Here is a 57530-nt window from a genome sequence, read left to right on the forward strand (position 1 = left end):
GGCCGCTTGCGCGCCGACCGTCTCGAGTTGCGCGACGACCTTCGGATCCGAGCAGCTGTCGGCGCTGTCGAAACGCGTTTCCAGCGTGTTGACGGTGGCGCCGAACGGCGTCGGCCAGCCGCGCAGCGCATGGACGATCGAGCGCAGCGACGTCAGCACGGTGCCGGCCGCCTGCCAGCCGTAGGCGGTGACGATCAGGCCGACCGCGCGGCCGTCGAGATACGGGCGTTCGTCCGCGCGCAGCTCCTCGAGCGTGTCGAGTGCGTTCTTCACGAGGCCGGACACGCCGCCGTGATAGCCGGGCGTCGCGATGATGATCGCGTCGGCCTGGCGCACCGCGTCGATCAGCTCGCGCTGCGCGTCGGTCAGCGTTTTGTGTTCGGGGGCGTAGTGCGGCAGCGTGTGCAGGAACGGGCCGTCGAACAGGCGCGTACGCGCGCCGGCGGCCTGCGCGCCGCGCAGGGCGAATGACAGCGCGCGTTCGGTGGACGACGCGGCCCGGGTGGTACCGCCGATGCCGACGACGAACGGGCGGCGGTGTTGATCGAATGCAGTCAAGGGGCGCTCCTGGGAGTGGCTTGCCCGGCTAAGCACAGGCTTAAAACCAGATGGTAACGACCGCGTCGCCACTCTGAAAACGACTTTTCGTTCTATCGATATGCCGCGCGCCGGGGCAATCGTGTGCGCGGCCGCGCAGATCGATAGCAGAAATGCTTGGTTGGGACGGTGCACCACGGTCGATAAGATGGGTGCGTCTCCTCCATGATGTCTCTACTGACATGGGTTGGCCCCGCCACGCGGATGCGGCGGGGCTTTTTTTCGTCCTCGGCCGGAAAACGGGGCCCGATGCGTGCCGCGGCGTGGCCCGTTACGCGAACACCGGCCGGAAGAAGCTGCGCTCGTAGCTGACGATGCAACGCGTGTCCTCCGCGTAGCGGAACGCGGCCTGGCAGGCCGGATCGTCCTTCGAGCGTTCGCGGTAGCGCTCGTAGTCGGCGAGGCTCGGGAACGAGAACATTGCCAGCGCGATGTTGCTCGCGCCTTCGGATGGCAGGAAATAGCCATGATGCGTGCCGCCGAACCGTTCGACGAGCGGAATCCACATCTTGCCGTAGGTCTCGAATTCGACGAGTTTGTACGGGTCGACGACGTAGCGAAGGAAGCAGGTGATCATGGGCGCTCGCGATGCAGTGGCGGAGCCGCGAGTCTGGAGCGCGGGGCGGCACGTGTCAACGGCGTGCACGCGGGCGTCGGTTTCATTGCTTGATGCGTTGCTTGCGCGAGCAACGATCGGCACTTCGATGTGTTCGCCATGACGTGCGCACAGCGTCGAAATACACCGTACTCGCCACCTCCGCCAGCCGCGCTACCCGTGGATTTTTACGACATTTTTTCTTGCGACGGCGACCGGCGCGCTCCTAGACTTCGGGCATCTTCACCACGGAGCATGGCCATGTCGATACCCTGGAACGCGATCGCCGAACCCACCGCCGCCGCGCCGCTTTCCGCAGGCGCCGATCGGGTGATCGTCCGGCGCTTCGATCCGGCAATCGACAGCTACGCACAACTCACGCCGATGCTGCACCGTGCGTTCGCGCGGCTCGGTGCGATGGGGCTCAACTGCACGTGCGTCGATCAGGACGAAGATGTCACGCGCCGCCGCGCGGAAGCAGGCGAATGCTACGTCGCCGTGTGCGGCGGGCGCGTCGTCGGCACGGCCACGCTGTACGCGACCGATCCGTCGTCGGCCTGTTCGCTATACCGCCGTGAAGGCGTCGCGAGCGTGCGCCAGCTGGCGGTGGACCCGGCTTGCCAGAGCCGCGGGATCGGCGCGTTGCTGCTGTCGTTCGCCGAGCAGTGGGCCGCGTCGCGCGGCTATGCGCTGCTCGCGCTGGATACGCCGCATCCCGCCGCGCACCTGCTGGCGTTCTACGGCGCGCAGGGCTTCGAGTTGGTCGACGTGATGCGCTTCGCCGGCAAGCGCTACGACAGTGCGATCCTGTGCAAGCGGCCCGTTGCATGCCCCGTGCGCCGGGTGTCGTCGGCGTCGCGGCTGGCTGCGCGTGTGGCGGCCGTGCGGCGTGTCCTGCATGCGTGGGCGCCGCGCATTGTCGTGTTGGCCCGGCGCGAGGCGGGTTTGCGTCGCGCCGGACGTTTCGCGGCGCGCCGCGCGGCCGGTGCGGCCAGTTGCTGGTCGTCGCCGTGGCGGCCGCGTCAGCACGGCCGCGTCGTGGCCCGATAGCGGCGGGCGGACTCCGGTTCGTGCCGTTCGCCCGTCGCGTGGGCTTCACGCGAGGACGGGACGCGGGCCGCTCGATCAATCGGCGCAATCACCCGTTCCGATGGCCAGGAGAACGAACCGGCTCGACGAACGGCGCGCCAAGCGGCACGCAACTGCTTGCGTACGTCACTCGTCGCGGCCGCGGGCGTCGCCGCCGCCTTTCGCAAGGCGCCACGCGATCGTGCCGAGCATGCCGACCGCCACCACCAGCGCGCCCCACAGCACGTAGCGGCGCGCGGCGTCCGTGTCGGCGGCGGCCACCGGCGCGACCGCCGACGCCGGCAGCGCCGCGCCGACGCGCGCGGGCCGTACTTCGGGCGCCATGCCGACCAGCAGTGCGTCGCGGCTCACGGCCGACGACCCGAGCGACGCGTCGCCGACGCCGAGCGTAAACGGCGGCGCGCCGCGCGCGACGAAGGTCAGCGCGGCCGGATGCCAGCCGATCGCGACGGCCGGCTGCCCGCCGCCGAGCCCGCCGTTGCGCATGTCGACGACGATTCGCCATGTGCGGTCCGTATTCGCGACGAACTCGAGCGGCGGATTGCGCTGCTCGCCGCCCTTGCCCTGCAGCCGGAACAGCACGGCGCCCGCGACGTCGCGCCACGGCGCCTGTGCGTCGGCACGGCTTTGCAGCGCCGCGCGTGCAACAGTGTTCGGTTGCGGCAGGCCGATGCGCACGCGGTCGACCGGATACGCGCCATCGGTGTCGAACAGATACTCGCCCGGCGCACGGCCGGCGCGTACCCGCACGGCGTCGCGCCACTGACGCGGCGCGGATGCCGTATCGGCGCCGCGAGCGTCGCGCGGATGCGTCTCGACGTCGATCGACGCGATCGCAGGCGCGTCGTCGAGCCAGTCCAGCCGCAGGTAGCGCGGCGCGGCGCCGTCGAGCGCGATGCGCTCCTGCACCAGCATGTCGCTGCCGCGGCCGACCTTCAGCAACTGCGTGCTGCCGAGCGGCCGCCAACTGCGCAGGTCGTCGCTGGCTTCGACGGACACACGCCCCTGGTAGCTGTCGTCGCTCACGTGCACGAGCAGCGCATCGATGCTGCCGTCGGTATGCGACAGGTCGACGAGGTCCGCGCCGTGCGTGGTGCGCGAAGGCGTCGCGACGGCCGCGCGCAGCGCGCCGTCCGGGCCGACCGTCACGCCGAGCGGCGCGTTGCCGTTCCCGGCGCGGGCGGGCGGCAGCGGGAACCAGTGCACCGGCGTGCGGGACGGCGGCACGGCAGGCGCGGCGGCGGGCGCGTCGAGCGAGTACGGCACTGGCTCGCCCGCGCCGTTGAAGATGCGCACGTCGCCGAGATCGTCGCGCCGGCTCGCCGCATACACGGGCTGCGGCACGGTGAGCTGGTAGTACGCGGCGCTGCCGTCGAGGTCGAGCGCGAAGCGCTGCGCGACGCGGGCTGCATTCGGGGCATCGCCGGCCGCCGCGAACGACGCGAACAGGCTCAGCCCGAGCAGGGCGGCGAATCGTTTCATGGCCGGCCGTCCTGTTGCGCGGCTGCCTTCGGCGGCAGCGGCGAGAAATAGCCGATCAACAGCAGCAGCACGCCGATGCCGATGAACGACACGATGCGCTCGATGCCGGTGACATGCGACAGGTCGAACAGGAACAGCTTGACGACCGTGAGCGCGAGCAGCGCGGCGCCGACGAACCACAGCGGCCGCAACCCGCGGCGCGTGGCCCAGATCGCGATCGCGAGCGCGCAGACCGTCCAGTACACGGATACCGACGCCTGCACGAGCGTCGATTCGGCCATCGCGCGGAATTCATACGGCACGCCGGCCCAGTGATGCAGCGTGCGCAGCAGGATCGCGTTCAGCCACAGGAAGCCGGTCGCGCCGGCCGCACCCAGCAGCTCGACGCGGTACCTGCCGAACGACCAGCCGAGCTTGCGCGCGCGCACGAACCACGACGCGGCGAGCGCGTAGACGACCGCGAGCACGAGATCGAGCGGATTGAACAGCGGCACGCGCGCCCAGCTTCCGCCGTCCTGCGTGAAGTTCGCGTAGAACGTCCACGCCCACATCACGACGATCAGCGGCAGCGACGCGAACGCGCAGAGACGGGCGATGCCGTCGCGGCGTGTGAGCCACATCCCGGCGAACGCGAACAGGCTCCAGCCGACCATGAACACCTGCTGGACGCCGAACGACGAGACCACGGTGTCGATGTCGTAGCCCAGGTGGAAGCGGTGATGCAGCGTGCGCAGCATCAGCGCGTTGAACCACAGGAACACGGTCGCGATCGCCGCATAGTCGACGACGCGCGGATGCCACGCGATGCCGAGCGTTTTCAGGCGGCGCAGCCACGCGGCGAAGGCGACGAACACGAGACCCTGCGCGACGTCGAGCGGATTGAGCAGCGGCACCCAGAAGAGCGGCGCTGCGTCGCCGTCGCTGACCGTGCTGGCGAGGCTCCACAGCCACAGCAGCGCGGCGAGCGGCGCGGCCCCCCACACCTGATACGCGCGCGGGAACGCCGCGACGGGCCAGCGCAGGCGCGAGCCGGGGCCCGACACGAGCAGGAGCAGCGCGCCGAATCCGTATGCCCATGCGCTCCAGCTCCACGCGCCTTCGGGGACGAACGCGTGCAGGCGCCAGAAGCCTTCGAGCGAGAGCAGCCCGCACAGGGTCCAGAACGTCAGCGTATGCAGCGGCGCGAGGATGCCTGCTGCAACGGCCGGCGCCGCGTCGTTCGCGGCAGCGGCGCGGCCCGTGTCGCGCGACTGGCGCCACAGCAGCGCGAGCCCCGCACCGGCGGCCACCGGCCACGCGAACGCACCCATGCCCGACAGCGGCGCTTCGTGCGCATCGAACGCGCGCAGCGCGAGCAGCGCCAGCACCGGCGTGAGCGCGAGCGCGGGCCATTCGGCGAGCGGCCATGCGAGCCGGTGGCGCGTGGCGTGCGCGAGCCACGCGGTACCGGCCGCGAACAGTGCGGTCGTATCGACGACGAAGCGATCGGCATGCAGGTCGACGTGGCGGCTTGCATGGACCAGGATCTCGTGCAGCCCGCCGCTGACCCACCACAGCAGCCCCCACGCAGCGGCCGCGACGCCGATCTCGGGCATCCATGCGTGCCATGCGCGCGCTTCGCCGCGCCCGTGCAGCCACCAGCCGGTGAACAGGCCGGCGAGCGCGATCAGCAGCATCGCGATGGTCGGGCCGTTGAGCACCGGCAGCGCGGTCGCGTCGGCCGGCGCGAGCAGGCTCGTGAAGAACGCGCCTGCCGCGGCGAGCTGCATCAGCAGCCCGAAGCCGAATGCGAGCAGGCGCTTCTGGCGCACGCCGAGCCACACGACGGCCGCGCCTTCGATGGCCCACGCGGCGCTGGTCGTCGGCCCCGAGAACGCGAGCGGCACCGCGAGCGTCGCGAAGATGACCGCGAGCGCGAGCATCGATTCGAACAGCAGCCCGAGGCGGTCGCGGCGCCGCGCGAGCCATGCGGCGACCGCGACGTAGAACGCCGACAGCGCGACCGCGCTCCACGCGAGCGCGAACGGCATGCCTTTCACGAGCGACGCCTGCAGCGCGGTCGCGACGATCGGCGTGCCGAACACGAGCGTGCCGTCCACGTAGTGCCGCAGCGCGAGTTCGCGTTTCACCGCATACAGCAGCGCGATACCGACATACATCAGGAAGAACAGGACGAGGAACGGCTCGGTGCTCGCGAACAGCGCGGGGCGATAGGCCGTCACGCCCCACGCGGAACCGATCGTGAACGTGAACACGAAGCCGAGCAGGTTCAGCGGGCGCCAGGCCTTGAACCACGCGATCGCGAAAATGCCCGCGTTCAGCAGTGCGTAGTAGCTGAACAGCGCGACATGGTTGCCCTGGCCGGTCGACAGCAGGATCGGTGCGAGGAAGCCGCCCGCGCTGCCCATGAACGCGAGCGGCAGCGCGTTCTGCCGCACCGCGAGGAACGCGCTCAGCGCGCAGATCGCGACCATCAGCGGGAACGCGGCGCCGACGGGCAGCAGCGCATAAAGCTTGGTCGCGGCGAAGATCGTCAGGTACAGGATGCCGACGCCGCCGCCTTGCAGCACGAGACCGTATGCGGCGCGGCGCGCTCGCACGCGCCAGCCGATCGCGAGCAGCGCGGCCGCGGCGAGCGCCGTGCCCGCGAGGCGGAATTCGATCGGCAGCATGTCGTTGTCGGCCGCGTACTTGAGCAGGAACGCGACGCCGAAGAACAGCACGATGATCCCGACACGCACCACCGTGTTGCCGCCGAGCAGCCAGTCGCGTGCGGCGCCGAACGCGCGTTCGGCGAGGCCGGGTTCGCGCGGCGCAGGCGGTACGGGCGGGGCCGCGCGGCTCGCGGTGGCGGGCGCGCTGGCGGTGGTGTGGGCGTGAGCGGACGCCGTGGCGGTGCGTGCCGTGGTTGCCGGTGCGGGTGCCGCTGCGGGTGCCGGCGTCGAAGCCGATGCCGGTGTGTCGACCGGTGCGGCGGCAGATCGTTGGGCGGGCGTGGCCGGAACGTGGGCCGGTAGCGGCGCGGAGGCGCCGGCCGACGCCGTTTGCGCGAGGCCGCCGGAGGTCGCCGCGCCGGCCTTCGCGCCCGCCAGTTGCGCGCGCAGCGAATCGAGTTCGCGCGTGAGCGTGTCGACGGTGGCTTCGAGGCGCGCGACGCGATCGGCGAGCGGTAACGGGGTGGGAGGCGGCGCCGTGGAGATCGCGAATGAATCGGGCGCGGCGGGCGCGTGACGGAGCTTGCTTTGCCGCAGCGCGTGCCCGACGCAGAACCCGACGGCGGCCCCGAGCAGCGAGCCGCTTCCGGCCGAGAAATCCCCGATCAAGGCGGCGATGCCGCCCACGATGAAGCCGATTACGGCGAATGCCCAGTTCAACGCCTTGCTCCCTCTCACTATCGTTATCGTCCTTCGATCGCGGATCGCACCGGCTCGAGGCGGTTTCAGCACGGCCGGCAGGCGAACCGGCATGCGCGCGTCGTACGGCCGGGCCCTCGTGCGAAAGGCCCGCGACGGCGTCGCGATTGGCGTGTTTGCGGGGAATGTATCACAGCGCGCATGCTGCGATTTGCGGGGTTGACGCGGTATCGCGGCGTGCGCCGTCCGGTGTCGCCATCCGGCTTTCTGCACGGTCATGCTTTTTACTGACGAATGCAGTGCGCGTTTTCGTCTGAGCGAATCGACGCCTGAACGGACGTGAACTTGTCGCAAAACGACGCGTGCCCGATGCGCGCTGGCGCAAAACCTCATGTGATGCGCGCCGCGTTGCTGCGCACAAGTCCGGCGCGGAATGCCCGCCGTTGCGGGCCGTGCGCGTATTGCGCCGCCGCAATCGGCTGCGCGGCCCGCCGGGCGGGGCTGCGGGCCGTGTCGTATTTGCGCAAGCGTTTGTCGTAATTCGTCGGCAGGTCGGGGTTTTTTCTGGCAACTATGTAGGCACGCTATGACAAGCGCGAGTCCCCGCTACACGAGGAGAAGGTTTCGATGGATGCCCCCAAGGTTGTGGTCGAAGGTCTGTGCAAGGTGTTTGGAAGCAATCCCCAGCAGGCGCTCGACATGCTCGCCGCCGGCGCGACGAAGGACGATGTGCTCAAGCGCACCGGTCAGGTCGTCGGCGTGCACAACGTCTCCTTCGATGTGCAGGAAGGCGAAATTTTCGTGCTGATGGGCCTGTCCGGCTCCGGCAAGTCCACGCTGATCCGCCTCGTGAACCGGCTGGTCGATCCAAGCGCCGGCAAGGTGCTGATCGACGGGCTCGACGTCGCGTCGGCGCGCCGCTCGGCGCTGACCGCGCTGCGCCGCAAGGACATGAGCATGGTGTTCCAGTCGTTCGCGCTGATGCCGCATCGCACCGTCGTGTCGAATGCCGCGTTCGGCCTCGAAGTCGCGGGCATGGGCAAGAAGGAGCGCGAGCGCCGTGCGATGGAAGTGCTCGAGCAGGTCGGCCTCGCGCCGTTTTCACACAAGCTGCCGTCCGAGCTGTCGGGCGGCATGCAGCAGCGCGTCGGCCTCGCCCGCGCGCTCGCCGTGAACCCGTCGCTGATGATCATGGACGAGGCGTTCTCCGCACTCGATCCGCTCAAGCGCCGCGAAATGCAGGACGTGCTGCTGCAACTGCAGAAGGAGCAGCGCCGCACGATCATGTTCGTGTCGCACGATCTGGAGGAAGCGCTGCGCATCGGCAACCGCATCGCGATCATGGAAGGCGGCCGCCTCGTGCAGGTCGGCACGCCGCAGGACATCATCGCGAATCCGGCGGACGACTACGTGCGCGCGTTCTTCGACGGCATCGACACGAGCCGCTACCTCACCGCCGGCGACTTGATGCAGACGGGCGCCGTGCCGCTCGTGTCGAAGTGCGATGCCGCGAACGTCGCGGCGTCGCTGAACGGCAGCGCCGAATACGCGTTCGTGCTCGATGCCGCACGCAAGATTCGCGGCTTCGTCACGCGCGAGGCGCTCGGTCAGGACACGCCGTCGGTGCGGCCGATCGAAAGCATCCGGCGCGATGCGTCGCTCGAACATGTCGTCGCGCGCGTCGTCGCGAGCCCGAATGCATTGCCCGTCGTCGACGACGACGGCTGCTACTGCGGCTCGGTCGATCGTGCGCTCATCCTGAAGGCCATCACGCGTTCGCGAGGCTCCCATGTCTGAAATGATTCCGCTCGGTACCTGGGTCGACCAGTCCGTTCACTACCTGCTCGACCACGACGCGAAGACGTTCGACGCGATCGGTCAAGCGATCGAAGGGCTCGCCGCATTCGTCGAGCATGGCCTGCAGGCGATCCCGATGTGGCTGATGATGGCGATCTTCATCGGCGTCGGGCTGTGGCGGGTGGGCTGGCGCTTCGCGCTGTTCACGACCGCGTCGCTGCTGCTGATCTTCGCGACGGGCTTCTGGGACCAGACGGTCATCACGCTCGGCCTCACGCTGTCGTCGACGATCATCAGCCTCGTGCTCGGCATCCCGCTCGGGATCTGGGCCGCGAAGAGCAAGTGGGTGGCCGCGATCGTGCGTCCGATCCTCGACCTGATGCAGACGATGCCGGCCTTCGTCTACCTGATTCCGGCCGCGATGCTGTTCGGTCTCGGCCGCGTGCCGGGGATCCTGTCGACGGTGATCTTCGCGATGCCGCCGGCCGTGCGCCTCACGAGCCTCGGCATCCGCCACGTGAACCGCGAGATCGTCGAAGCCGGTCAGGCATTCGGCTGCACGCCGTGGCAACTGCTGTACAAGGTGCAGTTCCCGAACGCGCTGCCGTCGATCATGCAGGGTGTGAACCAGACGATCATGATGGCGCTGTCGATGGTGATCATCGCGTCGATGGTCGGCGCGGGCGGCCTCGGCAACGACGTGCTCGCGAGTATCCAGCGCCTCGACATCGGTCTCGGCTTCGAAAGCGGTCTGTCGGTCGTGCTGCTCGCGATCATTCTCGACCGCATCACCGAGAGCTTCGGCCGCGCGCCGGGCACTGCGAAGGCGCCGCTGTTCTCGGGCCTCAAGCAGCTCTTTCGGGTGAAGGCTTCGCCCGCGCAGGCCTGATCTCCGGCGGCCGGCAACGCGCCGGCCGCTCACCCTGAATGGATAACGGCTCCCGCGGCTTCGGCCGCGGGGCTGGCTCCCCGCAACCTCCTCGCCAGGAGACCGATGTGACGTCCGCCGTCGCTGTCGCGCCCGCCGCCTGCGTTTCACCGGTTTCGTCCCTCGCCCATTTCGGCTTTCTGACGCTGCCGAACTTCTCGATGATCGCGTTCTCGAGCGCGGTCGAAGTGCTTCGGATGGCGAACTACGTCGGGCGGGCGGATCACTACAAGTGGTCGATCTACTCGCTCGACGGCGCCCCCGCGCATGCCAGCAACGGCATCGCGGTGCGGCCCACGCAGGCGCTCGACTACGACAACCTGCCCGACGTGATGATCGTGTGCGGCGGCATCCGCATCCGCGACGTGGTCGACGACGGCGCGCGAGATACGCTCACGGCACTCGCCGAACGCGGGCTGCCGCTCGGCGGAATCTGCACGGGTGCGTACGCGCTGATGTCGAGCGGGCTGCTCGACGGCTATCGCTGCACCGTGCACTGGGAGAACCTGTCCGCGCTGCATTCCGAATTCCCGCAGGTGGGTTTCGCCGACGAGTTGTTCGTCGTCGATCGCGACCGCCTGACCTGCACCGGCGGCACCGCGCCGCTCGACCTGATGCTGAACCTCGTCGGCATGCGGTTCGGCCAGCAACTGGCCGCGCAGGTCTCCGAGCAGTTCATCCTCGAGCGCATCCGCAGCTCGACCGATACGCAGCCGATTCCCGTCGATGCGCGGGTCGGCTTCTCGCGTGCGGAGCTGATCGAGGTCGTGCGGCTGATGGAGGCGAACATCGAGGAGCCGCTGTCGCTCGAGGAGCTCGCGCGGCTCGTGCGGTTGTCGCAGCGGCATCTGCAGCGCATGTTCAAGGTGTACCTGAACGTGTCGCCGACCCACTATTACCTGACGCTGCGCCTGAAGCGCGCACGCGACCTGCTGCGCACGACCGATGCGTCGATCGCACGCGTGACGGCGGTCTGCGGCTTTCATTCGCCGTGTCATTTCAGCAAGGCATACCGCGCGCAGTTCGGCCATGCGCCGAGCTACGAGCGCCGGCTGCCGGGGCGCTGAGCCGGGGCAATCGGACGGTCCGCGACGTCGCCGGGATCGCGGCGCGCGGCTTCAACAAACGATCCCGCATTCAAGCAAACGACATCACTTTGAGGAGAAGCAAGATGAAGCGCCTATTGATCGCAGCGGTGTGCGGAATCGGGATGACCGCGCCGATGTCGGCCGTTTATGCGGCCGATCCGCCCGTGTGCAAGAACGTGCGCTTCGCGGATGTCGGTTGGTCCGACATCGCGGCGACCACGGGCCTCGCGTCGACGATGCTGCAGGGGCTCGGCTACAACCCGACGAAGACGATCGCGTCGGTGCCGATCACGTTCGCGGGGATCAAGAGCAAGCAGATCGACGTGTTCCTCGGCTACTGGTCGCCGACGATGGACCCGATCATCCAGCCGTTCACGAAGGCCGGCACGATCAAGGTGCTCGCGACGCCGAACCTGACCGGCGCGAAATACACGCTCGCGGTGCCCGACTACGTGTACCAGGGCGGCCTGAAGTCGTTCGCGGACATCCAGAAGTACGCGGACAAGCTCAACGGCAAGATCTACGGGATCGAACCGGGCAACGACGGCAATGCGCTGATCAAGAAGATGATCGACGGCAACCAGTTCGGCCTCGGCAAGTTCAAGCTGGTCGAGTCGAGCGAGGCCGGGATGCTGGTCGAGGTGAATCGCGCGATCCGCGACAAGCAGTGGATCGTGTTCCTCGGCTGGGAACCGCATCCGATGAACGTGCAGATGAAGATCGACTACCTGACCGGCGGCGACGACGTGTTCGGCCCGAACTACGGCGAAGCGAAGGTGCTGACGGCGACGCCGCCCGACTACGCGCAGCGCTGCCCGAACGTCGCGAAGTTCGTGTCGAACCTGCAGTTCACGACGGCGATCGAGAACCACGTGATGGTGCCGATCATGAACAAGCAGGACCCGAACAAGGCCGCCGCCGCGTGGCTGAAGGCGAACCCGGAGGCGCTCGACAAGTGGCTGGCCGGCGTGACGACGATCGACGGCAAGCCGGGCCTGCCGGCGGTGAAGGCGTATCTCGGCGCGCATTGACGGTGACGTGTCGGGCTGGGCGGCCGCGGCCCGAAGCCTGACCTGAATGTTGAGCCGGCGTAAGCGGGGTGACCTGCTTGCGCCGGCTTTTTGCTGCCCGCTTCATGCTCCGTCCGACGGTCGCTGGACGATGCGCTAGACTGCTCGATCCCGATCGAGGAGACGGCAATGACCCGCAACCCGCTTGATGCGTCCGGACGGCAACACGCAGCCGGCACGCCGCCGAATGGCGCGACCGTTTCGGCCGACGCAGGCTGCGGCCGGACAATCCGGTACGTCGGCCATTCATTCGCATGAAACGCATCGAGCAAGTCGTGCTCGCGGCCGATCTCGCGGGCACGGCGGTGTTCGCGATCGAGGGCGCCAATGCGGCGATCGGCGCCGGACTCGACCTGTTCGGGGTGATGGTGCTGTCGCTCGTCGTCGCGCTTGGCGGCGGCGTGATTCGCGACCTGCTGATCGGCGCTCGCCCGCCGAGCGCCGTGAGCGACTGGCGTTATCCGGCGCTCGCGTTCGCCGCAGGACTGTTCGCCTTCGTGTTTCATGCGCGGGTCGCGTCGTTTTCGCCGTCGCTGCTGACGATGCTCGATGCGGCCGGCCTCGCGCTGTTCGCGGTCGCGGGCGCCGTGAAGGCGCTCGAATTCCGCGTGCCGCCGTTCATTGCCACGCTGATGGGCGCGGTGACCGGCTGCGGGGGCGGCGTCGTGCGCGATCTGCTGCTCGCACGGATACCGGTCGTGCTGGTCACGGACATCTACGCGAGCGCGGCGCTGCTCGGCGCGGTCGTCGTCGTGCTGTGCCGGCGGCTCGGTTGCCCGCCCGTCGTCGCGGCCTTGCTGGGCGGGCTCGCGTGCTTCGCGCTGCGGATGGCGGCGGTGCGTTTCGGCTGGCAGTTGCCGAAAATCGCCGCGGGGGCGTAGGCCCCGGCTCACGACTCCTTCGTCGCCGCCGGCACGTCGAATACCCGATCGAACGCCCACTGGAACACGAACGCGTAGCAGAAGAAGAACGCGAACAGCCCGATATCGACGACGAACGCGTCGAACCACGAGATGTCGAGCCACCACGACACGACGGGCACGAGGATGAAGATCAGCCCGCCCTCGAATCCGGTCGCGTGCAGGATCCGCCGTCCGAGCGTGCGCGCCGGCTGCCGGCGCGACGCTTCCCAGCGCTCGAACAGCGCGTTGAAGATCATGTTCCACAGCATCGCGATCGCCGACATCGTCGCCGACAGCGCGCCGGAGTAGACGAGGTCCTGCTTGAAGATCGCCGCGATCGCGGGCGAGATGCAGGAAATGGCGATCGCTTCGTAGAGCACCGCCTGCGTGATCCTGCGCGGTAGGCCTTGCACGGGTTCCTCCGGTTCGAGGTCGACCGTCGCGGCACCATGCCGCGACGCCCCGCAAGGCTAGTCGCGTTGCGCAGCCGCTTCAATTCACCTAATCTCACCCCGATTGAATCGAATTCAACCCGGCCGCATCCGGCCCGCGAGGCCCCGTGTTCTCGAAAATTCCCCTGACCGCATTGCGTGTATTCGAATCGTCGGCGCGGCTCGGCACGTTCAAGGCCGCCGCGGACGAGCTGTCCGTGACGCCGGCTGCCGTGTCGCACCAGATCAAGTCGCTCGAGAGCCGCGTCGGCGTGCTGCTGTTCGAGCGCGGCGCAGGCGGCGTGCGGCTGACGGAAGAAGGCGAGCGGCTGTTTCGCGCGAGTCACGATGCGTTGCTGGCATTGAGCCGCGGGCTCGATGCGGTGCGTCCCGATGCGGCCGACGAGCGCCCGCTCGTGCTGACCACCACGCCGGCCTTTGCGGCGATGTGGCTGATTCCGCGTCTCGGCGCGTTTCGCCGCATCGATCCGCATCTGCACATCAAGGTCGAAACCGGAAACGCGCTCGTCGATCTCGAACGCGATGCCCGGATCGATCTCGCGATTCGCGCGACGTCGCGGCGGTTTCCCGCGTTGCACGAGATTGCGCTGATCGACGAATATTTCGGCGCGTATGCGGCCGTCGGGTTCGACGCGCATCGCTCGGACGGGACGCTCGACCTGATCGAAACGGTGTGGGATACGCCGTTGCCCGTGTCGGTCGACTGGGCGTCGTGGTGCCGTGCGGCGGGCCGGGAGGCGTGGCTCGAACGTGCGGTCTTCCGTCATTACGACGACGAGCATTACGCGTTGCAGGCCGTGCTGCACGGGCAGGGGATCGCGCTGCTCAGCTCGGTGCTGGCCGCCGAGCACGTCGAGCGCGGCGCGTTGATGCCGATCGAGCCCGCGGTGCGGCTCGACGGTGCGCGCTTCGTCGCGTTGTGCCGGCCGGGGCGCGAGCGCGAGCCGCAGGTCAGGCGGTTTCTCGACTGGCTCGAAGCGGAAGTCGCACGAACGCGCGACGCGGTGGCGCGGATGGCGCCGGACAAGCGCCGCGCCGCTACCCGAACCTGACGCAATACGCCGGCGGCAAATGCGCCGATACCTGTTGCCAGCGCTCGCCGCCATCGGCGGATGTCCATAACCCGCCGGTCGTCGACGCCATCGCGAGGCGCGTGCCGGAATCGTCCACCGCGAGCCCGTGCCGGTACACGAGGTCGTACGCGGGCGCGGCCGGCAATCCGTTCGACAGGCTCTCGAAACTGCGGCCGCCGTCGCGCGTACGCGTGACGACGAACCGGCCGTTCACCGGAATCCGGCACGCGTCCTTTACGGCCGGTACGAACCACGCGGTATCCGGTTCGTGCGGATGCACGGCCACCGCGAAACCGAAGCTCGACGGCTGCGCCTCGATCCGCCGCCAGTGTTCGCCGCCGTCGGTCGAGCGGAAGATCGCGCAGTGATGCTGCGTCCACAGCACGTCCGGATTGGCCGCGCACTGCACGACGCGGTGCGGGTCCTGCATGTTCGGTTCGCCGCGTCGCTCGGGCGGCATGTAGTCGGCTTCCATGCCTTCCGCGGTCACGCGCCACGTCGCGCCGCCGTCCGCGGTCTGCCACACGCCGCCGCACGAGATGCCGACGGCAACGTGCCGGCTGTCGCGCGGATCGACCATCACCGAATGGATGCCCGGCGCGTCGTACCCGCCGCCGCCCCATTCGGCGCGTTCGGGGCGATCCCACAGCGGGCGGTTGAGTGCCCACGAATCGCCGTGATCGTCGGAACGGAACAGGCCGCCGGGAATCGTGCCGGCCCACAGCACGCCGGGTTCGTCCGTGCCGCCGGTTTCGAGCGACCAGATTTGCTGAAGCGTCCACGGCGGTTGCGGCTGTGGCGGCCCGGGCGGCTCGTCGTCCATGGCGCCGTTGCCGGCATGCGCATCGGCGCGGGGAGGTGACGCGTCGGCGTGCTGCGGCGGATAAACCGGGACCGCGCATTCCTCCCATTCGGTGGCGCCTGCGCGCAGCCGATGCAGCTTCACGCCGAAATGCCCCAGATTGAGCGCCGCATACAGCGTACCGTCGCGCGGGTCGGCGAGCGCCATGCTGACGGGCTCGCCGATGAAATGCGGTTCGCCGAGCGTCCAGCCGCCGTTGCCATCGGGTTGCAGGACGAACAGGCCCTTGCGGGTGGCGACGAGCAGTCGATCGTTCATATGCGATGTCTCCGGATGGTCCGCCTTGGCGCGACGGCGCTTGGTATCGGGAATGCGCCCGTGCATCGGTCCCTTTATCCGCCCGTCAGCGCCTGCACGACATACACGCGGCTGGCGTCGCCGAGCGCATCGGACAGATGCTGCCGGTCGCGGATCGGCTGGCCGTCGATGAACACCGACAGGTGCTTTCGCAGCGCGCCCTGGTCGTCGACGATGTAGCCGCGCAGCCGCGGCTGCTCGCTGAAAATGGTGTCGAATGCTTCGCCGACCGTATGCGCGTCGATGTCGCGCTCGGGCGTTTCGACATGCCGCTGGATCGACGCGGCGAAAAAGAGGTGCGCCATGGCGGTAGCTGGCAGGAGCCGCACGAAGGGACGGCTTGTAGTGTAGGCGATCCGGCGGGCGCCGAAAGGCGGAACGGAGCCGCCGTGCGCGGCGCGCGCGGGGTGGCGGCGGCTAAACCGGAATCGACCGCCCCCTGATCCGGATCCCGAGCCGCACGACGCCGATCACCGCATTCGACAGCCACGTGAGCCAGCGCGGCATCCCGCGCCGGCGGATATCGAGCAGCAGCACGATCCGCACGGCGTCGCTGTCGTTCCACACCTCGTGCGTGAACGTGTCGTCCCACAGCAGGAAGCGGCCTTCGTCGAGCCGGTATTCGTGGCCGTCGACCTTCAGCACGGCGGCCGGCGTGCCGTCCGCGCGCTGCGGCATCGACAGCACGAGATAACCGCGCAGGATGCCGCGAAACGGCCCGCGATGCGGCGGGATGTGCTTGCCGGGCGCGAGGAACGACAGCGACGCGGACAGCACGTCCGGCGACGCCGCGACGAGCGACGCGACGGTCGGGCAGCGCGACAGGTTGCGCGCAAACGGTTGGCCGTACGCCTGCATGATGAACATCCGCCAGTCGCGCGCATCGTTGGCCGAGATGTCGTACTGCTCGCGCATGATTTCGTGAAAGCGCGGGATGCGCGGCATGTCGCGTGCGACGTCGAGCGCCTCCGCGCGGATCGCGGGCCATGCGCGCACGAAACGCTCGGCATCCGGGAATGCGGCCGCGTCGAGCACCGCGCCGCTGTCGATATGGCGGTCGTACAGCGTGCGCAGCAGGGCGGCTGCATGGTCGTAAGCGGCGGACATGGTCGATCGACGGGTGGCCCGGATGAAGAGGTGATCAGTCTGCCCGAAGCACGGCGGGCATTGCGTTACGTCAGGTTACGCCGGCTGACGAATGAATGACAGTTCGATGAAGGTCCGGCAGGCGCGAATGGAAAGGCCGGGAATAAACCGCGTTCCTCCGTCGTCATACGCGTGTAGCACGTCGTCTCATTGACTGATGAAGGAGTGGAACATGAACACGCACTGGCTGGTGGCCGCCACGGTGGCGGCGATTTCTCTCGCAGGTGTCGCGACGCAAGCGTCGGCACAGGCGCTCACGCGCGAGCAGGTCCGGCAGGAACTGATCGATGCCGAAAACAACGGACTGCGCTTCGTGACCGATACGTCGTATCCGGACGTGAGCCCGCTGTTTCAGCAGCAGGCCGAACGGATGCCGGAGCGTCAGGCCAGCACGGCCGTGGGCGGCGATCCGGCCACGTCGTCCGAAGCGGGCAAGCCGGCGGCGACGTCGCCGCGTCGAGGCGCCGCCGCATGCGTCGGCCCCGCGAGCTTCTGCGCGATCTATTTCGGAAGCTGATCCATCCGCCTGCCTCCGCAGGTCACGCATGTCCCGTGGTTGATCGATACGTCACATTGAAGGAGTTCATGATGAAAACCTATATCGCACTACTGACGATGATCGGTGCGATCGTCGGTCAATCGGCATTCGCGCAATCGGCCGCGCCGCTGACGCGTGCGCAGGTTCGCGACGAACTGATTCGCCTCGAAGCGGCCGGGTACGACCCGGCGAAGGGCGACGAAGGCGAGTATCCGGCCGATATCCAGGCCGCTGAAGCGAAGCTCGCCGAGCAGGATCGCGCGCGGATGGCGGCGTCGATTACGCGGGCGGCCGAACCCGGCATGCCGGCGCCGATCGGCAACTAGGTGCCGACATGGACCTGTGTTGCGTGATGCCGTCGGCGTCGCGACAGAACGAGGCACGTGCGAAGCGTGTCGCGCGGAGACGAATCGTGGGGAGCGGCGGTGCGGCGTCGTCGCGGCGCCGATGCGCGCTTCATGCAGGCGGGCGGGGTGCGACGCGCGTCGTCGCGCGTCGAAAAAACGCCCGGGCCGCATTAATGCGGCCCGGCGCGCCGCAAATCAGCGCCGTTCGTCCGCGATATGGCTGCGGATCACGTCCGCGAACGACGTGTCGCCCTTCAGCCCGAGCGCTTGCGCGCGCGACGTATCCCAGCGGCCCGGCCAACTGCCGACGATCTTCTCGACGCGTTCGTCGGGCACGTGGCGGATCAGCTTCACGACCTCGTCGCCCGCGACTTCGCGCAGCGCCGCGATCATCTCGTCGACCGACACCGACAGCCCCGGCAGGTTGATCACGCGCTGGTTGCCGAGTTGCGCGCCGTCGATTTCGCATCCGGCGACGAGCGCGTCGATCGCGCCGCGCGGCGACAGCAGCCACAACCGCGTCGAGCCCGGCACCGGGCACACGCTTTCCTCGCCGTTCAGCGGCTCGCGGATGATGCCGCTCGCGAACGACGACGCGGCCGCGTTCGGGCGGCCCGGCCGCACGCTGATCGTCGGCAGTCGCAGCACGCGGCCGTCGACGAAGTCGCGCCGCGCGTAGTCGCACAGCAGCAGTTCGGCGATCGCCTTCTCGGCGCCGTACGACGATTGCGGGTTCAGCGCGGTGTCGTCCTGCACGACGTCGGGCAGCGCGCCGCCGTACACCGCGACGGAGCTCGTGAACACAACGCGCGGCCGGTGGCCGCGTGCGCGGCACACTTCGAGCAGCGTGCGCGACGCGTCGAGGTTGATCCGCATGCCGAGATCGAAGTCGGCTTCGGCCTGCCCGCTGACGATCGCCGCGAGGTGGAAGATCGCGCCCGTCTGCGTGTCGATCGCGCTGTCGAGCACCGCGCGATCGGCGATGTCGCCGACGATCGACGTCACGCGCGCGTCGCCGAAATCGCTGCCCTTGACGACGTCGAGCAGCACCAGTTCGTCGATCTTCTCGATACGGCCGTCGGGGCCGGTGAGTTCGCCGCGCTCGAGCAGCTTGCGCGCGAGACGCTGGCCGAGAAAGCCGGCGCCCCCGGTAATCAGTACTTTCATGTTCGTTGCCCTATGTGGAATACGGGAATCACAGGTACGGCTTGATCCAGCCGAGACCTTCCGACGTGCCGGCCTTCGGCCGATACTCGCAGCCGATCCAGCCGTCGTAGCCGAGCGCGTCGATCAGCGCGAACAGATACGGGTAGTTGAGTTCGCCGACATCCGGCTCGTGGCGTTCCGGCACGCCCGCGATCTGGATATGGCCGATGCCCGCGAAATCGCGCTTGAGCTTCATCGCGAGATCGCCTTCGACGATCTGGCAGTGGTAGCAGTCGAACTGCACCTTCAGGTTCGGCGCGCCGACTTCCGCGCGGATCGCCTGCGCGTCGTCCTGGCGGCTCAGGAAATAGCCCGGCATGTCGCGCTGGTTGATCGGCTCGATCAGGATCGTGATGCCGTGCGCGGCGGCGGCCTGCGCCGCATGGCGCAGGTTCGCCAGATAGGTGTCGCGATGGCGCGCGCGGTCGGCGCCCTGCGGCACCATGCCGGCCATCACGTGTAGCTTCTTGTTGCCGATTACGCGCGCATAGTCGAGCGCCTGGTCGATGCCGCGGCGGAATTCGTCCTCGCGGCCCGGCAGCGATGCAATGCCGCGTTCGCCCGCGGCCCAGTCGCCCGGCGGCGCGTTGAACAGCGCCTGTTCGAGGCCGTGCGCGTCGAGGCGCGCGCGGATGTCGTCGGCCGCGAAGTCGTACGGGAACAGGTACTCGACGGCCTTGAAGCCGTCGTGGGCGGCAGCGGCGAAGCGTTCGAGAAACGCATGCTCGGTGTACATCATCGAGAGGTTGGCGGCGAAGCGTGGCATGGCGGCGGGTCCTGTGTATGAATGGGGCGGGGCGCCGTGCGCCCCGCGTCGAATGATGAATCGGCCAGCGGCGGATCAGCGGTTCACGAGCTTGGGCGGCGTGAGCCACACGGCGATCGCGCCGATCACGAGCATCGCCGCGAGCACGTACATGCCGGACGCGGTGCTGTGCGTGACGTCCTTCAGGTAGCCGATCACGTACGGGCTCGCGAAACCGGCGAGGTTGCCGACCGAGTTGATGATCGCGATCCCGGCCGCGGCCGCGGAGCCCGCGAGGAACGCGGTCGGCAGCGACCAGAACAGCGGCGCGCAGGTCAGCACGCCGCCCGCCGCGAGCGACAGGAACACGATCGACACCGCCGTATTGTGCGAGTACGACGCGGCGACCGCAAACCCGATCGCGCCCATCAGCGCCGGCACGATCAGGTGCCAGCGGCGTTCGCGGCGCTTGTCCGCGCTGTGGCCGAACAGGTTCATCACGACGATCGCGACGACGAACGGAATCGCCGACAGCAGGCCGATCTGCAGCGTGTCGGTGATGCCGGTCGATTTCACGAGCGTCGGCATCCAGAACGTGAGCCCGTACTGGCCGGTGACGAACGCGAAGTAGATCAGCGACATCCACCACATGCGCGGGTCCGAGAACACGGCCTTCAGCGAATGGCCGTGCTGCTGCTGTTCCTGCGGCTGCGCGGCGATTTCGTCTTCGAGCAATTGCTTCTCGCGCTCGTCGAGCCACTTCGCGCCGCGGATGCTGTTGTCGAGATACAGGATCGTCGCGATGCCGACGAGCACGGCCGGCACGGCTTCGATCATGAACATCCATTGCCAGCCGTGGAAACCCGAGCCGCCGTGGAAGCGCTCCATGATCCAGCCCGACAGCGGGTTGCCGAAGATGCCCGACACGGGAATCGCGGACATGAACACCGCGATGATCTTCGCGCGGCGATGCGACGGGAACCAGTAGGTGAGATACAGGATCACGCCCGGATAGAAGCCGGCTTCCGCGAGGCCGAGCAGGAAACGCAGCACGTAGAACTGCGTCGGCGTCTTCACGAACGCGAACAGCGCGGACAGCAGGCCCCACGTGATCATGATCCGCGCGATCCAGATGCGCGCGCCGATGCGGTGCATCAGCAGGTTGCTTGGCAGTTCGAATAGAAAGTAGCCAAGAAAGAAAATCCCCGCGCCGAGCCCGAACACGGTTTCGCTGAACGCGAGATCCTGCGACATCTGCAGCTTGGCGAAGCCGACGTTCACGCGGTCGAGATACGCGACCACGTAGCAGAGCATCAGGAACGGCACGATGCGCCAGAACACTTTCTTGTAGGTGCGGTCGAGTTCGCCCGATTGGGCGGCCGCGGCGGGCGAGCGGCTTGCGGCCGCGTCGAGAGCAGTCATCGTCGTCTCCTGGACTATTGTGTGCCGGCGGCGCGTACGCCGCCGGATCGTGTGTGTGCTGACGGAAGGGCCCGCGCACACGGCGGGCATGGGAAGCAGTGCGTGATCCGTGCCGCGGCGCGTTACCAGCGCGCGCCGAAGGTCTCGCGCAGTTCGTCGAGCGCGGCGTCGGACAGCGGCTCGGGTTTCGGTTGCGTCATCAGCCACAGCCGGGCCGTTTCCTCCAGCTCCTCGAGCGCATATGACGCGTGCGACACCGACGGCCCCCACATCACCGGGCCGAGACGGTCGAGCAGCACGCCGCGCACCTGGTCCGCCAGCGCGGCGACTTCGGCCGCGACGGCCGGATCGCCGGGGCGGCGGTAACGGATCAGCGGAATGTGGCCGACCTTCATCACGTAGTACGGCGTGATCGGCGGCAGCACGTCGGTGTCGCGCCACACGCCCGCGAGCGTCAACGCGACGAGATGTGTCGAATGCGTGTGGACGACGCCGTTCGCTTCGGCATTGCGCGCGTAGATGCCGCGATGCAGCGCGAGCGTCTTCGACGGCTTGCCGCCCGATACGGGCTGACCGTCGGTGCCGACCTTCGCGATGTCGTTCGGGTCGAGCCGCCCGAGGCACGCGTCGGTCGGCGTGATCAGCCAGCCGTCATCCAGACGCGCGCTGATGTTGCCGGCGCTGCCGACCGCATGGCCGCGCGCATACAGGCTCGCGCCGATCACGCAGATCTCTTCGCGCAGTTTTGCTTCGTCGCTCATCATGCGGCTCCGTCGAGCGCGCGCAGCGCCTTGTCGAAAAAGTCCGTCGTGCCGAAATTGCCGGATTTCAGCGCGAGGCCGAGCGGCTGCGCATCGATGGTGGCGGTGGCCGGCACGCCCGGATCGATCTGCGCGCCGATCTGCAGCGACTTCACGTCGAGCGCCTGCACGACCGCGCCGGACGTCTCGCCGCCGGCGACGACGAACTTGCGCACGCCGAGTTCGCGCAGCCCGCGCGCGATCGCCGCGAGCGTGCTTTCGACGAGATGGCCGGCAGCTTCGACGCCGAGCGTTTGCTGCACGGCCTTCACTTCGTCGGGCGCCGCGGTCGCGTAGATCAGCACGGGCTGCGGCAGGTGCGAGCGCGCAAAGGCGAGCGCCTGGTCGACGACGGGCTCGCCGCGCGATGCCGCGAGCGGATCGATGCGGAAGCTCGGCCGCGTCGCGCGCCATGCGGCGACCTGCGCGTTGGTGGCCTTCGATGCGCTGCCGGCGAGTACGGCCGACGGGCCTTCGATGCGCGGCAGCGACGCCGCGTTGTCGCGCTCGGGCAATTGCTCCGCGCGGCGGAAATTCGCCGGCAGGCCGAGCGCGATGCCCGAGCCGCCGGTGACGAGCGGCAGGCCGGCGCACGCTTCGCCGAGCACGTAGAGATCGTGGTCCGACAGCGCGTCGGCGATCGCGAAACGCGCGCCTTCCGCGCGCAACTGGTCGATCCGCGCGCGCACGGCGGCCGCGCCGAGCGCGATCGTGTCGTAGCGGATCAGGCCGACCGCGGACTGCGTCTGCCGTTGCAGCACACGCACGAGGTTCGCGTCCGTCATCGGCGTGAGCGGATGATTTTCCATCCCCGATTCGTTCAGCAGCACGTCGCCGACGAACAGGTGGCCGCGATAGATCGTGCGGCCGTTCTCCGGGAACGCCGGGCACGCGATCGTGAAGTCGCCGCCGGCCGCATCGAGCAGCGCGTCGGCCACCGGCCCGATGTTGCCCGCGTCGGTCGAATCGAACGTCGAGCAGTACTTGAAGAAGAACTGGCGGCACCCTTGCGCGCGCAACCATTCGTACGCGGCGAGCGATTGCGCGACGGCGTCGGCGGCGGGGATCGTGCGCGACTTCAGCGCGACGACGATCGCGTCGGCGTCGACGATCGTGTCGGCGGCGGCGCCGTCGGCGGGCACGCCGATCGTCTGCACGGTGCGCATGCCGCTCTTGACGAGCATGTTCGCGAGATCGGTCGCGCCGGTGAAATCGTCGGCGATGCAGCCGAGCAGGGGACGGGAAGCGGAAGCGGTCATGGCAGGCACGTCGTTCGAATCAGCGGGCGGGCGGTAGCGTGATGCCGGGGAAAGTCTTGATCACGGCGGAATCGTCCTCGCCGCCGTGGCCGGCGCTCGATGCGCTCATGAACATCTGGTGCGCGGTGGCCGACAGCGGCAGCGGGAATTTGCTGCGGCGCGCGGTGTCGAGCACGAGGCCGAGATCCTTCACGAAGATGTCGACGGCCGACAGCGGCGTGTAGTCGCCGTTCAGGATGTGCGGCACCCGGTTCTCGAACATCCACGAATTGCCGGCGCTGTGCGTGATCACGTCGTACAGCGCGTCGGCATCGACGCCTTCGCGCAGGCCCAGCGCCATCGCCTCGGCGGCGGCCGCGATATGCACGCCGGCCAGCAACTGGTTGATGATCTTCACTTTCGAGCCGATGCCGTGCGCATCGCCGAGGCGGTACACCTTGCCGGCGATCGCGGCGAGCACGTCCTCGCAGCCCGCATACGCGGCGGCCGGGCCCGACGTCATCATCGTCATTTCGCCTGAGGCCGCGCGCGCGGCGCCGCCGGACACCGGCGCGTCGAGCATCTGCAGGCCGGCGGCCTCGATGCGTGCGCCGAGCGCGACCGCGAATTCGGGCGCGACGGTCGCGCTCGCGATCACGACGCCGCCCGGCTTCATCGCCGCGACCGCGCCGTGTTCGCCGAACAGCACCGTTTCCGTTTGCGCGGCATTGACGACGAGCGTGACGACGACGTCGCACCGCGCACCCAGTTCGGCCGGCGTCGCGCACGCGATGCCGCCTTCGGCGGCGAACGCCTGCAGCACGGTGTCGCGCACGTCGCATGCGTGCACGCGCAGGCCGGCGCGCAACAGCGAGCGGGCGACGCCGAGGCCCATCGCGCCGAGGCCGATGACTCCAACATTTCGTGACATGGTCAACCTTGATCGATTCGGAAGAGGTTCATGACGGCGCCGCCGCCCCGAAAGGCCGCGGCCGCCGGCTTCAGCAGATGCCGGCTTCCGCGAGACGGCGGGCCGCGTTGTACATGTGCGTGCGCGCCGCGTTACGGGCGGCCATCGGGTCGCGCGCGCGGATCGCGTCGGCGATCGCCGCGTGTTCGTCGCGCACCTGGCGCGAGAAATCCTCGCGCGTCGCTTCGTTGCTGCGCGTGACCTTCACGCCGGCTTCGAGATACTGGTTCAGGAACTGCAGCGTCTTCAGGAAATACGGATTGCCGGTGACGGCCGCGATCGTGCGGTGGAACGCGACGTCTTCCGCGACGCCGTCGCGCCCTTCGGCCACCGCTTCGTCGATCTTGCGCAGCGCGTCGTCGATGTCGGCCATGTCGTCGTCGGTGTGGTGCAGCGCGGCTTCGGCGGCGACTTCGGCCTCGATCGCGCGGCGCACCGCGAGCAGGTGCGGCAGCGAGCTTGCCTCGACGGCTTCCGCGTAGTCGATCCGCAGCGGCCGGATCGCGCCGTGCTGGTTCACGAACACGCCGCTGCCCTGGCGCGGCTCGACCACGCCTTCGTTCTTCAGCCGCGAGATCGCCTCGCGGATCACGGTGCGGCTCACGCCGAATTCCTGCGCGAGCACGGCCTCGGTCGGCAGCTTGCCGGTGGCCGAGAAGCTGCCCACTTCGATCTGCTTGAGCAGTTGCTGCGCGACATGGTCGCTCATCGCGCGGGCCGGAATTTTCTCGAACATGATGCTCTGGTTTGTAAGGTGATGTGGTCATCATACAAATTTGAGCGAACATCAGCATCCGGGATAACCCGCGCTTTGCAGCGAGTAACGTCGGCTAAATTGGTTGGAACCGGTTCCAAACGCACCTAAACCGATGCGAACGTGCGCGGTTCCGCAATCGGTCAGGAAAGGGCGCGCACCCTTGGAGCGGTCAGTCGGCGATGTCCTCGACCGGGTCGGCCGACGCATCGGGCATCGCGGCCACTTCGGCCACGTCGCCGCCGCGCTCGCGATAGGTCGCCGGCGGCACGCCGAACTGCTTGCGGAATTCGCGCCCGAGGTGCGACGCATCGGCGAATCCGCAGCTCGATGCGATATCGGCGACGGTGCGGTCCGAGCTCGTCAGCAGCCACGCGGCCGTGCGCAGCCGTACCTGCTTCGCGAAGGCCTGCGGGCTCTTGCCGGTCTCGGCCTTGAACAGCCGCTCGAGCTGCCGCGTCGACAGGTCGAGCTTGCACGCGAGTTCCTCGAGCGGCAGCGCGCGCCCGACGTGCTGTTCCATCAGAAGAATCGCGCGCTTGACCTTCGGGTGTGTCGCCGGCTCGAGGCCCGGCGGATGCGGTTGCGGCGCATTGCCTTTCTGCATCTCGCCGACGAGCAGGATGCGCAGCGCCTTCTGCACGGTCGCGTGATCGAAATGGCGCAGCAGGATCGCGGCGGCGACGTCGATCGATGCGCGGCCGCCCGAGCACGTGATCCGGCGCCGGTCGATCACGAACAGGCGGTCGGCGATCAGCAGGTCGGGATCGGCGGACGGGAAGCGTTCGATGAAATCCCAGTAATGGAACCAGCTCACGCAGGTGCGGTAGCCGTCGAGCACGCCGGCGCGCATCAGCGCGAACACGCCCGTGCAGATGCCGACGACCGTCGCGCCGCCCGTCGCCGCGCGGCGGACGAAGTCGAGCGTTTCAGGGCCGGCCTGCGGCCCCGAATGCAGCAGCCCGCCGACCACCACCACGTAGTCGAACGGCTCGGCCGCGTCGAACGTCTCCCACGGCGTGATCTGGATCCCGCAGCTCGCGCGCACCGGCGCGAGCGTCTCGCCGATCACGCTCCATGCGCAGCGCACGGGCTTGCTGTAGTCGCCGTCGTCGGCCGACAGCCGCAGCATGTCGACGAAGCCGGAGAAGGCCGTCAGCGTGAAGTTCGGCAGCAGCACGATGCCGAAGCGGATGCGCCGCGGCGCGGGTTCTGCGAGGGGGGAAGCGGGTACGTCGGGGGTCATCGCGGCCAATCTCGTCACGCCTGGCAGGCGGTCTCACTCGTTTCAGTCTGTTTGCGGGTTGCGGCTGCCGGAGGCGGCGCGGATGCAGCCAGCGTCGCCGATCGGCCGCGGCCGGACTTGTGGTTTTCCGTCGCGAACCATCGCCAAAACGCACTTTCCGGGCGGCCGGCGCGGCGCTTGGCGGCGCTATCCCACGCCGATGCCGTTTTTGTTCTATCGGCCGATTTTACGCTTTGATGTACTGGGGCCCAACGACATTTCACGCATGCAACCCAAAGGAAGCCAGATGAACGTCAGCGCGTTCGACTTGTTCAAGATCGGCATCGGCCCGTCCAGTTCGCATACGGTCGGCCCGATGATCGCCGCGTGCCGCTTCGCGTCGCACGTCGAGGACGCGAACCTGCTCGGCTTCGTGCGCCGCGTGCGGGTCGAGCTGTACGGCTCGCTCGGCGCGACCGGCAAGGGCCACGGCACCGACAAGGCCGTGCTGCTCGGCCTCGAGGGCCACCTGCCCGACACGATCGATCCGGACCTGATCGAGCCGCGGCTCGCCGCGATCCGCGCGGAGAAGTCGCTGTCGCTGCTCGGCAAGCAGACGGTGCGCTTCGACGAGAAGGAACACATCGGCTTCTATCGCAAGCTGATGAGCGGCACGAGCATCGTGCATCCGAACGGGATGCGCTTCCAGGCATTCGACGAGCACGGCCAACTGCTCGTCGAGAAGGAGTATTACTCGGTCGGCGGCGGCTTCGTCGTGAACCGCGACGGCGACCGCGTGAACGGCGTGCGCGCGGCCGTCGAAGTGCCGTATCCGTTCCGCACCGGTGACGACCTGATGCGCCAGTGCCGCGAACACGGGCTGTCGATCGCCGAGCTGATGCTGCGCAACGAATGCGCGCTGCGCCCTGCCGACGAAGTGCGCGCCGGGCTGCTCGCGATCTGGCGCACGATGGCCGCTTGTGTCGAACGCGGCTGCAAGGTCGAGGGCGACCTGCCGGGCCCGATGCGCGTGAAGCGCCGCGCGGCCGAACTGTACGGCCGCCTGCGCGCGCGTTCGGAAGAGTCGCTGCGCGACCCGCTGTCGATGCTCGACTGGGTCAACCTGTATGCGATGGCCGTCAACGAAGAGAACGCGGCCGGCGGCCGGGTCGTCACCGCGCCGACCAACGGCGCGGCCGGCGTGATCCCCGCGGTGCTGCACTACTACGTGAAGTTCGTGCCGGGCTCGAACGAAGCCGGCATCGTCGAATTCCTGCTGACGGCCGCGGCGATCGGGATCATCTACAAGGAAACCGCGTCGATCTCCGGCGCGGAAGTCGGCTGCCAGGGCGAAGTGGGCGTCGCGTGCTCGATGGCCGCGGCCGCGCTCGCCGCCGTGATGGGCGGCACGCCGGACCAGGTCGAGAACGCGGCAGAGATCGGCATGGAGCACAACCTCGGGATGACCTGCGACCCCGTGGGCGGGCTCGTGCAGATCCCGTGCATCGAGCGCAACGCGATGGGCGCGATCAAGGCGCTGAACGCGTCGCGCATGGCGCTCAAGGGTAACGGCCAGCACTACGTGTCGCTCGATTCGGTCATCAAGACGATGCGCGAGACGGGTGCCGACATGAAGACGAAATACAAGGAAACGTCGCGCGGCGGTCTTGCCGTGAACGTCATCGAATGCTAACGAAGGATCACTAACATGAGCCGCTACTCGATATTCAGCCTGTTCCGCAACGGCCTCTCGTATCACGAGAACTGGGAAAAGCAGTGGAAGAGCCCGGAGCCGAAGAAGGAATACGACGTCGTGATCGTCGGCGGCGGCGGCCACGGCCTCGCGACCGCCTACTACCTCGCGAAGGAGCACGGCATCACCAACGTCGCGATTCTCGAGAAGGGCTGGATCGGCGGCGGCAACACCGCGCGCAACACGACGATCGTGCGCTCGAACTATCTGTGGGACGAGTCGGCCGCGCTGTACGAGAAGGCGATGAAGCTGTGGGAAGGGCTGTCGCAGGATCTGAACTACAACGTGATGTTCAGCCAGCGCGGCGTGATGAACCTGGCCCACACGCTGCAGGACGTGCGCGACACCGAGCGCCGCGTGAACGCGAACCGGCTGAACGGCGTAGACGCCGAATTCCTGACGCCCGCGCAGATCAAGGAAATCGAGCCGACGATCAACCTGAACAGCCGCTACCCGGTGCTCGGCGCATCGATCCAGCGCCGTGCGGGCGTCGCACGCCACGACGCGGTGGCCTGGGGCTTCGCGCGCGGCGCGGACCGCGCGGGCGTCGACATCATCCAGAACTGCCAGGTGACGGGCATTCGCCGCGAAGGCGGCGCGGTGGTCGGCGTCGATACGGTGAAGGGTTTCATCAAGGCGAAGAAGGTCGCGGTGGTCGCGGCCGGCAACACGACGACGCTCGCCGACATGGCCGGCATCCGCCTGCCGATCGAAAGCCACCCGCTGCAGGCGCTCGTGTCCGAGCCGATCAAGCCGGTGGTCAACTCGGTGATCATGTCGAACGCGGTGCACGCATACATCAGCCAGTCCGACAAGGGCGATCTCGTGATCGGCGCGGGTATCGACCAGTACACGGGCTTCGGCCAGCGCGGCAGCTTCCACATCATCGAAAGCACGCTGCAGGCGATCATCGAGATGTTCCCGGTGTTCTCGCGCGTGCGGATGAACCGCCAGTGGGGCGGCATCGTCGACGTGTCGCCGGACGCGTGCCCGATCATCACCAAGACCGACGTGAAGGGCCTCTATTTCAACTGCGGCTGGGGCACCGGCGGCTTCAAGGCGACGCCGGGCTCGGGCTGGGTGTTCGCGCACACGATCGCCCGCGACGAACCGCATCCGCTGAACGCGCCGTTCGCGCTCGACCGCTTCTATACGGGCCACCTGATCGACGAGCACGGCGCAGCCGCCGTCGCGCACTAACCACCGCACTGAAGGAGAAGGAAACATGTTGCTGATCGAATGTCCGTGGTGCGGGCCGCGCGCCGAATCCGAGTTCACGTGCGGCGGTGAAGCCGACATCGTGCGCCCGGTGGCGAACGAGACCATGACCGACCGCGAATGGGGCGAATACGTGTTCATGCGCGAGAACAAGCGCGGGCTGCACAAGGAGCAATGGCTGCACACGCAGGGCTGCCGCCGCTGGTTCAAGGTCACGCGCGACACGGTCACCTACGATATCAAGGGCTACGAAAAGTTCGGCGGAGCATCTGCCGGCAACGCACACGAAGAGGGCACGAGCAAATGAGCCAGAAAGACCGCCTCGGCACCGGTGGCCGCATCAATCGCGCGATTCCGTTGACGTTCACGTTCAACGGCCGCACGTACCAGGGCTTCCAGGGCGACACGCTCGCGTCCGCGCTGCTCGCGAACGGCGTGCACTTCGTCGCGCGCAGCTTCAAGTACCACCGTCCGCGCGGGATCGTGACGGCCGACGTCGCGGAACCGAATGCCGTCGTGCAGCTCGAAACCGGCCCGTACACGGTGCCGAACGCGCGCGCGACCGAAATCGAGCTGTATCAGGGCCTCGTCGCGACGAGCGTGAACGCGGAGCCGTCGCTCGAGAACGACAAGTACGCGATCAACCAGAAGCTGTCGCGTTTCATGCCGGCCGGGTTCTACTACAAGACGTTCATGTGGCCGCGCAACATGTGGCCGAAGTACGAAGAGAAGATCCGCGAAGCGGCCGGCCTCGGCAAGGCGCCCGAGGTGCTCGACGCCGATCGCTACGACAAGTGCTATGCGCACTGCGACGTGCTCGTGGTCGGCGGTGGCCCGTCGGGCCTCGCCGCCGCGCATGCGGCCGCCACGGCCGGCGCGCGCGTGATCCTCGTCGACGACCAGCGCGAACTCGGCGGCAGCCTGCTGTCGTGCCGCGCGGAGATCGACGCGAAGCCCGCGATGCAATGGGTCGAGAAGATCGAAGCCGAGCTGCGCAAGCTGCCCGACGTGACGATCCTGTCGCGCAGCACCGCGTTCGGTTACCAGGACCACAACCTCGTGACGGTCACGCAGCGCCTGACCGATCACCTGCCGGTATCGATGCGCAAGGGCACGCGCGAACTGCTGTGGAAGGTCCGCGCGAAGCGCGTGATCCTCGCGACCGGCGCGCACGAGCGGCCGATCGTGTTCGGCAACAACGACCTGCCGGGCGTGATGCTGGCGGGTGCGGTCTCCACCTACGTGCACCGCTTCGGCGTGCTGCCGGGCCGCAACGTGGTGGTGTTCACGAACAACGACCGTGCCTACCAGACCGCGCTCGACCTGAAGGCGTGCGGCGCGAAGGTGACGGTCGTCGATTCGCGCGCGTCGTCGAACGGCGCGCTGCCGGCCGCCGCGAAGCGGCAGGGCGTGACGGTGATGAGCGGCGCGGTCGTCACGGCCGCATCGGGCAAGTGGCGCGTATCGTCGGTCGACGTCGCGTCCTACTCGAACGGCCAGACGGGCGGCAAGATGCAGACGCTGCCGTGCGACCTCGTCGCGATGTCGGGCGGCTTCAGCCCGGTGCTGCACCTGTTCGCGCAATCGGGCGGCAAGGCGTGCTGGAACGACGAGAAGGCGTGTTTCCTGCCGGGCAAGCCGGTGCAGGCGGAAACCAGCATCGGCGCAGCGGCCGGCGAATTCGGGCTCGCCCGTGCGCTGCGGCTCGCGGTCGATGCGGGCGTCGAAGCGGCGAAGGCCGCGGGCTTCGCGGCCGCGCAGCGTCCGGCCGCACCGCAGGTCGCCGAAACCGTCGAAGGCGCGCTGCAGCCGTTGTGGCTCGTCGGCAGCCGCGAGGCGGCCGCGCGTGGGCCGAAGCAGTTCGTCGATTTCCAGAACGACGTCGCGGCGGCCGACATCCTGCTCGCCGCGCGCGAAGGCTTCGAGTCGGTCGAGCATGTGAAGCGCTACACGGCGATGGGTTTCGGCACCGACCAGGGCAAGCTCGGCAACATCAACGGGATGGCGATCCTCGCGGGCGCGCTCGGCAAGACGATTCCGGAAACGGGCACGACGACGTTCCGCCCGAACTACACGCCCGTGTCGTTCGGCACGTTCGCGGGCCGCGAGACGGGCGATTTCCTCGACCCGATCCGCAAGACGGCCGTGCATGAATGGCACGTCGAGCACGGCGCGATGTTCGAGGACGTCGGGAACTGGAAGCGGCCGTGGTATTTCCCGAGGAACGGCGAGGATCTCCATGCGGCCGTGAAGCGCGAATGCCTCGCGGTGCGCAACGGCGTCGGCATTCTCGATGCGTCGACGCTCGGCAAGATCGACATCCAGGGCCCGGACGCGGTGAAGCTGCTGAACTGGATGTACACGAACCCGTGGAACAAGCTCGAAATCGGCAAGTGCCGCTACGGGCTGATGCTCGACGAAAACGGGATGGTGTTCGACGACGGCGTGACCGTGCGCCTCGCCGACCAGCATTTCATGATGACGACCACCACCGGCGGCGCCGCGCGCGTGCTGACGTGGCTCGAGCGCTGGCTGCAGACCGAATGGCCCGACATGAAGGTGCGGCTCGCGTCCGTCACCGATCACTGGGCGACGTTCGCGGTGGTCGGCCCGAAGAGCCGCAAGGTCGTGCAGAAGGTGTGCCAGGACATCGACTTCGGCAATGAAGCGTTCCCGTTCATGAGCTACCGCAACGGCACGGTTGCCGGCGCGAAGGCGCGCGTGATGCGAATCAGCTTCTCGGGCGAGCTGGCCTACGAAGTGAACGTGCCGGCGAATGCGGGCCGCGCGGTGTGGGAAGCGCTGATGGCGGCCGGTGCCGAGTTCGACATCACGCCGTACGGCACCGAGACGATGCACGTGCTGCGCGCCGAGAAGGGTTACATCATCGTCGGGCAGGACACCGACGGCTCGATCACGCCGTACGACCTCGGGATGGGCGGGCTCGTCGCGAAGTCGAAGGACTTCCTCGGCAAGCGCTCGCTGACGCGCTCGGATACCGCGAAGGAAGGCCGCAAGCAGTTCGTCGGCCTGCTGACCGAAGACGAACAGTTCGTGCTGCCGGAAGGCGCGCAGATCATCGCGAAGGACACGCAGGTGTCGGCAACCGATCCGACGCCGATGATCGGGCACGTGACGTCGAGCTACTACAGCCCGATCCTGAAGCGCTCGATCGCGCTCGCGGTGGTGAAGGGCGGCCTGAACAAGATGGGCGAGAGCGTCGTGATCCCGCTGGCCAACGGCCGCCGCGTCACCGCGAAGATCTCGAGCCCGGTTTTCTACGATACCGAAGGGGTGCGTCAGCATGTGGAATGAAACGAGAAACCAGGCGCCGGTGGCGGGCGCGGCCGGCGTGACGCTTGAATCGCCGTTCGTCGGCGCGGCCGACGTGCTGAAGGCGCACCAGGCGCGCGCATCGAAGAAGTTCACGCTGCGCGAGCGGCCGTTCCTCGATCTCGTCAACGTGCGCGGCGAGTTGAGCGACCCGGCATTCGTCGCCGCGTTCGAGCGCGTGGTCGGCTGCCGGCCGCCCGCGACGCCGAACACGGTCGCGCGCGGCGCCGAGTACGACGTGCTCTGGCTCGGGCCCGACGAATGGCTCGTGCGGTCGAACGGGCCGGTTCAGGCCGGCGTGCTCGAGGCCACGCTGGCGGAAGCCGTGCAGGGCTTGTACGCGGCGGCCGTCGACGTCGGCAGCGGCTACACGGTGGTCGAGATCAGCGGCGAACGCGTGCGCGACGTGATCGCGCGCGGCTGCCCGCTCGACGTGCATCCGCGCGTGTTCAAGCCGGGTCAGTGCGCGCAGTCGCACTACTTCAAGTCGCCGATCACGCTGATCCCGACCGGCGACGACTCGTTCGAGATCGTCCTGCGTCGCAGCTTCGCTGACTATTTCGTGCGTATCATGCTCGACGCCGCGGCGCCGCTCGCATCATGAAGCCGTTCGACGAACCGTTCGTGGCGATCGACGCGCCGCGCCTGCGCGGGCGCGGCTGGAGCGTGTTCGTCGACGAACTGAAGGTGCCCGCGCGGATCGGCATCCATGCGCACGAGCACGAGGCGCCGCAGCCGATCGTGATCGATGCGCGGCTCGGGTATCGCTGCGAGCCGAGCGAGCAGGGCGAGTGGATTGACTACGACGGCTACTGCGCGCGCGTCGCGTCGTTCCTGTCGCACAAGCCGCATACGCGGCTGCTGGAGACGCTCGTTGCGGATATCGCGGTGCTGTCGTTTCGCGAATGGCCGGCGCTGGAATCGCTGACGCTGTCGGTGTACAAGCCGAAGATCCGGCCGGGGACGAAACGCGTCGGCGTGTCGCTGGACTGGACGCGCGGCGATTACCTGCGGTGGACGGGAGCGGCGGGGCAGCTTTGATCGAAGGGGGCTGGATCAAGGCACGAGGGAGGTGATCCGGTGACTCCATGGGGCGGCGGCGCGAATGCGCCGCCGCACTCGTTTATAGTTCCTGAAATATGAGAACAACGGCCCGCCGCCCGCCTTTGGTGTTTTTGTTCCTGAAATATAGGAACAATTGGCGATCTGGCGGACGATTCACTATAATTCCGATATTCTCGTAACTATGCTGTCGATCGACTTCGATGGCGCTTTGTTCCTGAAATTCCGGAATTATGGCCCGCACCTTACCGCAACCCGTCGCGATACCTGACCCGCTCGCACTGGATCTCACCGCCTTGGGGGCGCTCGTGCGCAACCGGCGCGCGCAGAACCAGATGCGGATCGACGATGCAGCCGACATGCTTGGCGTCTCCAAGGACGTCCTGTCACGCCTCGAAAACGGGCGCGCGGTGAGTCTCGACAAGTTGTTCAAGGTGTTGGACGGCTTTGGCCTGAATTTGCTCGTCGTGCCGAAACGCGACGTCCAGGTGGCGCGCAAGGCAGTGCGCGATCATGCGACGATACGTGCCGCTTCGCCTGGCACGTCCCGTTCGTCCGAGGGGGGGTGATGATCCATCGCCTGCGGATTTCGGCTGACGGCTCGCCGGTCGGACAACTGACCTATGATGCCCGCCGCGACGACTACGGTTTTTCCTACGATCCGGCGTGGCTCGCGCGGGCAGACGCGTTTGCGTTGTCGCCGTGCATTCCGCTCGATGGCGGCAAGCCGCCGGCGGGCGCGATCCAGCGCTTCGTGGGCAATCTGCTTCCCGAGGGCCGCGCACTCGACGTGGCCGCATCGATGTATCAGATATCGAAGGACAACGTCTTCGGTCTGATCCGGATGCTTGGCAAGGAGCCCGTTGGTGCGTTGAGCTTCATTCCGGACGACGATGAGGCCGGGCGGGCGTCCGAACCTCTCGAACCCGTGCGCCGACCGATCTCCGCGGAAGAACTGGCCGACCGTATTCACAAGCGCGATGCGATTCCGTTTCCCGTCTGGGACGATCGGGTGCGCCTGTCGATCGCCGGCCATCAGGACAAGCTGCAGGTGCTGGTCGAAGGCGAGCAGTTGGCCCTAGTGGACGGGGCGCTGAGCAGCTCGCATATTCTGAAGCCCGAGTCGCGCAGCGCGAACGCGCCGTTCATGGTCGCCAACGAGCATTTCTGCATGACGTTGGCGGCCCGCATGGGGTTGCCGGTCGCGCATGTCGAGATTCGACGCATCCCCGAGCCCATTCTGCTGATCGAGCGATTCGACCGGCTCGTGACGACCGATCCGGACGACCCGCAGCGCGCGAGCGCTGTGCAGCGGCTTCATGTCATTGATGGATGCCAGGCCCTCGACTTGCCGGCGACGCTCAAATACGAACGCAATCTCGGCAACAACGCGGACGTGCGCAATATTCGCGAAGGCGTGAGCTTCGAGAAGCTGTTTTCGCTGACATCGTCTCTGGAGACACCGGTCGCCGCGCGCACGGTCATGCTGCGCTGGGCGTTGCTGCAACTGCTGATCGGCAACAGCGACGCGCATGGCAAGAACATTTCGTTTTTTGTCAGCAGCAGCGGGCTCGAGCCGGCGCCGTTTTACGATCTGGTATGCGTGAACGTGTACGGCGACGCTTATGTGCAGGACATGGCGATGGCGTACGGAGATGTATTCCGCACCGAGGAACTGACCGCTTTCGCGCTCGCGGACTTCGCGCATCGCGTGCAGATCCGGCCGGCACTCGTTGCGCGTGAAATGACGCGGATGGCGACGCTGGCGGCGGAACTGGCCCCCGGGCTGGCGGAGTCGGGCGTCTATATGGGTGACGAGCGTGCGTGGGTGCGTCGTATCGCCGAGTACGTGCGAGTGCAGGCGGAACGCGTCATGCGTATTGCGCCCATGGTGCCCAAGGTCGACGTTACGCTACTCTGAGCGTGTGCTTCATCAACCATCGGCACGCCCCGTTTGCGCGCGCGTCGCAAAAACCGGCCTGACTAACGCTATCCGCCGTATTGCTTTCAGGTGCGTGAGAGCCGATGCTGCATCGGCACCGATCGCTGGCGCGCGCGTTGCGTGCAGGAATGACGGGTGACACGGGGCGGGCGGCAGTTCAGTTCGGCTGCGTCAATTGGGCTTCCCACTTCTTCAGGATGCGCACGCGTGCCTGACTGAAACCCACCCAACAATTCAGCCAGGCGTCACTCGGAATCGTCTGCTGCAGATTGGCGGTCTTCACGTAGTCACAAGTATCGCCGGCAAAGTCGGCCCAACTCGTTTGCGATTTCGCCAGCTGGGCGGCAGCGTCGGGGTTGCGTTGGCGGAGCTTGCGAGCAAGCGACCGGTACGCGCTGTCGACTTGCTTCTGCTGCTGATCGAGCACGCAGCGCCTCACGGCTTCCATCGTCGGCCCCGCCTGTTCGCAGTCGACGACAGCGAAAGCCGATACAGGGCTGGCCGACAGCGCGACGATGGCGAGCAGCCGGGCCGCGCGGCGTCGGGCCGGAGCAGTGTGAACGCGGGTGCCCATTGCTTACTTCGCGTTGCGGTTCGCGGCGGGCGCAGGGCCGGACGGATCGCTGACCGGCACCATGTGCGCCTTCCCGTCGTTCACGGTATTGGGACTTTTCGCGTCGTCATCGGGTTCGAGCACGAACCGGAACGAATCGACCCGCTGCATCACCTTCGCCGCATATGCACTGGATCCGCCGCTGTAGCTCTTCAGCCCGGCCAGCACGTTGCCGCCGGCCGCTTTCACGTAGCCCGACAGGATCCGCGAGCCGACCTCGACGTTCGCATTCGGCTCGGTGAGATCCTTCACGTCGCGCAGCATGCCGCGGTGCGCGGACGGCACGACCTGCATCAATCCGGTCGCGCCATGCTGGCCGCGCGCCTTTTCCTGGAAGCGCGATTCGATCGAAATAATCGCGTAAACGAGTGCCGGCGGCAGCGAATATTTCGTCGCAGTCACGCTCACGATATCCGCGAGCTTCGCGGCCTTTTCTCTTGCGACGCCGAATTTCTTCGTCAGGTAGGTGGTGATGCGGCGGTTTGCTTCGTTAGGCTGATCGTTGACGTTCGCGAGCGGCGCGGAGGCGACGGTCGGCGCCGATGCCAGCGCGTCGGGCGCGGACGCAGGCACTGCGGGCGCCTGCTGCGCCGCGGCCTGTTGCGCAATGCCGAGCGAGAGCACGATCAGCCAGAAAAACCGTCGTCGCATGGTGGAGTGCGGGGAAATGGGAGGCGCATAGTATATCGGCCAATTGCCACCGATGTTCGAGCGCCGGTTCGAATGAAAGCACGCTGTAGGCTTGTGTCGATTCGGGCGGGCCGGCAAGCCGATCGTTGCGCGGACACGCATCGCAGTCCGCACGAACGCTAGTTGATGATCTCGCCGATGCCGGTTTCGATGCGGCTTCTGAGCTGCTGAATGAACTCCGGATCGTAGGGTTCCCAGCTATCGAGTTCGCCAACGATCTTCAACGGCGATGTGCTTCGATACGATCGCGTCGGATTGCCGGGGAATTTCTTGTCCGTGACGTTCGGGTCGTTTTCGAATTCGCCGGTAGGCTCGACGATGTAGACCCGCGGCCGGCCTTCGCCTTTGGCCATTTCCGCCGCCAGGCCGGCGCCTTTGCGCAGCGCCGTGAAATAAATGTGATTCATCACGACGTCATCGCGATAATTCGATCTGAAGCCTGCCGTCAGCAAGTCGCCGATCTGCAAATCCGCTTTCGTGCCATGAAAAAACGGGCCGGTGTCTAATGCAGTCATCGCTTCTCCTTCGAAACATTCCGCAACGGTTTCTAGGCGCGCCGCGCGCTCGCCGCCCGCGCAATCGCGCCGATCGCATCGCTGACGAGCACCGCGAGCAAGCCGACGATCACGCCGCCTTGCAGCACGAACGCGGTGTTCGACGTCTGCAGGCCCGCGATGATCACGTCGCCGAGCCCGCGCGCGGCGACCGTCGAGCCGATCGTCGCGGTGCCGAGATTGATCACGACCGCGAGCCGGATGCCGTTGACGATCACCGGGAACGCGAGCGGCAGCTCGACGGACACCAGTTGCTGCCACCCGCTCATTCCCATTCCGCGCGCGGCGTCGACGACGTCGCGCGGCACGTCCTCGAGCCCCGCGATCGTGCTTTCGAAAACCGGCAGGAGCCCGTACAGCACGAGCGCGATCAGCACGGGTTTCAAGCCGAAGCCGACGGCCGGCACGGCCAGCGCGAGCACGGCGACCGGCGGGAAGGTCTGGCCGATGTCGACGACGCTGCGCGCGACCGGCAGGAAATCCGCGCCGAACGGCCGCGTGACCGCGATGCCGGCCGCGACCGCGACGATCGTGCCGATCAGGCTCGACAGCGCGACCGTGCCGAGATGCGCGAGCGTGAGATCGAGCAGGCTCGCGCGATCGTAGATCACCGGCGCGCCGTTGTCCGCGAACGGCGCGAACAGACCTTGCAGCCACCCGGGGCGCAACAGCAGCACGAGCAGCAGCGCGAGCGCGGCCGCGCGGGCGACGTACGCGGGAAGCGAAGGCCGCTTGGGCCGCACGCTGCTGCGCGTCGTCATGCGGGCTTCCTCGCGTGCGAGCGGATCGCGTCGAGCGTGATGCGGCGAGGGCCGTGTGCGTGACGGTTGCCGTCGGCCGTATCGTCGACGGGCAGCGCATCGACACCGCGCCACAACAATTCGGATACCGCATCGCGCAGCGTGCGCGTCGCCGCGATCGGTTCGCCGTCGGCGTGGCCGGCTTCGGCCACCGTGTCGATCGGCGTCAGCGCGAGCAGGCGCAGCGGCCGATCGACGCCCGCGACGAGCTGTTCGACGACACCGGCCGCCGGCTTGCCGAGAATCTCGGCCGGCGTCGCGACCTGCAGCAGCCGGCCGCCGTCCATCACCGCGATCGTGTCGCCGAGCTTCAGCGCTTCCTCGATATCGTGCGTGACGATCACGACCGTGATGCCGAGGCGGCGCTGCAGCGCGAACAGGTCGTCCTGCGCCTTGTTGCGGATGATCGGATCGAGCGCGCCGAACGGTTCGTCCATCAGCAGCATCGCGGGCTCGGCGGCGAGTGCGCGCGCCACGCCGACGCGTTGCTGCTGGCCGCCCGACAGTTCATGCGGCAGCTTGCCTGCGAACTCGGCCGGCGCGAGATGGAACAGATCGAGCAGTTCGTTCACGCGCGCGTCGATGCGCTCGGCCGGCCAGCCGAGCAGGCGCGGCACGGTCGCGATGTTGCGCGCGACGCTCCAGTGCGGAAACAGCCCGTGCCCCTGGATCGCGTAGCCGATGCCGCGCCGCAACTGTTCGGGCGCGACGCTTGCCGTATCGACGCCGTCGATGCGGATCGTGCCGCTGGTCGGCGCGATCAGCCGGTTGATCATGCGCAGGAGCGTCGACTTGCCACTGCCCGATGCGCCGACGAGCGCGGTGATCGTGCCGCGCTGCACCGTCAGCGATACGTCGTCGACGGCGACCACGTCGCCGAAGCGTTTGCCGACCCGTTCCATCTCGATCATCCTGCACGTCCCTTCGCGAGCGACGTCGCGGCTTCGAACACGACGGCGGCCGCCAGTGCGAGCGCGATCGTCGGGATCGCGCCGAGCAGCACGAGATCGGCGGCCGATTGCCCGATCCCCTGGAAGATGAAGGTGCCGAATCCGCCGCCGCCGATCAGCGCGGCCACCGCGGTCAGGCCGATGTTCTGCACGAGCACGATCCGCACGCCGCTCAGGATCACCGGCAGCGCGAGCACGAGATCGACGCGCAGCAGCCGCTGCATACGTGTCATGCCCATCGCGCGTGCCGCTTCGGTCACGTGCGGCGGCACCTGTCCGAGCCCGACCACGACGCTCGATGCGATCGGCAGCAGCGAGTAGAGGAACAGCGCGAGCACGGCCGGCGCGACGCCGATGCCGCGGATGCCGAGCGCGGCCGCGAGCGGCACGTGCGCGGCGAGCAGGCCGAGCGGCGCCATCATCAGCCCGTACATCGCGATGCTGGGGATCGTCTGCACGACATTGAGCACGGGCATCGCGATCGTGCGCACCGTCGCGATGCGCGCGCAGGCGATGCCGAGCGGCACGCCCGCGACGAGCGCGGCGGCGACCGAGCCGCCGGCGAGCGACACGTGACGGATCGCTTCGCGCCAGAAATCGTCGCTGCGCACCGCGTATTCGCGCATCACCGAGAGGCCGTCCCACCAGCCGCTCGCGAGCGGCACCGAAACCGCCGCGATCGCGACGGCAAGCGCGGCGAGCCGCCGCCATGGGCCGAACGCGAGGCGCGCGAGCGCATCGGCGATGAGCACCGCCCACGCGAACAGCAGCAGCCAGACGCCGGCGTCGGGCGACACGCGGGCCAGCATGTCGTCGGGCGCGACGACGTGCGCCGCGGCCGCGCCGATCGCGTACGCGAGCGTCGCGAGCCCCGTGCAACCGGCCGCGAGCCGCCACGCGGGACGGCTCGCCGTCATCGCCCACAGCGCGCCGACGGTCCACAGCGCGGCGAGCGCGGCGCCCTGCATCGGCGGCAGCGCGGCGAACACCGACAGCCCGGTGCCGGCCGCGATCCGGTTCGGCCGCAGCACCGCGAACGACAGGCCGAACACCGCGACGAGCGTCAGTACACCGATCAGGACACCGACCTTGTCGAGCGTGATGCGCCGCGCGGACGCCGCCGCGCGGCCCGTCATTTCACGAAACCCTTCGCTTTCAGATAGCTTTTCGCGACGCCGGCGGCCGGCTCGCCGTTGAGCTGGATGCGGGCGTTCAGCGATTGCAGCGTCTTCAGGTCGAGGCTCGCGAACACGGGCTTCAGCAAGTCGGCGATCTGCGGATGCGCTTTCAGCGCGGCTTCCCGGATCACCGGCGCCGGCGCGTAGACGGGCTGCACGTGCTTGTCGTCGTCGAGCACCGCGAGGCCGCTCGACGCGATGCCGCCGTCGGTGCCGTAGACCATCGCGGCGTTCACGCCATCGGTCTGGTTCGCGGCGGCCTTGATCGTCGCGGCCGTGTCGCCGCCGGACAGCACGACGAGCTGCTCCGGCTTCAGCTTGAAGCCGTACGCCTTCTCGAACGACGGCAGCGCCGACGCGCTGTTCACGAACTCGGCCGAGGCCGCGAGCTTCACCTTGCCGCCGCCGGTCACCCACTTGCCGAAATCGGAGAAGGTCTTCAGGTGCTGCGACTGCGCGACGGGCGCGAGCAGCGCGACGCCCCACGTGTTGTTCGCGGGCGCCGGTGCCAGCCACACGAGATGGTTCGCCGCGTAGTCGAGCTTCCTGGCGGTGTCGTAGCCTTGGCTCGCGTTCTTCCATACCGGGTCGTCGGCCTTGTTGAAGAAGAACGCGGCGTTGCCCGTGTATTCGGGGTAGATGTCGATCTCGCCGCTCGTGAGCGCCTTGCGCACGATCGGCGTCGTGCCGAGCGCGATCTTTTCGGTGACGGGAACGCCGTGGGCCTTCAGCACCTGTGAAATGAGGTTGCCGAGCAGGTTGCCTTCGGTGTCGATCTTCGACGACACCACGACGGGCGTGTCGGCATGCGCGCCGGGCGCGACGATCGCGGCGGCGAACGCGAGGCCCAGGATCCGGGCGGGCAGGGCGAGCTTCATCGGGGCCAATCTCCAGGACGGGGGCGTACGCCGAAAGTTACTTGACTGAGCCGGCTTTGGCAAACCGCGTGCGGCCGCGTGTCCACAGACGGCGTGGGGATAACCCGCATCCATCGTGCGGGCTTGTTACACTGAAATTCACTCCCGCCTGCGGACATTTGCTGACATGAAGCCCGAGCTGCTGGTCCTCATCGCGCTGCGCGGCGACGCGCATCGCGAGATCGCCGCGTCGTTCGACGTGCGTTACGCGCCGACTCCCGATGCGCGCGAACGCGCGATCGCCGAGCACGGCAGCACGATCCGAGCGGTGCTGACCAACGGCAGCACGGGGTTGAGCGCCGCCGAGATCGACCGGCTGCCGCGCGTGACGTTCGTCAGCGCGCTCGGCGCGGGCTACGAACACATCGACGTCGTGCATGCGAAGACGCGCGGCATCACGGTGGTGACGGGCGCCGGCACCAACGACGATTGCGTCGCCGATCACGCGTTCGCGCTGCTGCTGGCGGCGGTGCGCAACGTCGTGCAGCTCGATGCGAAAACCCGCGCGGGCGTGTGGCGCGACGAGCTGTCGATGCCGCCGAACGTGTCGGGCAAGAAGCTCGGCATCGTCGGGCTAGGCAAGATCGGCGAGAAGTGCGCGCGTCGCGCGGCCGGCTTCGACATCGAGATCGGTTATCACAACCGCTCGGAGAAGCCGGTGCCGTACCGCTATTTCGACCGGGTCGACGCACTCGCGCAGTGGGCCGATTTCCTGATCGTCGCGACGCCGGGCGGTGCAGGCACGCGACATCTGATCGATCGCGCGGTGCTCGACGCGCTCGGCCCGGGCGGTTTCCTCGTGAACGTGTCGCGCGGCAGCGTTGTCGATACCGCTGCTTTGGCGGACGCGCTGCGCGAACGGCGCATCGCGGGCGCGGGGCTCGACGTGTATGAAGGCGAACCGGCGCCGCCGCGTGCGCTGACCGATCTCGACAGCGTCGTGCTCACGCCGCACATGGGCGGCTGGTCGCCCGAGGCGCTCGATCGTTCGGTGCGGCAGTTTCTCGACAACGCGGCGCGGCATTTCGCAGGGCAGCCGGTATTGACGCCGGTGTAGGCGGCGATCGGTGTTGCCGGTGCGAAACGCGGTCGCGCCGGTCGCGAGACGGGGCGGTTCGGACCGCTTGCACGCCTTGCAGGCCCTCGTGAACCGAACCCGGCACCGTCATCGATCGAATCAGCTTGCGGGGCGGCCGCCCGCGAGATCCGCGGCCGCCACTTCATCGGTGGACGGTAGCGGCCGAATGGTCACCTCGCCCGAAATGAACCGTTTTCCTTTGAAATCCCTGCCGTGGTAACGCGTGCTGATCGCGTGAAATTCGGCATTGCCGGACGCCAGATGCTCGAGTTCGGTCACGTAGGCGCGCACATCCGCGTCGTCTCCGAGCGGGCCGGCGAGGACGCGGTCGCGCGCGGCGATCAGCTTGCGTTCGTTCTCGGCAACCAGCGTGGCCAGCTTGTTCAGCGCGTCCTGGAGCGTCAGGCCGTCGCGGTACATCAGCAGCCAGACGGAATTGACCGAATCGGCGATATGAATCTCTTTCCGGAATGAATACGGGTCGTTGACCAGCGTGATCGAATCGATGGCGGCCGTTCTCATTTCCGCCAGCGACCGGTCGGCAGCCAGGTGATCGGTCATGTCCACGTCGATCGCGTATTCCGTCATGATGGCTGCCCATTCCCCGTAATTGTCGATGCGGCGCATCTCCAGATAGGCGTCGAACGTGAGCTCGTCCATCTTCAAGGCCAACGGATCCGTCTGCCTGACGATCAAGGTACGCAGCGATTCCTCCAGCCGTTGCCAGACGCGGGGCTTCGACGCCAACTGTTCCTTGACGGTCAGCAGCCCCTCGTACAGCAACTGCGCGATCGGGGCGCTGTCCGGCGGGCGCACGCCGGCGATCGCGTCGAAGTAATGCTGCCGCAACGTCGCGCGCCTGTGCGCCTGGTCCAGCATGTCGGGGTTGGTGATCGTGTCGTCGATCAGCGTGGTGATGCTCATCATCCGTTCGAGATCGTAGATCCGGTCGTCTCGCGTGTGCGGGTAGCACAGGCCGCCGAATGACGGCATGCTTTGCGCCAGATAATGTTCGACCGCCTTCTGGCTACCGTAGTACGCGAGGATGTACGGGCTGTCGGTGAGCGCGATTCGGCGCTCCGCCTCGTCGTGGCGCGGATGCCACATGGGCTTCAATTGCAGATGGAAGTCCGGGTGGAAGATTTTTTCCCCCGGCTTCGGCAGGCCGGGGAGATCGCGAACGAAGTTGGGAATCTCTTTCATGGCGGATTCTCGGCTCGAGGTCGGGGGCCGGAAACGGCGGCCTTCAGCGATCGCGCCTGAGCACGAAGCTGTAGATGGAAACCTGGCGCTTCACGATGGCGACGGCCAGGCTCTCGCACATCACGCGGAGTTCTTCCAGCGCGCCGACCGCACCGCGCGGAAAATGACGCTCGATGTTCTCCTGCACGCTCAGCAGCCAGCGCGTCGCGTCCATCCGGTCCGGCAGGATTCTCATGTCGTGGACGACAAAGCCGCTCTGCTCGAACACCTGGCGCAGGTACGCGGGCGTCTTGCGATACTTGCATGCCAGCCTGTCGACGAGATCGGGCGTATCGGACCGGTAGTCCTGCAGGTCGACGTTATACAGATTGTCCGAAACGATGACCGTTCCGTTCGCGGACAGCCGTTGCCGCAATTTGGCCATCACGATTTCGAAAAGATCGTAGGGGAAGTGGGAAATCACCCCGCGCATGATCGCAAGGTCGTAGGGTTGCCCGAAATCCGGCAGCAAATCGATATCGAGCGCATTGCACCGGAACAGGTTGATGCGGTCCGACAAGGCTCGCGCGGCATTGACTTCGGCGCAGTATTCGAGCTGGCGTTCGCTGATGTTGATGCCGTCCAGGCGATGACAGTCGGGAAACCGCTCGGACAGATCCCGCAGCACCGTTCCCCAGCCGCAGCCGATGTCGAGTATCCGCTCGACGGGCTGGCGGCCGGGCCTATCCAGGCCGGCGAGCTCGAGTTGCCGCTCGAAATACCTGAGGCCGGATTCGTCGAGGCCGATCGGCTCCGGCGATCGGGCCGGGTCATAGATACCGAACTGGAACCAGAGGCGATCGCCGATCACGCTGCTCCAGCTTTCCGGGTCGTCCTGGTAAGCCAGTGCGACCCGCGACTCGTAATCGTTTCGTTCCCGGCCCCGTATCGAAGCGAACGGCTTGACGGTCCGGCCATTCAATGGCGATCCCGATCCGACGGCGGTGTCCGTGCCGATATTGCTCATAGCCATTCTCCGAGGCGGGGGTACGACGCCATGCACGGGATAGCCGGACTTCCGTGTCCGGCGAGCGCGGTTGCTGCCGAATCACGGTTGCATGATCGAAGCGGGCGACATCCCCTTTCCTCGACCAGGACAGAAAATCAGCGGCACCCGATTCAAAAAAGACGAGCGATTACCGTGGGCCGCGACTCGGCGGCCGCCGGTCGGGCTGGAAACGGCATACAGGCAAAGGGAATCCCCGAGGGCAACCGGTTACGAATTTCCGGATTATTGATTTCCCAATCTAGTCGATCGGGTTTCGATGTCAAGCGACAGAATGCTGTTTCATTTTCCGATTCAAAGAATCGCTTGATTCACGAAATGCGGAATGATCATTCCGACGGGGCGGCCTTTTTAAAGAAACAGAAAATCGAGCCGGACGATGGGAAACGATCCGGGATGCGGAGGTACCGGCATCCCGGATCGTGTCGAGGGGGTACCGCGGGCTGCCGCGGCTCAGGAAGCCGCGAGCGGCACCGTCACCGACGTGCCGGCCGGATCGAGCGTCAGCCCCGTGCCCGGCGTCGGCCGCAGCGTCGCCTCATAGTCGCTGGAGAGGACCACGAGCCCCAGCCGGTGGCCGGCTTCCAGCTTGTAGTCGCGCGGCATGAACGTCAGCTTCAGGTCGTACGGCATGCCGGGCAGCACGGGCTGCGACACCCACTCGGACAGCCGGTTGCGCGGGTCGGTCCATGCGCGTGTGACGATCGTCGCCGTGCCGTCCGGCGCGCGGTCGACCAGCAGCGCCGTCACGTTCGCCACGCCCGTGAAGGTCAGCCTGACGCGCGCGGTCGCCGTGCCGGACAGGCGTGCCGCGGCCGTCAGCGGGGCCGTCTCGAAGCGGCTGCGGTTTTCGCCGGTCGCCGTGTTCGCCAGCGTCAGCGCGGGAATGCGCGCATCGTCGGTGAAGCGCGCGAGCGGGCCGCCGGTCGGCTGCCGCAGCAGCGTGCCGGTGGTTGCGCCGTCGCCGCCGGCGAAGTACGTGACCGGCGTGGCGCGACGCGCGGCCCAGTCGGCTTCCTTCAGCAGCGAGCCGTCGGCCTGAGCGATCACCGCGCGCGGATCCTGCTCGACGCCGTTGTCGTAGCCGATCAGGTAGCGCGTGAACCAGCGGTTCACCTCGGCGGTCCACGCGTCGGCCATCCCCGGCACGCGGGTCGGATCGGTGTGCTTCAGTCGATGCAGCCACAGCTGGGTCGGCACGCCCTGGCGCCGCATCGCCAGATACCACGACGTCGACTGGTCTACGCGCACGTTGTCGTCGGTCAGCCCTTGCGCGACGAGCGCCGGCGCGACCGCGAACGCGGTCGGAATGTCGCGCGCGGCCCAGAACGGCGAATAGTCGCCGGTCTTGCGGTCTTCCTGCTGCAGCGCTTCGTCGATCAGGTGCGTGCAGCGCTCCGGATGCGCGTTCGTCAGCAGCGCCTTGATGTACACGTCGACATCCTCGCCCTGATAGCCTTCCGGCGCGCGCACGAGGCCGCCCGAGCGGTAGTAGCCGTACATGTTCGACAGCCCGGCGATCGGCACGATCGCGTCGAGCCCGCGCGTGCGCAGGCTCGCGACCATCTTCGGCAGCGTGCCGTCGTACGACACGCCGTACATGCCGACGTGGCCGGTCGACCAGTTCGCGACGACCGTCTTGCCGTTCGCGTCCTTCGCGGTCGCGTCGCGGCCGAGCCAGCGGATCACCGACGCCATCGCGACCGATTCGTCGCGCGTGAGGATCGTCGGGCAGCCGTCCGAGCCGGCGGTGCCGAGCGAATCCGCATAGACGATCGTGAAGCCGCGCGGCACGAAGTAGCTCTCGATCCACGAGCGGCCGGCGGCCGCCGCCTCGACTTGCTGCAGCATCCGGGTTTGCGGTGCGGCGGCCAGGATGCGCGTGGACGCCGATGCCGCGGCGCCGGCGGTCGCGGCCGGATGCGGGGTGCCGTCGAGTTCGACGTCGACGTCGTGGTTGGGGCTGTCGGCGAGCCCCGCGTAATACGGGCTCGCGAGCACGATGACCGGCGTGCGCGCGCCGTTCGCGGTCTCGGCCGGCCGCACGATGCGCACGTGGATGCGGTCGCGCGTGCCGTCGCCGTCGGAATCGACCGGCGTGTCGACCCACGCGTTCTCCTCGATCGTGCCGCCCGACAGCGACGGCTGCACCTGGCCGTTGCTGATCACCGGCTTGTAGCGTCCGCCGCTCGCCGGATTCGCGTACGGGACGCCGGACGGTGAAAAGCGCGACGCGAGCGATTGCGTATTGGACTGATCGGCCGCGGCGGCGGCCCCCTCCTGTTGGCCCTGTGCGAGCGCTGACACGCCCGCCACGCTACCGCCGTCGTCACCGCCGCACGCGGCGAGCGTCGCGGCCGCCACGAGCGCGGGCAGCCACGCGCGCCGGAATCCGGTTCGATGAATGTTCATTGCAGCGACCTCGTCTCTTGTGATTGTGTGGAACCGGTCGGCTCGCGATACGCCCCCTGCGGCCTGGCCGGGTACTGCATCGGATGAAGCGGAACTGCACCATCAAAAACGGCGGGCGAGACGGAAGGGGATCTCGCCCGATGCCGGCGTGCGTCAGGCGGCGCGCATCCGGCTGGCGTCGAGGCGAGCGCATCGCCCCCGAGCGGAATGCGTCAGTGCGGCGGTTCGATACGAAAGCAGGAGTGCGAATCAAACAGAAGCATGCCCGAGCTCCCTTCAGGTTTCGGATGAAACGGAACGGCACGATGCGAAGAGGCGGAAATGTTGCGAACGGCGGTGCTGCAACGGCAGGAAAGCGCGACGCGATCCGGCACGCTGTTGGCCGGGATTGCTTTCCGGAAGCTTGCGCAAAAGTTATCTCAGTGAAATGCGCGTGTCAAACTTTTTTAGCTTAAATCAAACAAAGTTTCTGTATGCGTGTGGCCGGCGACCTCAACTTCCATGGAATCCGTCCGTAAACTGCAAAAAACAGGCTGAAAACGAGAGAGAGGGCAATGACGATTCCAGTCACGGCGGCGGGCGACCTGTCGCTCGCGCAAATGGCGCAGGCGGTGCTCGACGGGCGCCAGGCATCGGACACGACCGCGTCCGGCGCGTCGCCAGACGAGCCGATCGGCGTTCGGGCAGTCGATCCGCAGGCGATGCAGGCGGCGCTGGCGAAACAGTTGTCGATGGTGGGCGACCTGACGATGAAGCTGCGCGGCGTCACCGACGCGCTCGCGACGAGCCTGCAGGACATCGTCGCGAAGCGCCCCGATCTGGCCGACGCGCCATTCGACTTCGTGACCGACGACGGCCGGATCAAGGTCGTATCGAAGACGCTGACCGACAGCGATCGCGCGTGGGTCGAATCGACGCTGAACGCGAACGCCGGCCTCGTGCTCGCGATGCGCGATTTTCACGAGCAGGCGGTCGATATCGCCGCGCAACGCGCGGCCGTGCGCGGCGACACGTTCGCGGACAGCGAGCGCGCGGCGGCGAGCCAGGGCGCCGATGCGCGCTTTCATTTCATGAGCCTGCTCAACCGCTCCGTCGCGGACAATCCGCCACCCGTGCCGCCGGGCGGGCACTTCACCACGCAGGACGGCACGACGCTGACGATCGAGCCATCGGCCGGCACCGCGCGCGGCACGCTCGCGCTGCTGAATACCGCGCGCCAGTTGTCGTCGGGCGCGGCGATCTTCGTCGACTCATCCGGCAAGAAGTCCTACGGGATGCGCGCGGAACTTGTCAACGTCGGCTTCGACGTGCTCGCCGCCTACGCGCCGGACGGCGGCAACAGCGTCGGTTTCCACGAGATCGCGTAACGCCGCGCCAATCGAGCCGCTCGCGGCTACTCGTCGCGCAGCGCGTCGGCCGGCCGCACCCGCGCGGCGCGCCAGCTCGGGTACAGCGTCGCGACGCACGACATCAGGAACGCGGCCGATGCGATCTCGATCACGTCGAGCGCCGACAGCTTCGACGGCAGCGCGCTGAGGAAATAGACGGACGGTGTCAGGAAGCGGATGCCGAGCAACTGCTCGATCGCCGGCAGCACCACCGGGATGCTTACCGCGATCGCGCAGCCGAGCGCGACGCCCGCCAGCGTGCCGGCGAGGCCGATCGTCATCCCCTGGATCGCGAAGATCTTCATGATCGAGCGGGGCGGCGCGCCGAGCGTGCGCAGGATCGCGATGTCGCCCTGCTTCTGCGTGACCGTCATCACGAGCGACGACACGAGGTTGAACGCGGCGACCGCGACGATCAGCATCAGGATCAGCGACAGCATCCGCTTCTGCAGCCGCTCGGCTTCGAACCACGTGCGGTTCTGCCGCGTCCAGTCGCGGATGTACAGGTTGCCCGACAGCGTGCGCGACAGCGCGAGCGCGATCTCCGGCGCGCGCTGCAGATCGTCGATGCACAACCGGATGCCGGTCGGCGCGCTCACGTTGGACAGTTGCTGCGCGTCGCGGATGTGGATGTACGCGAGCGCGCTGTCGTACTGGTAGTGGCCCGACTCGAACGTGCCGACCACGTTGAACTGGCGGAACCGCGGCAGCGCGTCGCCGAGGCGCGCGGTGTTGCCGGGCGCGAAGAACGTGATGCGGTCGCCGATCTTCACCTGCAGCGCGTCGGCGAGCGCGGCGCCGAGCACGATGCCCATCTCGCCGGGCACCAGCGCGTCGAGGCGGCCCGTCTTCAGCTTGCGCGCGATCTCGGACACGCGCGGCTCGAGCACCGGATCGATCCCGCGCAGCGCGACGCCCGTCACGTTGCCTGCGTTCGTCAGCAGCGCCTGTGCGTCGACATAGGGCGCGACGGCGCGCACCGAAGCATTCTGTAACGATTCGTGCGCGGTCAGCCGCCAGTCGGGCATCGCGCCGGCCGGCGAAAAGATTTCCACGTGCGCGAGCACCGACAGCATCCGGTCGCGCACCTCGGTGCGAAAGCCGTTCATCACCGACAGCACGACGATCAGCGCGGCCACGCCGAGCGCGATGCCGGCCATCGCGGCGCCGGCGATGAACGACACGAAGCCGTCGCCGGCCGAGCGCCGGCCGCCGCGCGCGTAGCGCAGCCCGATCTGCCATTCGAACGGGAGTTTCAAGCGGTTTCCTTTCATTTCGGTTCGATCCTGCCGAGCCGCGCATTCTAGCGAACGCGGCGCGACCGCGCGCAGAGGTCGGGTATCGGCCGGCGTTGCGCGCCGGCACACAGCTGTTTCCATCGTTTCGGGTCTGATCGATAATGGCGCCCAGCATCCGGTCGATACCAAGTACTCACGGCGCAACCGGGCCGCGCCGTCACAAGACCCATAACGATTCGGGGAAGGTTGCCGCTTGGGCAGCATGTCCTTGACAAGGAAATAACAAAATGGATTTGCTGCGTTTCCTGCTGCTCCTGCCGATTCGCCTGGCGGGCTTCGTCTGTTGGCTGCTTGGCTGCGCGCTGCGGCCGCTGGTCGGCGACGTGTCGTGGACGGCGCCTGCGTGGATGGGCGTCACCGCCGCGGCCGTGCGCCGCCGCCCGTGGCATGCCGGCGGCATCGTGCTGCTCGCGGCCGCGCTCGGTTATGGCGGCTACTGGTTCAAGCATCGCCCGAAGCCGCCCGAGCCCGAAACCGTCGGCTTCACCGTGAAGGCGCCGGCGATCACGACCTACGAGGTCGACGACTCCGACAAGCCGAAGATCACCGTGCATCCGCTCGAGGTGGCGTTCTCGCGATCGGCCGCGCCGATCGAACAGGTCGGCAAGCCGGCCGGCGACGGCATCGAGATGACGCCCGCGCTGAAGGGCGCGTGGGAGTGGGTCGACGACAAGACGTTGCGCTTCACGCCGGCGGCCGACTGGCCGGTCGGCACGCACGTCGAGGTGCGCTTCGCCGTGCATCGCGTGTTCGCGCCGCAGGTAACGATGCACGACGACCGTTTCGCGTTCGACGTGCCGGCGTTCGCCGCGACGTTCGGCGACAACCAGTTCTACCAGAACCCCGACAATCCGGCGGAGAAGCAGGCGCTGCTGCAGTTGCGTTTCAACTACCCGGTCGATCCGGCCGAGTTCGAGAAGCGCATCGGCCTGGTGCTGGTCGGCCGCGACGGCAAGACCGTGTCGCCGCTGCGTTACACCGTCAACTACGACAAGATGAAGACGAGCGCGTGGGTCTACTCGCAGCCGCTCGAGATTCCGCGCGATCCGCTGACGGCACGGCTCGACGTCGACAAGGGCGTGAAGAGCGCGCGCGGCGGCAACGGCACGCCCGACGTGCTGCACGCATCGGTCGGCGTGCCGGGGCTGTACAGCCTGACGATCGACAACATCGCGCCGACGCTCGTCGACAACGAGCGCTACGAGCCCGAGCAGGTGCTCGTCGCCGAAACCTCCGACGGCGTGCGCGGCGCCGAGCTGGCCGCGCGCGCGAAGGCATGGGTGCTGCCCAAGCGCAAGCCGGGCGTCGAGCAGGCGGACGACGATCCGCCGTACGAATGGAACGTGGCCGACATCAGCGACGCGGTGTTGAAGCAGTCGAAGCCGCTGCCGCTCGAAGCGGTGCCGACCGAGAACGACTACGCGACGCTGCAGAGCTTCAAGTACCGCGCGACGCCGGGCGAGCGCGTCGTCGTGCGGTTCGAGGGCGACCTGAAATCGGCGGGCGGCTACCGGCTCGGCGCGCCGGTGACGAACGCGTTCACGGTGCCCGATTATCCGAAGCTGCTGCGCTTCATGGCCGACGGCTCGCTGCTGTCGATGAGCGGCAGCAAGCGGCTGTCGGTCGTGTCGCGCAACCTGCCGGGCATGAAGGTCGAGATCGGCCGCGTGCTGCCCGACCAGATCCAGCATCTCGTGAGCTTCAACAACGGCACGTACGCGCGGCCCGAGCTGTCGTATTCGTTCAGCGAGGATCACATCGTCGAGCGCTTCGTGCAGACCCGTGCGTTTCCGGCCGGCGACCCCGGCCGTGCCCATTACGAAGGCATCGACCTCGGCCAGTACCTGAAGGGCGACAAGCGCGGCGTGTTCCTGCTGCATCTGTCGAAGTACGATCCTGCGGCCGAGAAGAAGAAAGCCGACGATGCGAAGGACGGCGATTCGGCGTCCGGCGACGGCGGCCAGGATTCATCCGACAACGTCGATTCGGGCGACAGCGGCGGCAACGGCGACGACAGCGACAACGCGCTCGGCGACACGCGCCTGATCGTCGTGACCGATCTCGGGATGCTGGTCAAGAAGGCGCTGGACGGCAGCCAGGACGTGTTCATCCAGTCGATTCGCTCCGGCAAACCGGTTGCTGGCGCAACCGTGTCGGTGCTCGCGGTGAACGGCCAGGCGCTGTTTTCGCAGACGACCGGCGCCGACGGCGTCGTGCATTTCCCCGCGTTCAAGGGGCTCGACCGCGAGAAGCGTCCGCAACTGTATGTCGTGAAGAAGGACACCGATCTGTCGTTCCTGCCGGTGGCCGGCCGTGACCGTCAGCTCGACTTCTCGCGCTTCGACGTCGACGGCGAGCGCAACGCGACGGGCCAGGGGCAACTGTCCGCGTACCTGTTCTCGGATCGCGGGCTGTACCGGCCCGGCGATCCGTTCCATATCGGCCTGATCGTGCGCGCGGCGAGCTGGGCGCGCAGCCCGGCCGGCGTGCCGCTGCAGGCGGAGATCGTCGACCCGCGCGGGATGACCGTCGAGCGCAAGCCCGTGACGGTCGACGCGACGGGCTTCACCGAGCTCGGCTACACGACCGCCGAAACGGCGCCGACCGGTACGTGGACCGTCAACCTGTATATCGTCAAGGACGGCCAGCCGGGCGCCGAGCCGATCGGCAGCACGACGGTGCAGGTGAAGGAATTCCTGCCCGACCGGATGAAGGTCGACGCGAAGCTGTCGCAGCAGGTCGTCGAAGGATGGGTGAAGCCGAAGGGGCTGAAGGGCCTCGTCGATGCGCAGAACCTGTTCGGCACGCCGGCCGAAAAACGCCGCGTCGCGGCGAAGCTGACGCTGCGCCCCGTGTGGCCGTCGTTCCGCAGTTGGCAGGGTTATCACTTCTTCGACGCACGCCGCGCGAAGGAGGGCTACACGACCGCGCTGCAGGACGGCACGACCGACGACAAGGGCCATGCCGAGTTCGACCTCGATCTCGACAAGTACGCGGACGCGACCTACCAGCTCTACTTCCAGGCGAAGGCATACGAAGCGGAAGGCGGGCGCAACGTCGCCGCGAACGCGCAGACGCTCGTGTCGAACAACGACTGGCTCGTCGGCTACAAGTCGGTCGACGATCTCGGGTACGTGAAGCGCGGCAGCCCGCGCACGGTGCGGCTCGTCGCGATCGATCCGGGCGCGAAGGCGATCGACGTGAAGGACCTGCGCGCGCAGCTCGTCGAGCAGCGCTACGTGTCGGTGCTGACCAGGCAGGATTCCGGCGCGTACAAATACGATTCGCGCTTGAAGGAAGTACCGGTCGACGAGAAGCCGCTGTCGATTCCGGCAGCCGGGCTCGACTACGCGCTGCGCACCGACAAGCCGGGCAGCTACGCGCTCGTGATCCGCCGCGCCGATGGCGCCGCGGTGAACCGGATCGAGTATTCGGTCACGGGCGCCGCGAACGTCACGCGTTCGCTCGATCGTAACGCGGAGCTTCAGGTGAGCCTCGCGAAGCACGATTTCAAGCCGGGCGAGCAGGTGGAAATCGCGATCCGTGCGCCTTACGCGGGCAGCGGCCTGATCACGATCGAGCGCGACAAGGTGTATGCGCACGCGTGGTTCCACGCGGACACGACGAGCTCGATCCAGCACATCACGGTGCCGGCCGGCTTCGAGGGCAACGGCTACATCAACGTGCAAACCATCCGCGATCCGTCGTCGGACGAGATCTTCATGAGCCCGCTGAGCTACGGCGTCGTGCCGTTCTCGGTGAACCTCGACGCGCGCCGCAACGCGGTGAGCGTCGATGCGCCAGCGCTCGTGAAGCCGGGCGATACCGTCAATTTCGTCGTGCATTCGGCGAAGCCGGCGAAGGTCGTCGTGTTCGCGGTCGACGAGGGCATCCTGCAGGTCGCGCGCTACAAGCTCGGCGATCCGCTGAAGTTCTTCTTCCGCAAGCGGATGCTCGAAGTCGGCACGTCGCAGATCCTCGACCTGATCCTGCCGGACTTCGAGAAGCTGATGGCGATGGCCGCGCCCGGCGGCGACGCCGACGATGCGATCGGCCGCCAGCTGAACCCGTTCAAGCGCAAGCGCGACAAGCCGGTCGTCTACTGGTCGGGGATCGTCGACGTGAACGGCGACACGCGCCTGAGCTACACGGTGCCCGACTATTTCAACGGGAAGCTGCGCGTGATGGCCGTGTCGGTGTCGCCGGACCTGGTCGGCACGTTCGAAGGCGCGACGACGGTACGCGGCGATTTCGTGCTGTCGCCGAACGTGCCGACGACGCTCGCGCCCGGCGACGAGGCCGACGTCAGCGTCGGCGTCGCGAACAACCTGACGGGCGTCGGCAACCAGCCGGTGCCGGTCGCGGTCACGCTGAAGACGGGCCCGCAGTTGCAGGTGATCGGGCCGGCGACGCAGAACGTCGCGCTCGCGCCGCAGCACGAAGGCGTCGCGCTGTTCCGCGTGAAGGCGACCGACACGCTCGGCTCGGGCGCGCTGTCGTTCGGCGCGCGCTACGGCACGAAGGGCGCGCAGCAGCGGGTCGACGTGTCGGTGCGGCCGGCCGCCGCGTTCCGCACGCAGCTCGACATCGCGCGGCTCGAGCCGGGCAGGAAGGTGAGCGTGCCGAACCTGCGGTCGATGTACGACGCGTATGCGTCGCGCGACGCGAGCATCTCGACCGCGCCGCTGGTGCTGTCCGAAGGGCTGTCGTCGTATCTCGTCAACTTCGAGCACGCGTGCAGCGAGCAGATGGTGAGCGCGGCCGTACCGCGCATGTTCGCGGCGAAGTGGCTGTCGGTGCGCGCGCTGACGAGCGCGATGCATGCGCCCGAAGCCGGCGTCGATGCGACGAATGCGAGCGCGATCGCGCAGTTCCTCGGCGTGCTGCGCAGCCGGCAGAACGCACAGGGCGGCTTCGGCCTGTGGAGTGCGACGCCCGATGCCGATCCGTTCGTGTCCGCGTATGCGATGCACGTGCTGCTCGATGCGCGCGACCGCGGCGTCGCGGTGCCGAAGGACATGCTCGACGCGGGCAACGCGTACTTGCAGCGGCTCGCCGCGAACGATTCGCTCGGCTCGCTCGACCTGTTGCGGCAGCGCGCGTACGCGGTGTACCTGCTCACGCGCCAGGGCAACGTGACGACCAACAACCTCGCGGCCGTGCAGAAGCGGCTGCAGGCGGCCTATCCGAACGACTGGAAGAACGATCTCGCGGCGGCGTGGCTCGCCGCGTCGTATCAGTTGCTGAAGCAGGACAAGGAGGCCGCGGCGCTGATCGCGGGCCCGCAGGCGTTGCTCGAGCGCAAGCGCGCGTCGGACGGCGATGATTCGACCGGCTACTACATCGACCCGCTGACGCGCGACGCGAGCGTGCTGTACCTGCTCGCGAAACACTTCCCGGAGCGCGTGCGCAAGCTGTCGCCGCGTGCGATGGACAACCTCGCCGCGCCGCTCGTCGACAATCGCTACAACACGCTGTCGTCGGCGATGACGATTCTCGCGCTCGACGCTTACGCGGCATCGAACGCAGGGCAGCTCGACCAGCTCGCGATCAATGAAGTGCGCGCGGGCGCCGCGCCGAAGGACGTATCGTCGATCCAGGCGAACCTCGTACGCTCGGGCACGTGGGCGGCCGGCGCGTCGCGGGTCGACTTCGTGAACGGCAGCGCGTTGCCGGCCTGGTGGGTCGCGAGCCAGTCGGGCTACGACCGCGGCACGTCGACGAAGGCGATCAAGAACGGGCTGGAAATCGTGCGCGACTACACGGATACGGACGGCAAGCCGCTCGCCAGGATCACGCTCGGCCAGGAGATCGACGTGCACATGAAGATTCGCGCGACCGGTTCGGCGAACGTCGGCAACGTCGCGATCGTCGACTTGCTGCCGGGCGGCTTCGATCCGGTGATCGCGCCGCCGCCCGTGACCGATACGGAGGACGGCAACGGCGACGGCAGTGCGTCGGCGCCGGTGGCCGATGCGCCGTGGCATTCGCCGATCGGCGTGAAGGGCTCGACGTGGCAGCCGCAGTTCGCCGATATCCGCGAGGATCGCGTGGTGGTCTACGGCACCGCGACGGCCGACGTGCGGGAGTTCGTCTACCGGATCAAGGCCAGCAATGCGGGTCGCTTCATTGCGCCGCCGGCCTACGGCGAATCGATGTACGACCGCCGCGTGCAGGCGCAGGCGCCGGGCGGCGCGGCGCTGACGGTGGAGCGCGTGCGATGACGAGGCGGCTGCACCGGCGTGGCAGGCCGCGCAGGTCGCCAGGAGCGGCCGGCCGTGGCTGACGCATCCGTGCTCCGGCGCGCGTTGCACGGCGCCGGCCGCTGGCTGCATCGCTGGCAGAACTGGCTCGTCGGCGCATTGCTCGTGTTCGGCGCGCTGGCCGCGTGCCGGCTATGGCCGCATCCGCCGCTGCGCGACTGGAAACCGTCATCGGTCGCGGTGACGGACGCGCGGGGCCGGTTGCTGCGCCTGACGCTCGCGAAGGACGACCGCTACCGGCTGTGGGTGCCGCTCGAGCGGATGTCGCCGCAGCTCGTCGAAGCCGTGATGCTGCACGAGGACCGATGGTTCCGGTGGCATCCGGGTTTCAACCCGTACGGTCTGGCGCGCGGCGCATGGATCACCTACGTGCGCGGCGGCAATCCGCAGGGCGGCTCGACGCTGACGATGCAGCTCGCGCGCTCGCTGTGGAAGCTGAACACGCGCACGCCGGCCGGCAAGCTCGAGCAGGTCGCACGCGCGGTGCAGCTCGAACTGTTCTACTCGAAGCGGCAGATTCTCGAAGCCTATCTGAACGACGCGCCATACGGCCGCAACGTCGAAGGCGCGGGCACCGCGAGCGTCGTCTATTTCGACCGGATGCCGGACGCGCTGACGCTGCCCGAAGCGCTCGCGCTCGCGGTGATTCCGCAGGACCCGGCGCGGCGCGTGCGCGGCGGGCAGGACGAGATCAACCGGGCGCTGGCCGCGTCGCGCAACCGGCTGTATGCGCGCTGGCTGACGAAGCACCCGGCCGATGCATCGCTGAAGCCGTTGTTCGCGTTGCCGCTGGCGATGCGGCCGCTGTCCGCGCTGCCGTTCGATGCGCCGCATGCGGTCGACCAGGCGCTTGCCGCGCGCAGCGCGTGGCGCACGACGTCGAGCGGAGCGGCGGACGATGGCAACCGCGACAGCGATGGCGGCGCGCGGCTCGCGACGACGCTCGATCTCGACCTGCAACGCACGCTCGAACGGCAGATTTCACGCTATGTCGCGCGCAACGATACGCGCGGCGTGCGCAATGCGGCGGCCATCCTCGTCGATACGCGCGACATGGGCGTGAAGGCGCTGGTCGGCTCCGCGAACTTCTTCGACCGGACGATCGACGGGCAGGTGAACGGCACGCTTGCGCGGCGCTCGCCGGGCTCGACGCTCAAGCCGTTTATCTATGCGCTCGGCTTCGACCAGGGCGTGCTGCATCCGCAGACCGTGCTGCGCGACGTGCCGACCGCGTTCGGACCGTATGCGCCGGAGAATTTCGACGGTCATTTCCTCGGGCCGATCACGGCGACCGATGCGCTGAACCGCAGCCGCAACGTGCCGGCCGTGTGGGTCGCGTCACAGCTCAAGTCGCCCGACCTGTATCGGTTCCTGCAGGATGCCGGCGTGCGCCGGCTCGCGAGCGCGCGGCACTACGGGCTCGCGCTCGTGCTCGGCGGCGGCGAAGTGACGATGCAGGATCTCGCGGCGCTGTATGCGATGCTCGCGAACCGCGGCGAGTTCCGTCCGCTGCGGCTGCGCGCGGACGAGCCGGCGCTGCCCGGCCGGCGCCTGCTGAGCGCCGAGGCGAGCTACATGACGATGGACATGCTGCGCCAGCACCTGCGTCCCGACGAGACGAGCGGCGCGCAGCCATCGAGCGTGCCCGTGTACTGGAAGACCGGTACGTCGTGGTCGTTTCGCGATGCGTGGACGGCCGGCGTGTTCGGCCCGTACGTGCTGGTCGTGTGGGTCGGCAATTTCGACAATTCGACCAATACCGCGTTCGTCGGTGTCGATGCGGCCGCGCCGCTGTTCTTCCAGGTCGTCGATGCGATGAACGCGGAACGCACGCTCGTCGAGCCGCCGCGCTCGGTG

General features: G+C 67.9%; 47 protein-coding genes and 1 pseudogene (2 of these 48 cut by a window edge). 21 read left to right on the forward strand and 27 right to left on the reverse strand.

Annotated elements, in window-relative coordinates; translation table 11 throughout:
• Both C5F75_RS18090 and C5F75_RS18095 read right to left on the reverse strand, forming a co-directional pair.
• Positions 1-558: the 5' portion of an NADPH-dependent FMN reductase gene (locus C5F75_RS18090; RefSeq protein WP_060968372.1), read on the reverse strand. The gene continues 93 nt to the left of window position 1, outside the view; 558 of the gene's 651 nt are visible here — the first part of the coding sequence; it begins with the start codon at positions 556-558; its stop codon lies beyond the left edge, outside the window.
• Positions 559-868: 310 nt separating this feature from the next.
• A complete protein-coding gene (locus tag C5F75_RS18095; RefSeq protein WP_059575435.1) occupies positions 869-1174 on the reverse strand; it encodes an NIPSNAP family protein in 306 nt (101 codons plus the stop codon).
• Between the two features lie 279 nt (positions 1175-1453).
• Here C5F75_RS18095 and C5F75_RS18100 point away from each other — a divergent pair, with 279 nt between their 5' ends.
• Positions 1454-2242 carry a GNAT family N-acetyltransferase gene (locus tag C5F75_RS18100; protein WP_059575432.1) on the forward strand — a complete coding sequence of 263 codons (789 nt, stop codon included), beginning with the start codon at positions 1454-1456 and terminating at the stop codon, positions 2240-2242.
• Between the two features lie 165 nt (positions 2243-2407).
• Here the strand turns inward: C5F75_RS18100 and C5F75_RS18105 are convergent, their stop codons facing one another.
• Positions 2408-3763 (reverse strand): DUF3999 domain-containing protein, encoded by a 1356-nt coding sequence (locus C5F75_RS18105; protein WP_059575430.1) that lies wholly within the window; start codon positions 3761-3763, stop codon positions 2408-2410.
• Positions 3760-7137 carry a DUF2339 domain-containing protein gene (locus C5F75_RS18110; protein WP_104012522.1) on the reverse strand — a complete coding sequence of 1126 codons (3378 nt, stop codon included), beginning with the start codon at positions 7135-7137 and terminating at the stop codon, positions 3760-3762. Before C5F75_RS18110 ends, C5F75_RS18105 begins: the two co-directional genes overlap by 4 nt.
• A gap of 329 nt (positions 7138-7466) precedes the next feature.
• On the opposite strand from C5F75_RS18110, the pseudogene C5F75_RS18120 reads away from it, so the two are divergent.
• From C5F75_RS18120 to C5F75_RS18140, 5 genes and pseudogenes are all read left to right on the forward strand, one after another.
• A pseudogene (locus C5F75_RS18120) lies at positions 7467-8913 on the forward strand (quaternary amine ABC transporter ATP-binding protein); the annotation flags it as partial.
• The gene (gene choW, locus C5F75_RS18125; protein WP_059575424.1) at positions 8906-9802 is read left to right on the forward strand and encodes a choline ABC transporter permease subunit; all 897 of its coding nucleotides are present in this window, start codon (positions 8906-8908) and stop codon (positions 9800-9802) included. The pseudogene C5F75_RS18120 and the gene choW, both read left to right, overlap by 8 nt.
• Positions 9803-9909: 107 nt before the next feature.
• A complete protein-coding gene (locus C5F75_RS18130; RefSeq protein WP_059575422.1) occupies positions 9910-10908 on the forward strand; it encodes a GlxA family transcriptional regulator in 999 nt (332 codons plus the stop codon).
• A gap of 104 nt (positions 10909-11012) precedes the next feature.
• Positions 11013-11960: a choline ABC transporter substrate-binding protein gene (locus tag C5F75_RS18135; RefSeq protein ID WP_060314054.1), complete on the forward strand. Its 948-nt coding sequence runs from the start codon at positions 11013-11015 to the stop codon at positions 11958-11960.
• Between the two features lie 293 nt (positions 11961-12253).
• Complete coding sequence (locus C5F75_RS18140; RefSeq protein WP_059575420.1) at positions 12254-12880, forward strand: trimeric intracellular cation channel family protein; 627 nt, start codon at positions 12254-12256, stop codon at positions 12878-12880.
• A gap of 8 nt (positions 12881-12888) precedes the next feature.
• Here C5F75_RS18140 and C5F75_RS18145 read toward each other — a convergent pair whose 3' ends face one another.
• On the reverse strand, positions 12889-13314 hold the full coding sequence (locus tag C5F75_RS18145) for a PACE efflux transporter (RefSeq protein WP_059575418.1): 426 nt from the start codon (positions 13312-13314) through the stop codon (positions 12889-12891).
• Between the two features lie 146 nt (positions 13315-13460).
• On the opposite strand from C5F75_RS18145, the gene C5F75_RS18150 reads away from it, so the two are divergent.
• Positions 13461-14405 (forward strand): LysR substrate-binding domain-containing protein, encoded by a 945-nt coding sequence (locus C5F75_RS18150; protein WP_104012523.1) that lies wholly within the window; start codon positions 13461-13463, stop codon positions 14403-14405.
• On the opposite strand, the gene C5F75_RS18155 is transcribed toward C5F75_RS18150, so the two are convergent.
• The 3 genes from C5F75_RS18155 to C5F75_RS18165 all read right to left on the reverse strand — a co-directional run bounded on the left by C5F75_RS18155 (position 14392) and on the right by C5F75_RS18165 (position 16692).
• Positions 14392-15546: a WD40/YVTN/BNR-like repeat-containing protein gene (locus tag C5F75_RS18155; protein ID WP_104012524.1), complete on the reverse strand. Its 1155-nt coding sequence runs from the start codon at positions 15544-15546 to the stop codon at positions 14392-14394. The two genes, C5F75_RS18150 and C5F75_RS18155, sit on opposite strands and share 14 nt — an antisense overlap.
• 74 nt (positions 15547-15620) lie before the next feature.
• Positions 15621-15890: a MoaD/ThiS family protein gene (locus C5F75_RS18160; RefSeq protein ID WP_104012525.1), complete on the reverse strand. Its 270-nt coding sequence runs from the start codon at positions 15888-15890 to the stop codon at positions 15621-15623.
• A 112-nt stretch (positions 15891-16002) separates the two neighbouring features.
• The gene (locus C5F75_RS18165; RefSeq protein ID WP_059575410.1) at positions 16003-16692 is read right to left on the reverse strand and encodes an aspartyl/asparaginyl beta-hydroxylase domain-containing protein; all 690 of its coding nucleotides are present in this window, start codon (positions 16690-16692) and stop codon (positions 16003-16005) included.
• Positions 16693-16903: 211 nt separating this feature from the next.
• Here C5F75_RS18165 and C5F75_RS18170 point away from each other — a divergent pair, with 211 nt between their 5' ends.
• Positions 16904-17248: a DUF4148 domain-containing protein gene (locus C5F75_RS18170; protein ID WP_059575591.1), complete on the forward strand. Its 345-nt coding sequence runs from the start codon at positions 16904-16906 to the stop codon at positions 17246-17248.
• 71 nt (positions 17249-17319) lie between these two features.
• Positions 17320-17595 carry a DUF4148 domain-containing protein gene (locus C5F75_RS18175; RefSeq protein WP_099317945.1) on the forward strand — a complete coding sequence of 92 codons (276 nt, stop codon included), beginning with the start codon at positions 17320-17322 and terminating at the stop codon, positions 17593-17595.
• 216 nt (positions 17596-17811) lie between these two features.
• Here the strand turns inward: C5F75_RS18175 and denD are convergent, their stop codons facing one another.
• From denD to C5F75_RS18215, 8 genes are all read right to left on the reverse strand, one after another.
• Positions 17812-18783 (reverse strand): D-erythronate dehydrogenase, encoded by a 972-nt coding sequence (gene denD, locus C5F75_RS18180; protein WP_104012526.1) that lies wholly within the window; start codon positions 18781-18783, stop codon positions 17812-17814.
• Positions 18784-18811: 28 nt separating this feature from the next.
• A complete protein-coding gene (gene otnI / locus C5F75_RS18185) occupies positions 18812-19588 on the reverse strand; it encodes a 2-oxo-tetronate isomerase (protein WP_059643791.1) in 777 nt (258 codons plus the stop codon).
• 75 nt (positions 19589-19663) lie between these two features.
• Positions 19664-20989, reverse strand: coding sequence for an MFS transporter (locus tag C5F75_RS18190; protein WP_059575404.1), 1326 nt, complete (start codon positions 20987-20989; stop codon positions 19664-19666).
• 122 nt (positions 20990-21111) lie between these two features.
• Positions 21112-21753: a 3-oxo-tetronate 4-phosphate decarboxylase gene (gene otnC, locus C5F75_RS18195; RefSeq protein WP_059643797.1), complete on the reverse strand. Its 642-nt coding sequence runs from the start codon at positions 21751-21753 to the stop codon at positions 21112-21114.
• Entirely contained in the window at positions 21750-23048 is a 1299-nt protein-coding gene (gene otnK, locus C5F75_RS18200) for a 3-oxo-tetronate kinase (RefSeq protein ID WP_104012527.1), read from the reverse strand. The genes otnC and otnK overlap by 4 nt, the downstream gene beginning before the upstream one ends.
• Positions 23049-23067: 19 nt before the next feature.
• Positions 23068-23958 carry an L-threonate dehydrogenase gene (gene ltnD, locus C5F75_RS18205; protein ID WP_059575397.1) on the reverse strand — a complete coding sequence of 297 codons (891 nt, stop codon included), beginning with the start codon at positions 23956-23958 and terminating at the stop codon, positions 23068-23070.
• Positions 23959-24028: 70 nt separating this feature from the next.
• The gene (locus C5F75_RS18210; protein ID WP_059575396.1) at positions 24029-24733 is read right to left on the reverse strand and encodes a FadR/GntR family transcriptional regulator; all 705 of its coding nucleotides are present in this window, start codon (positions 24731-24733) and stop codon (positions 24029-24031) included.
• Positions 24734-24923: 190 nt separating this feature from the next.
• Positions 24924-25997, reverse strand: coding sequence for a GlxA family transcriptional regulator (locus C5F75_RS18215; RefSeq protein ID WP_104012545.1), 1074 nt, complete (start codon positions 25995-25997; stop codon positions 24924-24926).
• Positions 25998-26283: 286 nt separating this feature from the next.
• Between C5F75_RS18215 and C5F75_RS18220 the strand changes: the two genes are divergently transcribed.
• The 8 genes from C5F75_RS18220 to C5F75_RS18255 all read left to right on the forward strand — a co-directional run bounded on the left by C5F75_RS18220 (position 26284) and on the right by C5F75_RS18255 (position 35263).
• On the forward strand, positions 26284-27669 hold the full coding sequence (locus tag C5F75_RS18220) for an L-serine ammonia-lyase (protein WP_059575392.1): 1386 nt from the start codon (positions 26284-26286) through the stop codon (positions 27667-27669).
• A 15-nt stretch (positions 27670-27684) separates the two neighbouring features.
• Positions 27685-28929 (forward strand): sarcosine oxidase subunit beta family protein, encoded by a 1245-nt coding sequence (locus C5F75_RS18225; protein ID WP_034204196.1) that lies wholly within the window; start codon positions 27685-27687, stop codon positions 28927-28929.
• Between the two features lie 25 nt (positions 28930-28954).
• Positions 28955-29254 carry a sarcosine oxidase subunit delta gene (locus C5F75_RS18230; protein ID WP_011547035.1) on the forward strand — a complete coding sequence of 100 codons (300 nt, stop codon included), beginning with the start codon at positions 28955-28957 and terminating at the stop codon, positions 29252-29254.
• Positions 29251-32262 carry a sarcosine oxidase subunit alpha family protein gene (locus tag C5F75_RS18235; protein WP_104012528.1) on the forward strand — a complete coding sequence of 1004 codons (3012 nt, stop codon included), beginning with the start codon at positions 29251-29253 and terminating at the stop codon, positions 32260-32262. Before C5F75_RS18230 ends, C5F75_RS18235 begins: the two co-directional genes overlap by 4 nt.
• On the forward strand, positions 32252-32884 hold the full coding sequence (locus tag C5F75_RS18240; protein ID WP_060314087.1) for a sarcosine oxidase subunit gamma: 633 nt from the start codon (positions 32252-32254) through the stop codon (positions 32882-32884). The genes C5F75_RS18235 and C5F75_RS18240 overlap by 11 nt, the downstream gene beginning before the upstream one ends.
• On the forward strand, positions 32881-33321 hold the full coding sequence (locus tag C5F75_RS18245) for a dihydroneopterin aldolase (RefSeq protein WP_034186032.1): 441 nt from the start codon (positions 32881-32883) through the stop codon (positions 33319-33321). The genes C5F75_RS18240 and C5F75_RS18245 overlap by 4 nt, the downstream gene beginning before the upstream one ends.
• A gap of 254 nt (positions 33322-33575) precedes the next feature.
• Positions 33576-33911, forward strand: coding sequence for a helix-turn-helix domain-containing protein (locus tag C5F75_RS18250; RefSeq protein ID WP_059575384.1), 336 nt, complete (start codon positions 33576-33578; stop codon positions 33909-33911).
• Entirely contained in the window at positions 33911-35263 is a 1353-nt protein-coding gene (locus tag C5F75_RS18255) for a HipA domain-containing protein (protein WP_059575382.1), read from the forward strand. Before C5F75_RS18250 ends, C5F75_RS18255 begins: the two co-directional genes overlap by 1 nt.
• A gap of 178 nt (positions 35264-35441) precedes the next feature.
• On the opposite strand, the gene C5F75_RS18260 is transcribed toward C5F75_RS18255, so the two are convergent.
• From C5F75_RS18260 to osmF, 7 genes are all read right to left on the reverse strand, one after another.
• Positions 35442-35858 (reverse strand): lysozyme inhibitor LprI family protein, encoded by a 417-nt coding sequence (locus C5F75_RS18260; protein ID WP_104012529.1) that lies wholly within the window; start codon positions 35856-35858, stop codon positions 35442-35444.
• Positions 35859-35861: 3 nt separating this feature from the next.
• Entirely contained in the window at positions 35862-36548 is a 687-nt protein-coding gene (locus C5F75_RS18265) for a lytic transglycosylase domain-containing protein (RefSeq protein ID WP_059575378.1), read from the reverse strand.
• Positions 36549-36706: 158 nt separating this feature from the next.
• Positions 36707-37102, reverse strand: a complete 396-nt coding sequence (gene arr / locus C5F75_RS18270; RefSeq protein ID WP_099317801.1) for an NAD(+)--rifampin ADP-ribosyltransferase — start codon at positions 37100-37102, stop codon at positions 36707-36709.
• 32 nt (positions 37103-37134) lie between these two features.
• Complete coding sequence (locus tag C5F75_RS18275; RefSeq protein ID WP_104012530.1) at positions 37135-37902, reverse strand: ABC transporter permease; 768 nt, start codon at positions 37900-37902, stop codon at positions 37135-37137.
• Complete coding sequence (locus tag C5F75_RS18280) at positions 37899-38852, reverse strand: ABC transporter ATP-binding protein (RefSeq protein WP_104012531.1); 954 nt, start codon at positions 38850-38852, stop codon at positions 37899-37901. Before C5F75_RS18280 ends, C5F75_RS18275 begins: the two co-directional genes overlap by 4 nt.
• Positions 38849-40027, reverse strand: a complete 1179-nt coding sequence (locus tag C5F75_RS18285; protein WP_104012532.1) for an ABC transporter permease — start codon at positions 40025-40027, stop codon at positions 38849-38851. Before C5F75_RS18285 ends, C5F75_RS18280 begins: the two co-directional genes overlap by 4 nt.
• Positions 40024-40947, reverse strand: coding sequence for a glycine betaine ABC transporter substrate-binding protein OsmF (gene osmF / locus C5F75_RS18290; protein ID WP_104012533.1), 924 nt, complete (start codon positions 40945-40947; stop codon positions 40024-40026). The genes C5F75_RS18285 and osmF overlap by 4 nt, the downstream gene beginning before the upstream one ends.
• A 166-nt stretch (positions 40948-41113) precedes the next feature.
• Between osmF and C5F75_RS18295 the strand changes: the two genes are divergently transcribed.
• Positions 41114-42043: a 2-hydroxyacid dehydrogenase gene (locus tag C5F75_RS18295; RefSeq protein ID WP_059575365.1), complete on the forward strand. Its 930-nt coding sequence runs from the start codon at positions 41114-41116 to the stop codon at positions 42041-42043.
• Positions 42044-42163: 120 nt separating this feature from the next.
• Here the strand turns inward: C5F75_RS18295 and C5F75_RS18300 are convergent, their stop codons facing one another.
• The 3 genes from C5F75_RS18300 to C5F75_RS18310 form a co-directional block, all read right to left on the reverse strand.
• Entirely contained in the window at positions 42164-43267 is a 1104-nt protein-coding gene (locus tag C5F75_RS18300; protein WP_146075214.1) for a terpene synthase family protein, read from the reverse strand.
• A 43-nt stretch (positions 43268-43310) separates the two neighbouring features.
• A complete protein-coding gene (locus C5F75_RS18305; protein WP_099317796.1) occupies positions 43311-44273 on the reverse strand; it encodes an SAM-dependent methyltransferase in 963 nt (320 codons plus the stop codon).
• 492 nt (positions 44274-44765) lie between these two features.
• The gene (locus C5F75_RS18310; RefSeq protein ID WP_104012535.1) at positions 44766-46724 is read right to left on the reverse strand and encodes a Xaa-Pro dipeptidyl-peptidase; all 1959 of its coding nucleotides are present in this window, start codon (positions 46722-46724) and stop codon (positions 44766-44768) included.
• Positions 46725-47278: 554 nt separating this feature from the next.
• Here C5F75_RS18310 and C5F75_RS18315 point away from each other — a divergent pair.
• The gene (locus C5F75_RS18315; RefSeq protein ID WP_104012536.1) at positions 47279-48091 is read left to right on the forward strand and encodes a hypothetical protein; all 813 of its coding nucleotides are present in this window, start codon (positions 47279-47281) and stop codon (positions 48089-48091) included.
• A 26-nt stretch (positions 48092-48117) separates the two neighbouring features.
• On the opposite strand, the gene C5F75_RS18320 is transcribed toward C5F75_RS18315, so the two are convergent.
• Complete coding sequence (locus C5F75_RS18320; RefSeq protein WP_104012537.1) at positions 48118-49386, reverse strand: lipoprotein-releasing ABC transporter permease subunit; 1269 nt, start codon at positions 49384-49386, stop codon at positions 48118-48120.
• Positions 49387-49637: 251 nt separating this feature from the next.
• Here C5F75_RS18320 and C5F75_RS18325 point away from each other — a divergent pair, with 251 nt between their 5' ends.
• Entirely contained in the window at positions 49638-55634 is a 5997-nt protein-coding gene (locus C5F75_RS18325) for an alpha-2-macroglobulin (RefSeq protein WP_104012538.1), read from the forward strand.
• Positions 55635-55688: 54 nt separating this feature from the next.
• Positions 55689-57530 carry the 5' portion of a penicillin-binding protein 1C gene (pbpC, locus tag C5F75_RS18330; RefSeq protein ID WP_104012539.1) on the forward strand. The gene runs 582 nt beyond the window's last position, so 1842 of the gene's 2424 nt are visible here — the first part of the coding sequence; its start codon is at positions 55689-55691; its stop codon lies beyond the right edge, outside the window.

The organism is Burkholderia anthinoferrum (genome assembly GCF_002925705.1).
GTDB classification, from domain to species: domain Bacteria; phylum Pseudomonadota; class Gammaproteobacteria; order Burkholderiales; family Burkholderiaceae; genus Burkholderia; species Burkholderia semiarida.

What these genes read in the sequence shown, in the direction of transcription:
- C5F75_RS18095 (WP_059575435.1), bottom strand. Translation starts at nt 1,174, where the DNA reads ATGATCACCTGCTTCCTTCGCTACGTCGTCGACCCGTACAAACTCGTC.
- C5F75_RS18100 (WP_059575432.1), top strand. Translation starts at nt 1,454, where the DNA reads ATGTCGATACCCTGGAACGCGATCGCCGAACCCACCGCCGCCGCGCCG.
- C5F75_RS18105 (WP_059575430.1), bottom strand. Translation starts at nt 3,763, where the DNA reads ATGAAACGATTCGCCGCCCTGCTCGGGCTGAGCCTGTTCGCGTCGTTC.
- choW (WP_059575424.1), top strand. Translation starts at nt 8,906, where the DNA reads ATGTCTGAAATGATTCCGCTCGGTACCTGGGTCGACCAGTCCGTTCAC.
- C5F75_RS18135 (WP_060314054.1), top strand. Translation starts at nt 11,013, where the DNA reads ATGAAGCGCCTATTGATCGCAGCGGTGTGCGGAATCGGGATGACCGCG.
- C5F75_RS18140 (WP_059575420.1), top strand. Translation starts at nt 12,254, where the DNA reads ATGAAACGCATCGAGCAAGTCGTGCTCGCGGCCGATCTCGCGGGCACG.
- C5F75_RS18155 (WP_104012524.1), bottom strand. Translation starts at nt 15,546, where the DNA reads ATGAACGATCGACTGCTCGTCGCCACCCGCAAGGGCCTGTTCGTCCTG.
- C5F75_RS18160 (WP_104012525.1), bottom strand. Translation starts at nt 15,890, where the DNA reads ATGGCGCACCTCTTTTTCGCCGCGTCGATCCAGCGGCATGTCGAAACG.
- C5F75_RS18165 (WP_059575410.1), bottom strand. Translation starts at nt 16,692, where the DNA reads ATGTCCGCCGCTTACGACCATGCAGCCGCCCTGCTGCGCACGCTGTAC.
- C5F75_RS18170 (WP_059575591.1), top strand. Translation starts at nt 16,904, where the DNA reads ATGAACACGCACTGGCTGGTGGCCGCCACGGTGGCGGCGATTTCTCTC.
- C5F75_RS18175 (WP_099317945.1), top strand. Translation starts at nt 17,320, where the DNA reads ATGAAAACCTATATCGCACTACTGACGATGATCGGTGCGATCGTCGGT.
- denD (WP_104012526.1), bottom strand. Translation starts at nt 18,783, where the DNA reads ATGAAAGTACTGATTACCGGGGGCGCCGGCTTTCTCGGCCAGCGTCTC.
- otnI (WP_059643791.1), bottom strand. Translation starts at nt 19,588, where the DNA reads ATGCCACGCTTCGCCGCCAACCTCTCGATGATGTACACCGAGCATGCG.
- C5F75_RS18190 (WP_059575404.1), bottom strand. Translation starts at nt 20,989, where the DNA reads ATGACTGCTCTCGACGCGGCCGCAAGCCGCTCGCCCGCCGCGGCCGCC.
- otnC (WP_059643797.1), bottom strand. Translation starts at nt 21,753, where the DNA reads ATGATGAGCGACGAAGCAAAACTGCGCGAAGAGATCTGCGTGATCGGC.
- otnK (WP_104012527.1), bottom strand. Translation starts at nt 23,048, where the DNA reads ATGACCGCTTCCGCTTCCCGTCCCCTGCTCGGCTGCATCGCCGACGAT.
- ltnD (WP_059575397.1), bottom strand. Translation starts at nt 23,958, where the DNA reads ATGTCACGAAATGTTGGAGTCATCGGCCTCGGCGCGATGGGCCTCGGC.
- C5F75_RS18210 (WP_059575396.1), bottom strand. Translation starts at nt 24,733, where the DNA reads ATGTTCGAGAAAATTCCGGCCCGCGCGATGAGCGACCATGTCGCGCAG.
- C5F75_RS18215 (WP_104012545.1), bottom strand. Translation starts at nt 25,997, where the DNA reads ATGACCCCCGACGTACCCGCTTCCCCCCTCGCAGAACCCGCGCCGCGG.
- C5F75_RS18220 (WP_059575392.1), top strand. Translation starts at nt 26,284, where the DNA reads ATGAACGTCAGCGCGTTCGACTTGTTCAAGATCGGCATCGGCCCGTCC.
- C5F75_RS18225 (WP_034204196.1), top strand. Translation starts at nt 27,685, where the DNA reads ATGAGCCGCTACTCGATATTCAGCCTGTTCCGCAACGGCCTCTCGTAT.
- C5F75_RS18230 (WP_011547035.1), top strand. Translation starts at nt 28,955, where the DNA reads ATGTTGCTGATCGAATGTCCGTGGTGCGGGCCGCGCGCCGAATCCGAG.
- C5F75_RS18235 (WP_104012528.1), top strand. Translation starts at nt 29,251, where the DNA reads ATGAGCCAGAAAGACCGCCTCGGCACCGGTGGCCGCATCAATCGCGCG.
- C5F75_RS18240 (WP_060314087.1), top strand. Translation starts at nt 32,252, where the DNA reads ATGTGGAATGAAACGAGAAACCAGGCGCCGGTGGCGGGCGCGGCCGGC.
- C5F75_RS18245 (WP_034186032.1), top strand. Translation starts at nt 32,881, where the DNA reads ATGAAGCCGTTCGACGAACCGTTCGTGGCGATCGACGCGCCGCGCCTG.
- C5F75_RS18250 (WP_059575384.1), top strand. Translation starts at nt 33,576, where the DNA reads ATGGCCCGCACCTTACCGCAACCCGTCGCGATACCTGACCCGCTCGCA.
- C5F75_RS18255 (WP_059575382.1), top strand. Translation starts at nt 33,911, where the DNA reads ATGATCCATCGCCTGCGGATTTCGGCTGACGGCTCGCCGGTCGGACAA.
- C5F75_RS18260 (WP_104012529.1), bottom strand. Translation starts at nt 35,858, where the DNA reads ATGGGCACCCGCGTTCACACTGCTCCGGCCCGACGCCGCGCGGCCCGG.
- C5F75_RS18265 (WP_059575378.1), bottom strand. Translation starts at nt 36,548, where the DNA reads ATGCGACGACGGTTTTTCTGGCTGATCGTGCTCTCGCTCGGCATTGCG.
- arr (WP_099317801.1), bottom strand. Translation starts at nt 37,102, where the DNA reads ATGACTGCATTAGACACCGGCCCGTTTTTTCATGGCACGAAAGCGGAT.
- C5F75_RS18275 (WP_104012530.1), bottom strand. Translation starts at nt 37,902, where the DNA reads ATGACGACGCGCAGCAGCGTGCGGCCCAAGCGGCCTTCGCTTCCCGCG.
- C5F75_RS18280 (WP_104012531.1), bottom strand. Translation starts at nt 38,852, where the DNA reads ATGATCGAGATGGAACGGGTCGGCAAACGCTTCGGCGACGTGGTCGCC.
- C5F75_RS18285 (WP_104012532.1), bottom strand. Translation starts at nt 40,027, where the DNA reads ATGACGGGCCGCGCGGCGGCGTCCGCGCGGCGCATCACGCTCGACAAG.
- osmF (WP_104012533.1), bottom strand. Translation starts at nt 40,947, where the DNA reads ATGAAGCTCGCCCTGCCCGCCCGGATCCTGGGCCTCGCGTTCGCCGCC.
- C5F75_RS18295 (WP_059575365.1), top strand. Translation starts at nt 41,114, where the DNA reads ATGAAGCCCGAGCTGCTGGTCCTCATCGCGCTGCGCGGCGACGCGCAT.
- C5F75_RS18300 (WP_146075214.1), bottom strand. Translation starts at nt 43,267, where the DNA reads ATGAAAGAGATTCCCAACTTCGTTCGCGATCTCCCCGGCCTGCCGAAG.
- C5F75_RS18305 (WP_099317796.1), bottom strand. Translation starts at nt 44,273, where the DNA reads ATGAGCAATATCGGCACGGACACCGCCGTCGGATCGGGATCGCCATTG.
- C5F75_RS18310 (WP_104012535.1), bottom strand. Translation starts at nt 46,724, where the DNA reads ATGAACATTCATCGAACCGGATTCCGGCGCGCGTGGCTGCCCGCGCTC.
- C5F75_RS18315 (WP_104012536.1), top strand. Translation starts at nt 47,279, where the DNA reads ATGACGATTCCAGTCACGGCGGCGGGCGACCTGTCGCTCGCGCAAATG.
- C5F75_RS18320 (WP_104012537.1), bottom strand. Translation starts at nt 49,386, where the DNA reads ATGAAAGGAAACCGCTTGAAACTCCCGTTCGAATGGCAGATCGGGCTG.
- C5F75_RS18325 (WP_104012538.1), top strand. Translation starts at nt 49,638, where the DNA reads ATGGATTTGCTGCGTTTCCTGCTGCTCCTGCCGATTCGCCTGGCGGGC.